Raw genomic sequence first — 57,671 nt, 5'->3', positions numbered from 1 at the left:
GGTCGAGGGATCAGCTGGCGGCTTTGGGCCAGCCGGCGAGCTTCATAGTTGACGGGACGCTGACCTTTGACGATGACGTCACCGAGGAAGATATTAAGGCTTCGATGTCCTCCCTGGATCTCTTCGGCGAAGTCGTTGTAGGGGAAAAAAGAATTAAAGGCATTTTGTACCCTTACCTTCGGGCAAACAATGGAAGTATTATAGTGAAGGGGACGGAAGAGGAGCTTGCAGGTATTGGTAATGTCGGAATGTTGTCGCTATAAAAAGAAATGAGGAATGAAACATGAATATCAATAATGAAGATATTGCCAAACAGCATGTTCGCGATCTCCGTCAGGAACTGGAACGATGCCGGATGGCAACGAAATTGCGCTCGAAACGCAATGCAGCGGCCCACGCCGCAAAGACCGCACGCACGGTCGAAGGAAAGTGGAAGGCGCTGCTTGAAACCATCATCATGATGGGAAGAAGAATGCTTTAATCGGTTGAGCCGGTTAAGCGACAAATCCTAATTCTTATGAATCGTCGATGCGATAAGCATCGGCGATTTTTAGTTTTTTTGCCTACCGATAGTTAAAAAATATTGACATCCTTCATCATCCATCTTAAAATTCTACCTATCGGTAGGTAAAAAAAGGAGCGGATGACAGCGTGAAAAAGAAGGATTTAACCTCGCAGCAAATCGTCGAGGCTGCCATCGGATTGTTTGCGACACATGGCATCGAGAAGACCAGCCTGGCGATGATTGCCGGCGAAGTGGGCATTACGAAACCGTCGATTTACTATCACTTTGCGTCCAAGGATGAACTGGTGGAGCGGGTCTTTGAATACATGTTCAGCGATTATCATTTCGATCATTATTTCTCCCTAACCGGGCTAAATGCGTTTAACTTTGCAGAGCAGCTGTACCAGGGCGGGCTGCGCATGTTTCCCGAGGAGGAAGAAGCTTTCGTGCCGGTGATGCGCTTATTGAGCGAGTTCATGCTGACCGCAAACCGGAATGCCAATTACGGCCAGCGGGTAGCTGCCATGCAGCAATCGTTCCTGGACGGCTTTCGGGAATTCATGAATCTGGGGGTCGACTTCGGGATCGTCGATCGTCAGCATGCGGATTCCAAGGCCTATGTTCTGGCTCTGGTCATCGATAATATCACGAGTTATATCATGATGGAGATTCCGCTGGACTATCAAGCGGTCTGGAAAGAAGCGGTGAACAGCGTTCTCAGGAAAGGAGCGGACCCCATTGAATAACGAGAGGGAATACAGTGATCTCGGATTATCATGGGCAGACCGGTTGCTGGTATGGGCGGTGCCGCCTTTATTAGGCGCGGTGGTCGGCTGGTTTTTGCCTGCCATTGCGGATTGGGCAACGGGCCTGGCTTGGGTGCCATTTCAAGGACCCTTGGAGTTGATCGCATCGATCCAGGGCCCATGGGTTGTTATCGTAACCGCTCTCGTGGGGCTGCTTGCTGGGACGGTGCTCTCTCACTTAGCCATTAAAGAAAGCCTTGCGGTTCGCCTGTCGGACAAGGAGATTACAAACCGCATACATGAAGCTGAACAAACCTTTACGAGAGAAGAAGTTTCCGCTGCCTTTATGGACGGCAAGCAGCTGGTCCTGTTGGGCAACGAGGGGGAGGAGCTCTATCGCGAGAAACCCGAAGCCAAGCGGGAAACGGTGGCCGAAGCCTTCAAGCGGCACGGTTACTCCTGGAGAGACCGCGATCCGTTCGCCGACCATTACGTCAGATGGGTTGCCGATTCGCCGGAACTGACGCCCAGCATGAACGCGCTCTTCCTGGCACGGGAGAAGGCCATCGAGAACGAGAATCGAGAGGACGCGGCTGATCTGCGCCGGGAGCTCTCGAAGCTGGGCATTACCGTGCGCGATGACAGAAAAAGACAATATTGGCGTCAGCACGGGCAGAAGCCATAACAGGCATAGCGACCATGAGGGCTGGCTGGTCCGATAAACGGACGATCCCGGACGGAGATTGAATCCTCCGACCGGGATGACGTCATCGGCTGCGGTCACCCCAGACATTCGCCCGCACATTTGTATCCCCTCATATCGAACAAAATGACACCTCCCTCGCTAAAGCAAGCGTGCCCCGAACAATATCCCTCTATCGGCAAGACATCCGTCAGTCCTCTCCTTCCTTGAGAAGTTTTACAATGAAAGCGATACCTCAGCGAAGGAGATGTCCTATGAATTTTGATCTGAATATCGTACCTTTCAGCCGAAGAGAGTCCTTCTTGGCGATATCCCTCCTGCCAGCGGCCAAGGATCGCAGACAAGGTCTTTACCTGCGAACCGTCCGCGGAGGGGATGACAAGTTTGGCGAGGCGTTTCTGATAGAACTGCTAAACCGGCAGAACGAGCCGGTTCCGTTTGAACCTATTGCATCACCCGACAACATCAGGCTAACGGCCTCCGATTCGTTAGGCCATGCGGATATTTGTTTATCGGACTCCCGGACCGTGCGATTCCGCTCGGAAGGCTGCGGCATCCGGCTTACCTTTTTCCCCGCCGCGTATGATTATGCCTATGAGACCCATCCGGACGGCTGGGAGGTGAACAGCTTCACGCATGGCTGCCGCTTCATGCTGACCCGGCTTGCGGGCCAGATGGGCATGGAGGTTGAATGGAACGAGATCAAGAGCTCGCGTGTGACCGCCGACTTTTCCGTGGATCCTGCATCCAATGTGGCCGAATTTGCGGTCGAAGAGTTCATGACCGTCTTGAAGCCGCGCGGCGAATGGGAGTCCTTCGACGATGCGGTTGTAAGCGCTCGCGAGGATTACGCCAGATGGCTGAACAATACCCTTGCCGTCTCTGAGCAGTGGCAGGAAGCCAGGGAGCTGGCCGCCTATATTACCTGGTCCTGCGTGGTTCCCGCCGAAGGCTGCCTGACCCGCCCGGCCATGTACATGTCCAAGAATTGGATGACCAACATCTGGAGCTGGGACAACTGCTTTAACGCGATGGCTCTCGTACGGCATCAGCCGGAGCTGGCTTGGGACCAGTTCATGATCTTTTTTGACCGGCAGGATGAGAGCGGCCTGATCCCGGACTTCGTGAACGATAAATACGAGCTTTGGAATTGCAACAAACCGCCGATTCACGGCTGGACGCTGGCCTGGATGATGCGTCGGACGGATTACATCAAGGAGGCCCAGCTGCGCGAGGTCTATGGCCCTCTAGCGAAATGGACGCAGTGGTGGTTCACGCACCGGGATCATGACGGCGACGGCATTCCCCAGTATAACCACGGCAACGACTCGGGCTGGGACAACAGCACGGCGTTCAATAACGGCATTCCCGTTGAGAGTCCCGACCTTGCCTCTTATCTGATTATCCAGATGGAGACGCTGGCCGAAATCGCGGGCTTGCTGGGCCTGTCGGAGGAGTCGGCCGGATGGAGACGGAGAGCGGACGATACGCTGGACCGCATGATTCGGCACTTCTGGAAGGACGGCCGGTTTACGGCCTGCCGTTCGGGAACGCATGAGCCGTCCGAAGGGGACAGCCTGCTGCTGTTCGTTCCTATTCTGCTGGGTAAACGCCTTCCCGAGTATATCCGCACGGCTCTGCTGGAAGGGCTTCGGGATGAAAGCCGATTTCTGACGAGCAACGGCTGGGCGACCGAAAGCGTAAGCAGCCCATACTATAAGCCGGACGGATATTGGCGCGGACCGATCTGGGCTCCTTCCACGATGCTGCTGGTCGAAGGGGTGGCGGCGGCCGGCGATAAGGAGCTGGCCATGGAGATTGCGCAGCGGTACTGCCGAATGGTCAGTCTCAGCGGCATGGCCGAGAATTTTGATGCCCTGACCGGAGCCGGGCTGCGCGATCGGGCTTTCACCTGGACCTCCAGCGTATTTTTGATTTTGGGACATGAATACACGTTATAACTGTCACGGAATCACACTTCTTCCCGGGCTTTTGGCCTTGCGGAGGAGGTGCTTTTTCCGTTTCCTCTCATTTTCCAGTTGCCGCCTAATTACAAGCCCTTTGTTCAGGTTTATAATGAAAGCGGTATCACGGGATCTCGTAAGCAGTACAGCCGCATGGCGAACGATCGGATGGATGTTCACGATACGATTCGATACGACAATGGGGAGAGTAACCATGAATTTTCAGGGAATCAAAGACCGAGCCGGACGGATGTTCACCGGCACCTATCACAGCATAAGAACCAAGCTGCTTACCTGTTTTTTAGTCGTCACCCTGATTCCGCTGTTCTCGCTTGGCGGACTTTCCTATGTGCAATCCGCTAAAGTGATTAACTCCCAGTTCGGCAAATACGGCGATAATGCCGTAGCGCAGCTGGAGCAGCAGACCAGTTCGGCTTTGGGGCGGATGAAGCAGACGGCGGAGACGATTTATTCCTACCTGCTGGACCCGAGCCATTCGGGAATCGGGAACGGGACGCCGTCCACCTATGGCGACATCATGGAGAAGAACGATTTCGAATCGTTGTTGAAGTCCCTGCGGACGCAGCTGACAGCCGGGATCTACATCATAACGAGCTCCGGTTATTACTATGGGGAGAACAACCTGGACGTGAATAAACTCGGCAATATCCCGGCGTGGAACGTCAGGCCGAAAGCCTATGCCGGCACCTATTGGCTGGGCTTCTATCCGCAGGATCATTCCATTAATAACAGCGATAGCGACAACGTGCCTGTCCTAGGATTGGCGGTGCCGATCCATCACCCGGACAAGGCTCAGGACGGCAGCGTCATCCTGATCGAGGAGAACGCCGAGGAGCTGCTGCGAAGTTATGCCAAGTTCGAGGCCGACACGCATGCCCACCTGCTTATTACATCGCCGGACGGCACGGTCGTGTATGAGACGGACGCTCCGTATACGCCCCATGACAGCGATGTGGCCTGGACCCGGACGATTGACGCCAACCAATGGACCATGGAAGCCAGAATTCCCGCCAAGGCGTTCTATCAATCCTCGGACGTGATCCGGGCGAACACGATGGTTGTTGCCATCGTCTCCTGCCTGCTCGCTTTTGGCATCGCCTATCTGTTCTCCTCCCGGTTCACTTCGCGGATCCGGACCTTGAAGGACTCGATGCAGAAGGTAAGCTTCGGCAAGCTGGATACCCGTACGCCGATCGAGGGCAGGGATGAGCTGGGCAGCCTCGACATGAGTTTTAACCGGATGGTAACGGGCGTGCAGACCCTGATTGGCGAGGTGGAGCAGAGCGAGCGGCTGAAAAAAGAGGCCGAGCTGCGCGCATTCCATTATCAGATCAACCCCCATCTGCTGTTCAACACCCTGAATTCCATCCAGTGGAAGGCCCGGCTGCAAGGCGCGGAAGACATTCGCCAGATGCTGTACCATCTGACGATGGTGCTGGAGGGAAATCTGGATATTTCCCAGGAGCTCGTTACCCTAAACAGGGAGCTGCGCATGATCGGCCACTTCCTGAAGATTCAGGAAATCCGGTACGGTGAAGTATTTCGTTATCGCCTGGATTGCGATGATTCGCTTCTGCCGTATTTGATTCCGCGGATGACGCTTCAGCCGCTGTTCGAGAATATATTTTTCCATGCCTTTACGGACGGGCAGGGAGAGATCCATGTCAAGGTCGAGGAGGATCATGACGAGCTTGTGCTCACGCTCCGCGATAACGGAGCCGGCATCAGGGAGGACAAACTGGCGCGGTTGTTTTCGCCGGAGACGAAGCGGAAGGGCCGCGGCGGGCTTGGCGTGCGGAACGCCGACCAGAAATTCAAGCTGCATTTCGGTCCGCTCTACGGACTGAAGGTGCATTCGGTTAAGGGAGAAGGAACAACGATCATCATACGCTGGCCGAAAAGGGAGGAGTCTTTCGATGATGAATACAGGGAACATTAAAGTGATGATTGCCGACGACGAAAGCATTGTGCGCAAGGGACTCCGCTCCACGGTGCCCTGGGAACGGTTCGGGATGGAGGTTGTGGCGGACAGCCCTAACGGCCAGGCAGCCTGGGAGGCTTTTCTGGAGTTTCGGCCGCAGGTCGTCATTACGGATATCGTCATGCCGGAGATGGATGGGATCGAGCTCTCCCGGAAGGTGAAGGAGGCTGCGCCGGAAACCCGGATCATTCTGCTCAGCTGCCACCGGGATTTCGAATATGCCCAGGAAGGGATGCGGCTTGGCGCGTCCGGATATCTGCTGAAAACCGCCTTCGAGGACGAAGAGCTCGAAGCGATGCTGGGTAAATTTCAACGCGAGCTGTCTGATGCGCCGGCCAACGTGTACGGGCTGGAAGAACAGGTTTCCGCCCATTTGTTTGCTTGGCTTAACGGGCACAGCGACCGTTTCCCCGGAGAACTCTGGGAGCTTTGCAGCCGCGCCGGGCTGGGAGAGGGCAAGCCCATTTCGCTGTATCTGATCAAAACGGCGGGCTGCAGCGGCAGTTGGGAGCACCTGCTGAAGGAGCAGGGCTCCAAGGAGCCGGGATTGCGCAGCAGCAAGCGGGTCCCGTACGGCGCGGACAGCTGCTATTGGGCCGTGCCGGAGGAATATAAGGAAGCGGCGGACGGGCTGCTGGTGGAGATTAAGAGCCGATGCGGGAAGCTTGCCTGGAATTGGCGGGGAGGTCTTCAGGACTCGGTGGATGTGCAGAAAGCCTTTCAATCCTTGCACAAGGAAGCCGAGCTGGAGCGGGTGTACGGTCTGAACGGAGAGCAGTGGCCGGAGCCGATCCTGCAGGCGGTTCATCTGCTGCACGAACATCCCGCGGACGAGTGGTCGGCAGCGGAGCTGGCCCAGCAGGTGGGGCTGAGCCGCAGCCATTTTTCGATCCTGTTCAAGAAAACGGTCGGCGACAGCTTCATCGCGTTCCAATATAAGCGCAAGCTCCGCCTTGCTTACGGCCTGCTGCGCGAAACCTCCTTAACGATGCAGGAGATCGCCGAGAAGACGGGACTCGGAGACAGCAAATATTTCAGCAAATGGTTCAAGCGCTGCACGGGTCAGACGCCAAGCCAATACCGTGCCGAACAAAAAGGGGAATCATCGTAAACAAATGAACACCCGCGGGCTAAAGTTCGAACAAAAATACGATCATCTGCGAATCAGCGCACGTTTTGAACCGCTTTCATCCGAGTTATGATGAAAGCGGTTCAATTCATATCAACTCAATACTTTAGGGGAGCTGACAATATGAAAAAGAAAATGTCATGGATCGCAATGGTTTCGGTTATGACGTTAATGGCATCGCTGCTGGCCGCATGCGGCGGCAGCGGCGGGACCGGCAGCGCGAAGCAGCCGGACGGCAGCTCGTCGGAGGCGGCAACCACGCTTCGTTTCGCGACATGGGATACGGGAGATGCGCTGAAGATCGAGCAGGAGATCGCCAAGAAGTTCGAAGAGTCGCATCCCGGCACGAAGGTGCAGGTCGAGGCCTATGCCGACGGATTCGATCAGAAGCTGGCCGCCGGATTCGGCGCAGCCAATCCGCCGGACGTGATGTACATGTGGGATTTTCCGACGTATCACCAGTCCTTGGAGCCGCTGGATGGTTACGCGTCCAAGGACGAGGATTTGAACATCGATGATTTTTACCAAGGATTGTTCAACTACGGCAAGATCGACGATCAGCTGTACGGAATCCCGGCGGGCTTTACGACCCGGGTGGTGTACTACAACAAGAAGATGTTCGACGATGCGGGCATTGCTTACCCGAGCGATGGATGGACATGGGCGGAATTCCAGGAAATCGCCCAGAAGCTGACGGATAAATCGAAGAAGCAGTACGGCTTCGGCGTGCGGGCCGAGAACGATACGTATGACCTTCAAGGGTTCGTATGGAGCAACGGCGGATCCTTCATCTCGGAGGACGGCACGACGATCGAAGGCTACATGAACAGCAAGGAAACGGCGGAAGCCATTCAGATGCTGGGCGATATGCTCAAGAACGGCTCGGCGGTCCTGACCGGAGGCAAAGGGCAGCAGAGCGGGGAGGATATTTTCAAAGCCGGCAAGATTGCCATGTGGGAGAGCGGCATCTGGCCGCTGGAATCCTTCAGGGAAGCCGGAATCGATGTGGGCACGGTAGAGATGCCGGCCTTCGAGGGCAAGCCAGTGAAGGGCGTATTGGCCGAATCCGCGTTATCCATAGCGAAGGATTCCAAGAACAAGGATCTGGCGTGGGAGTTCATCAAATTCTACGTATCGGATGAAGCGATCAAAATGCGCGTGGCCGACCTGCCGGTCCGGGTCAGCGTGGTCAACGAGCTGAAGAAGGACCAGGATCCGCTCTACAAGCCGTATTACACGATGCTGGAGCGCTCGGACAATACGCCGGCCTTTCTGCTGAATCCAAAATGGAACGAAGTGAACCGCCAACTGTCGGCAGCCGTGGAATCCGTCATGTTCGGCAGCGATGCGCAGGAGGTTCTGAACCAGGCGGTGAAGGATAGCGAACGCTATTTGAAATAATCGAAGAAAGAAGGTTCGCGAAAATGGCCCAAACGCAAGTGCCTTACCCACAACAGCAGACAGCGGCCCCGAAGCGACTTGGACCAAAACGTTGGGGTGGGGCCGTGCCCTACCTCTTCATTTTTCCATGGATATTCGGATTCCTGGTTTTCACGCTTGGCCCGCTGCTGTTCTCCCTCGTCATTTCGTTTTTTGATTGGCCGATCGTAGGCCAAGTGACCTTTGTCGGCATCGACAACTATGTGGAGATGTTCTCGAACGATCCGCTGTTCTGGAAATCGCTGCTGGTTACGCTGAAATTCGCGGCTTTGTTCGTGCCGCTGAACATCATCGTGGCTTTGGGGCTTGCCATGCTGCTGAATCAGAAGGTAAAAGGGAGCGCATTCTTCCGCACCGCCTTCTACCTGCCGTCGGTCATTTCCGGCGTCGCCCTCGCCATGATCTGGTCCTGGGTATACAGCGGGGATTACGGAATCCTGAACTATTTCTTATCGCTGGTCGGCATCGAAGGGCCGGACTGGCTGAACGATACGAAGTGGTCCCTGGTCGCCATGGTCATTGCAAGCCTATGGGGACAGGGCTCGATGATGCTTATTTTTCTGGCGGGTCTCAAGGGAATTCCGAAGGACCTGTATGAGTCGGCCTCGATGGACGGGGCGGGCAAGATTCGGCAGTTCTTCAATGTGACCATTCCGATGATCACGCCCACGCTGCTGTTCAACCTGATTACGTCCATCATCGCCGCGTTCCAGCAGCTGACGCTGGCGCTTCTGCTCACGGGCGGAGGCCCGCTGAAGTCGACGTTTTTCTATGCGATGTACATGTACGAGAATGCGTTCAAATATTTCAAGATGGGGTATTCCGCAGCCAACGCCTGGTTCATGTTCCTGATCGTGCTGACGCTGACGTTCCTCGTGTTCAAGTCTTCGGAGGCCTGGGTGTTCTATGAGGGCGAGATGAAGACAAAGAAGGAGAAGGAGAAGGCGAAGCCGAAGCGTGCCAAGCAAGGGGTTCAAGCCAGCAGGGAGGGAGGTTCCGTATGAAAAAGGTGATCACGTACGCACTGCTCATTCTGTGCTCGCTGCTGTTCATTGCTCCGCTCTTCTGGGCCGTCACGACGGCGCTGAAGTCGCAGCAGGAGCTGTATCTGTTTCCTCCGAAATGGTTTCCTTCCGTGTGGAGGTTCAGCAATTTCGCGGAGGCCTGGAGCATTCAGCCGTTTAACCTGTTTTTGAAAAATACGCTGATCGTGACGCTGCTGTCGACGCTCGGGCAGCTCGTCTCGTGCACGCTGGTAGCTTACGGGTTTGCCCGGTTTCAATACAAGGGGCGGGACGCGCTGTTCCTGATCGTGCTTGCCACCATGATGATTCCTTGGGAAGTGACCATGATTCCGCAGTATATGGAGTTCAATTACCTGGGCTGGATCAATACGCTCAAACCGCTCATCGTTCCGTCCTGGTTCGGCTCCGCTTATTTCATTTTTCTGCTGCGCCAGTTCATCATGACCTTGCCGAAGGAGCTGGATGAAGCGGCAACGATTGACGGGGCGGGCAAAATGACGGTTCTGCTGCGGATCATCGTGCCGCTGATGGGTCCGTCGCTCATCCTGGTGGCCGTGTTCCATATGATGAGCTGCTGGAACGATTACCTGGGCCCGCTCATCTTCCTGAACGACCAGACGAAATATACGCTGACGCTGGGGTTATCCCAATTCAAGGGCATGCACGGCGTCGACATGCAATCCATTATGGCCATCACCTGCCTGATCTCGATTCCGCCGCTGGCCGTCTTTTTCTTCGCGCAGCGTTATATCGTTGGCGGCATCGCCACAACGGGGATCAAGGGGTAAACGGTGCCGGCGATAAGCGGCATCCACAATGGATATGGAGCTTGAAGCAGCATCAGAACATAGAAGTGCGTGTTCAAAAAGTCATGGAAAGATGGCTTTTTGAACGACCTCTAGAAGCTTAGACCGCTTGGGAAAGGATGGAGAGACATGATGAAAGACCATCGTATCGGCCGCGACTGGGATGACCTGAGCGTGCTGGAACGAAATCGGGCAAAAAGCCGGGCCTATTTCATTCCGTTCGCGGATGCGGACGGAGCGCTCAGTTATGACAGAGGCAGCTCGGCCTGGTACCAATCGCTGAACGGGGTGTGGAAATTCCACTATGCCGAGGAGCCGGAGAGCGCTCCGGAAGCATTTTATGAGGAGGATTACGATGTATCGGCCTGGGATGACCTCCCGGTTCCGGGACACTGGCAGCTGCAGGGCTACGGGCATCCGCATTACACGGACCTGTACTATCCGTTCCCCGTGGACCCGCCGCATGTGCCAAATGCGAATCCGACCGGGAGCTATGTCCGCGAGTTCGAGCTTCCGCTGCATTGGGACGGCAGAAAAATTTGCGTCAAATTCGACGGGGTGGACAGCGCGTTCCATGTGTGGCTGAACGGGTCGTTTATCGGCTACAGCCAGGGGAGCCGGCTGACTTCGGAGTTCGATCTGACCCCTTATGTGAAGCCCGGCGTTAACAAGATGTCCGTCCGGGTATACCAATGGTCCGATGGAAGCTACCTGGAAGACCAGGACATGTGGTGGATGAGCGGCATTTTCCGGGACGTATACCTGATCGCGGAGCCATCGGCTCTTCGCGTCAACGACTTCCGCGTAACGACCGAGCTGGATGCGGAGTATCGAAACGCGAAGCTGCAGGTGCAATTGGAGCTGGAAGGTACGGAGCGCGGCTTCGTCCAGTTGCAGCTGTTGAATGGCGCCGGAGCGGAAGCGGGGTCAACCGGCAAAGACGTCGGGCACTCTTCCGTGGAGAATTTTGAGATCGAGGTGGCGGGCCCGGATTTATGGAGTGCCGAGTCACCGGCGCTGTACCACCTGGTGATCACCCTGCGGGATAATCAGGGGGAGACGCTGGAGACGGTGGCGCAGCGCGTCGGCTTCCGCTCCATCGAAGTGAAGGACGGACAGCTACTGGTAAATGGCAAGGCAATCCTGCTGAAAGGCGTCAACCGCCATGACCATCATCCGGATACGGGCCGAACCGTCACCCTGTCCACGATGTTGGAGGACATCCGGTTGATGAAACAGCACAACATCAATGCCGTACGGACCGCTCATTACCCGAATGATCCCCGGTTCTACGAGCTGTGCGACGTGTACGGGCTGTACGTGATGGAAGAGACGGATCTGGAGACCCACGGCTTTGAGCCGCTCGGCAACATTTCCCGCCTGAGCGACGATCCGGATTGGAAGGAAGCGTACGTGGACCGCGTCCGTCGGATGGTGGAGCGGGATAAGAACCATCCGTCCGTGCTGTTCTGGTCCCTCGGCAACGAATCCGGCTTCGGCTGCAATTTCCGCGCGATGGCGGAGTGGTGCCGGGAGCATGATCCGACGAGACTGATCCATTACGAGGAGGACCGCGAAGCCGAGGTGTGCGACGTGGTGAGCACGATGTATTCCTCCGTCGAGAAGATGGAGGGCTTCGGCAAAATGGCCGATCATCCCAAACCGCATATTCTGTGCGAATTCGCGCACGCGATGGGCAACGGCCCCGGAGGCTTGCGTCCCTACTTCGATGCCTTTGAAGCGCATCCCCGCCTGGCGGGCGGTTTCGTATGGGAATGGATCGATCACGGGCTGAGCAGAAGGACCCCGGACGGCCGGATGGATTATGCGTACGGCGGCGATTACGGCGATGTGCCGAACAACAGCAATTTCGTCATCGATGGTTTGGTCCGTCCGGACCGGACGCCTTCACCCGGACTTCTGGAATACAAAAAGGTCATTGAGCCTGTCCGCATGTCGATGCGAAGACACGGTGTGCTTCATATCATGAACCGCTATGATTTCATTTCGCTGGATCATCTGCAGGCCCATTACCGGGTGCTGTCCGATGGACAGCTTGTCCATAGCGGAGTCCTGCAGCTTCCCCGCATCGAAGCAGGCACAAGCGCGGAGCTAAGCCTCCTGAAGGCCTTGGAGCAAGCGACAATAGGCGTGAATCCGTACGCCGAGCTGTGGCTGGAGGTATCCCTCTCGCTGGCCGCGGACTGCCGCTGGGCGGAACGGGGACATGAAGTGGCATGGTCCCAGCTTCTGCTGCGGGAATCGTCGAAGCCCGAATTCGAGCCGACGGCTGCCTTACGGCGGGGAGCTTTGCAGATTAGCGAGGAGAAGCATGGCCTTCACGTCGGGAATGGAAGCTTTCAGCTGTCCCTCAGCGCCCTTCATGCCGGCTTCGAAACCTTGTCCATGCATGGCAAAAGAATTGCACTTGGCGGACCGGCGCTGAATTTCTGGCGTCCGCCGATCGATAACGACATGTACGTGCTTCCGGATTGGCGCAAGGCCCATCTGGACCGGCTCTCCGAGCGGGTCGATCATTTCGAATGGAAGCGATTGGACCGGGAATGCGTTGAGGTAAAGCGGGTTTCCCGCATCGCTCCGCCGGTATACGACTGGGGCTTCCGCTGCGAAACGACCTATACGATCACTTCCAGCGGCCTGATCATCATGGACGTGAAGGGTGAGCCGATCGGCACGCCGCCCGGCATGCTGCCCAAAATCGGATTGCAAATGCAAGTCGCGGGCGACATGGAACATGTCCGGTGGTACGGCAGAGGACCTGGGGAAAGCTACCCGGACAGCCTGGAAGCGGGACGGTTCGGGGAATACCGCAGCACCGTGGATAAATTGTTTACGCCCTATATCTATCCGCAGGAAAACGGGAACCGCTCGGATGTCCGCTGGGTCTCGCTGGCGGATGGTGCGGGGTTGGGGCTTCTTGCCGTAGGCGACCCCTCCCTTAATTTCAGTGCGAGCCGCTACACCGATCAGGACGTGGAGTCTGCCGCGCATGCCAGCGATCTGGTTCCGCAGCGTTTCATTACGCTGAATCTGGATTACCGGCAGAACGGGCTTGGCAGCAACAGCTGCGGTCCGGCACAGGCTCCCGAGCACTCGATCAAGCCGGAGCCGTTCTCGTTCCGCATGCTGCTGAAGCCTTACGCTGCCGAGGATACCGATCCTGTACGGTTGAGCCGGCGGATGCGCTCGGAAGCGGGATTATACGAGTAACCCGGTGATGTTCATCTCATATCGTTACCGGATTTTCTGGAGAAGGGGAATAACATGTCCTTTTACATCAAAGACCTGCTGCAGCTGTCTACGGGGGTGCGCCGGTTCCTGATAAGCGAGGCCTTCTACGGCATCGGCATCGGCCTCTATACACTCGTCCTGAATCTGCATCTGCTCTTCCGGGGGCTAAGGGAAGACGAGATCGGCGCGTTGGTGTCGATGGGCATTCTGATTATGGGCGTGCTCGCCATTCCGGTATCCCTGCTCGCCAACCGGGCAGGAAGAAAAAAACTGCTGGTTACCGGCGTATTCTTTATCGCCGCAGGCAATGTGCTGTTTGCCATCAGCGATGATTTGCTGTGGTTCTATGCCGCTCAAGTCATGGTGTCTGCCGGGTTGACGCTGGTGGAGACAACGGAGATCCAGCTTCTCTTCCATTATTGCCGGTCCCGTAAAGAGGAAGCCCGTGCATTCTCCCTGATGTTTGCCGTCTTTACGGCTTTTACGGGACTCGGAACGCTCGCGGCCGGATATATCTCGAAGGGGCTCGAAGGAAGCAGGGGTTATGAAGTGTCGCTTCTGCTGACCGGGCTGGTGCTTGTGCTTCACGGCGTCATCCGGGCATTCTGGCTGCCTGCCGAGCACAAGGCTTTGGAAGAGGCAGCGGCGGCAGCTTCGCCTTCAAGAGGATGGTCCAGGTTAATGGGACCTCTATCGTCCGGGACCTTATGGCTGTTCGCCGTGTTTACCGCGCTGCTCGGCGGCTGTATCGCCATGACGGGCTCCTTCCTGAACGTCATCGTGAAGTTCCGCCTGGATTGGATGGACGACCAGGTATCCCTGATTCTGGCCATCGGCGCGATCCTGCTGTTTATATGCTCATTGATGACGCCGTACGTCATGGAGCGGTTCGGTTATAACACGGCCATTATCTCGGTATTTATCGTCAATATTTTGCTGTTTGCCGCGCTGTACATGATTCTCCCCGTATGGCTGTTCGTCGGGCTGTTTCTGTTGCGGGGCGGCGGCGTGACCATGCTGTCCAATCTGCTGGACAGTCTGCTGATGTCGGCTTTCAATGAGAAGGAACGAAACCTGTACGCCGGCATGCGGTCGGTATTCCGGAGTTTAGGTTCGTCCGGGGCAACCTTTGTCGCCGGACTGATCCTGGCCCGGCAGGATTACCGGCTTCCCTTTCTGGCCACCGCCGGCGTGCTGCTCTTATGCGGTTTGTATTACGTATGGTGGATTCGTCCTGTTTTATCCAAGAGATTAAATAGCAGCATCGAGTCATGAATGTGGAGGGCTGTCTAAAAAGGGGATTCCTTTTTAGACGGCCCTTTCGGCGCTTGCTGCCCGTTCTCCAGAGATTCATCCGAAATCATCTGCATCGCCGATCAAAGGTTGCTGCCGCGTTTGAGTCATGAAAGTCTCCAAACATATTGACATCAAAAATTGGTACATGTTTAAATAGAAGAAGTGTTAGCACTCTATTGTAAAGAGTGCTAAAAGAAACCTCGTTCAGATTGGAAAGGAGATTTTTTCATGGCGAAAAAACAGTTTAAAGCTGAATCCAAACGGCTGCTCGAGATGATGATCAACTCCATCTATACGCAGCGCGAGATATTCCTGCGCGAGCTGATTTCGAATGCCAGCGACGCAATCGACAAGATTTATTATAAAGCGCTGACCGACGACAGCCTGACCTTTAATAAAGAGGATTACTACGTTAAGATTACCGCGGATAAAGCCAACCGCACGCTGACCATTGCCGACACCGGGATCGGGATGACCAAGGAAGACCTTGAGAACAACCTCGGCGTCATCGCGAAGAGCGGTTCCCTTGCATTCAAGAGCGAGAATGAAGCGAAGGACGGACACAATATCATCGGCCAATTCGGCGTGGGCTTCTACTCCGCCTTCATGGTGGCCGACGTCGTTACCGTGACGAGCCGTGCCCTGGGCAGCGATGAGGCATATAAATGGGAATCCGAAGGCGCGGACGGGTATACCATTACGCCTGCCGAGAAGGATTCCGTCGGAACCGAGATCGTGCTGAAGATCAAGGAGAATACGGAAGACGATCAGTATGACGAGTATTTGGAAGAATACCGCCTAAGAGCGATCATTAAGAAGTACTCCGATTTTATCCGTTATCCGATCAAAATGGACGTGAAAACGCAGCGTCCGAAGGCAGATGCCGAGAACGAGTTCGAGGAAGTTCAGGAAGAGCAGACCATCAACAGCATGGTGCCGATCTGGCGCAAGAACAAAGGCGAGCTGACGGACGAAGATTACGTCAACTTCTATAACGAGAAGCGTTACGGTTTCGATAAACCGCTCAAACATATTCACGTCAAAGCGGATGGTGCCGTGGTATATAACGCGATTCTGTTCATTCCCGAGAATACGCCGTTCGATTATTACACCAAGGAATACGAAAAAGGGCTTGAGCTCTATTCCAACGGCGTTCTGATCATGGACAAATGCGGAGACCTCCTGCCGGACTACTTCAGCTTCGTGAAAGGGATGGTCGATTCGGAGGATCTGTCGCTGAACATTTCCCGCGAGATGCTGCAGCATGACCGCCAGCTGACGCTGATCGCGAAGAACATCAAGAACAAAGTGAAAAGCGCGCTGCAGGGCATGATGAAGGACGAGCGGGAGAATTACGAGAAATTCTTCGCATCCTTCGGCCGAGGCCTGAAATTCGGCGTTTACAACGATTACGGCATGAACAAGGAAGATCTTCAGGACCTGCTGCTGTTCACGTCCTCCAAGGAGAAGAAGCTGGTTTCGCTGGATGAGTACGTGTCCAGAATGCCAGAGGATCAGAAGTATATCTATTATGCTTCCGGCGACTCCATCGACCGGATCGAGAAGCTCCCGCAGACCGAAATGGTGCTGGACAAAGGCTATGAAATCCTGTACTTTACGGACGATGTCGACGAGTTTGCGATTAAGATGCTCATGAAATACAAGGAGAAGGAATTCAAATCGGTATCCAGCGGGGATCTCGGCATCGATTCCGAGGCCGACAAACAGGAGAATGAAGCCGAGGAGAGCGACAACAAGGAGCTCTTTGAAGCCATGGGCAGCCTCTTGGCCGGCAAAGTGAAGTCCGTCAAAGCCTCCAAACGACTGAAATCCCATCCGGTGTGCCTGTCCACGGAAGGCGAAGTCTCGATCGAGATGGAGAAAATCCTGAAGGCGATGCCGAACGGGCAGGATATCCAAGCCGACAAGGTGCTGGAGATCAACACGAACCATGAGGTGTTCCAGTCCCTTAAGGCGCTGCAGGGGGATCAGGATAAGCTGAAGCTCTACACGAATCTGCTGTACAATCAGGCGCTGCTGATCGAAGGCCTGCCGATTGCCGATCCGGTGGAATTCACGAACGATATTTGCAAAATCATGGTGTAAACCGTAGTAGGTAAAACTCATGCGATGATAACTAACAAACCCGATGCTTTGGCGTAAGGCGCCAGGGAATCGGGTTTGTTTTTTTGCTGCATATCGCCTGAATGCGCTGCTGCTTACTACGCCACGTCCGCGGCAAGATCCGATAACAATCCGTTCTCGGGCGCCACGCCCAAGAGGTCGTATACCGATATGGGGAACATCGGAAAGCCGACATAGTATGGCGTGATGGCATACAGCGGATAGAAGATGACCAGCGACTTATCGGCCAGATAGAAGTCTTGATTCGGCGAAACGGTAACCGGAACGTTCTCCAGCACGGGAATGCCGCGTTCCTTGATCTGACGGTTCACTTCGGCGGCTAAGACGGCTTGATAGCCGGAGCCTGGCCGGAACAGATCGGATAAGGCATAGGATTGTCCGGTGGCCGTGGAGAAGGTCAGTCCTTTTGTCACCGTATACCCGTGCGCCATATGCTCGGAGTAGGTGTAGTTGGTCAACACAAGGCTAAGAATGCCGCGCTCGTTCGTTTTAATCTCAAAGGTGCCCGTCGTTTGCGGGTTGGTGCCGGTCTGAACCTGCTGCTGTTCACGCTGCATATCCTGGATATGAAGAATAATGGCCCGGTTGATGGCTTCTTCTGCTCCAGGATCCATGAGGCCGTATACCTGCGGATAATGAATCACGAGACCAGGTGCCGTATGCGTGAGAGTATGGATGCTCACCGGCGGTACATATTGCGCCATGCGTACCATCGCTCCAATCTAACATCAGATACGTTAGCCTATTCGGAAGCGGACTCGGAGGTTACCAAGCCGGAGGGGGCGGAAGTTCGGATTTCCGAGGCTGGCGGGTTTAGAGGGACGGCAGTCCGGTCAACCCGGCAGAACGGCTTCGGTCAGGCAGAGTGCTCCACTGCGACAGAACGCTCCAATACGACGCGGCGGTCCAAGTCCGCGAGCGTGTCTGCTTGAGAACGGGGAGCCTTCACTCCTTCTCTGCAGCGACAGACGTAAGCAGTCTTCTTACAAAGACCGCGAATATGACCAAGGATACGACAACAGACACTGCCGTAACCGTAAACAGATAGGCATAGCCGATGCGCTCGGAGACCAGGCCCAACAGGATAGCGCCAAGTCCGATGCCGAGATCGAACGCCGTCATGAACGAGGCGTTGGCTGCGCCTCTCCGGTTCTCGGGCGCAATGCGCAGGGTGGCTGCTTGAAGGGCGGGCTGGGCTGAACCGAAACCGATGCCGTACAGAATGGCGGCGGTAATCAGTCCGGGCAATCCGCTCGATTGGCTTAAGACGATGAGGGCACCGGCCGTTATGACAAGGGACGGAATGATGACGGCCGCTTCGCCGAAACGGTCCGACAGCTTCCCGGCAAAGGGCCTGATCAAGGTAAGAGCGACGGCGTACACCAGGAAAAAGGTTCCCGGATTGACCCGGATGGACTCGGCAAACAGTGGGAGAAAGGTCGTAATTCCACCGTAGGCAACCGCCAGGAAAAAGATGGCGGCCGTGACAGGGAGAACGGATTTCTCGACCAGTTGAATTCGCCCTGCCGAAGGCTTGGCTTGATAAGGGGCTCTGGTCATGTAGGCCAGTATGAAGGCAATCAGGGAGAGCCCGGTAGCGACCAGAAACAACGTCCGAAACGAATACCCGCTCACGATATAAGTGCCCAGCATCGGGCCGATGGCCATCGCTACCGTCATCGCCATACCGTACCAGCCCATGCCTTCCCCGCGGCGGGAGATCGGGATTAAATCCGTGATGACCGTCCCGATGGAGGTTGTCGAGAAAGCCCAGCTCGCGCCGTGCAGGATCCGCAGCGCAAGCAGAAGCAGAATGCTGCCGACCCAATCGTAGAGGTACATCGAAAGAACAAAGAAGATAAGACCCCAAACGTAAAAAGCTCTTCTGCCGTACCGGTCCACCAATCCCCCGACCATCGGGCGAAAGACCACCGCCGTCAGCGTAAACGCGCCGGCCGCCAAGCCCACCTGGGTCTCGGAGCCGCCCAGATGCTTGATATACAGCGGAAGCGTGGGCAGCAGCAGATAGAAGCCCGTAAACAGAAACAACATTCCGACCGTCATCTGAATAAACGGCTTCGTCCATAAACGTTCCATCCAGTAATCCCCTCCTTGATATCAAATGCGACAACGCTTGAACGCTAGTCCTCTTCGGACTTAACAGCCGCTATTTCTTTCTTGATCCACTCGATATTCGTTTTCCCCATCTGCTTTCGGTGATCCAGCACCCTCAGCAATTGTAATCGCTGTTTCTCAGGTTCGGGTTTATAGAACGCGATCTCCGCTTCAAAATCCGTCACATGCTTCAGGTTGGTCTCCAGATAAATCAAATACTGCTGCAGGCAGTCGAGTCGAACCCTTTTCGGAACATACCGGAAATAGACCATTTTGAAATGGAACATCTGCTCCGTATCCATGTTGTATTCCAGTGGTTTCTCCATGAGCTCGAAAAACTTCCGCCGGCCGGAATCGGTAATCCCGTAGATTTTTCGGGGGCGTTTGCCTCCGCCGGACCCGTCCAGACTGAGATGGATCCACTCGTGATCCACCATCCGGGAGAGCAGGGGATACAACGTTCCGGAACTGATCTGGCGGTAAGGCCCGCCTGCATTTTTAAGAATCTCTTGAAGCATGTAACCGTGTTTGTCTCCGGTCATTAATTCGCCCAGAACAAAAATTTCATACATACAGACCGCCTCCAACGATATGTCGATTCGATATAAATATATATCGTATCGACATAAAAAAGCAATACGTGGAAGTGAATTTCCGTGATTCATTTTCAAGCTGCGGTCCACCCGCTTGCCCCTTATTCATTCAGACATGTGACAGGTGAAGATAAGCAGAGAGCGCTTTGAAATGTTTTTTCGATACACGAAAAAAGGTAAGGGAGTATTTGCGGGTTAAAACGGAGTTTTATGATGAAACGCAGAGGAGCAGCCGGTGAAGCCGATCCCAAGAGGAACGGCTTGAAGAATGCGAAGAGATCGAAATTTCGAGCAATCCCCGGCCCCTTGTTCCGGCTTGCTATTTTCGTTACAGTCCGCCTGCATTTTTTCCTGGGCTCTCATCAGACTGTTCGTTGACCTTGTTGACATATTCCTGATGCTGAAATCCCCAGGTGCACATGTCGGTGAGTACGCTGTCCAAGCTCTTCCCGTGCTCCGAGACGGAATACTCCACCTTGGGCGGGATCTCCTGATATACCTTGCGTACGACCAGCCCATCCTGTTCCAGTTCACGAAGCTGATTTGTCAGCATGCCTTGGGTCACGCCCGGAAGCAGACGCCGAAGCTCCCCGAACCGTTTGGTTCCGTCCTGCAGCAGAATGAACAGAATCAGCGGTTTCCACTTGCCTCCGATTAATTGCAGCGTGGTCAGGATGCCGTCGGTGTTAGGCCGTTGATCGTTTGTTCTCATATTCTCATCTCCCGCTTGGAAGTGTGTGATCGATCTTGTTTCTTGGATGATAGTAATGTAGCACAGGATTCGGTTTAAACCCAGTACTATTCTTATTCGTACTTAGTACGTTTTATCGTACTATGCATGGGATGATTAGGTACGCCAGAGCGGACTAAGTACAGAAAAAGAGCGTACTTTTCAACGAAACCGATCCGAAACATAATGGGGGTGTCAAACAAATCAAATGAGACAGGAGAGACCTGAGTATGAAAACCATGGTGATTGTGGCTCATCCGAATTTAGACAACTCGCGTGCGAATCGGATGCTGATGGAGCACGACGGGCTGTATGCGAATGGAAATGTAGATGTCCGGGATCTTTACAAGGAGTACCCGGATTGGACTATCGATATCGAGCGCGAGCAGCAGCTCCTTCTTCAATACGATCGGGTGGTGTTCCAATTCCCGTTTTACTGGTACAGCTGCCCGCCTCTGCTGAAGAAATGGATGGATGACGTGCTGACCTTCGGTTGGGCGTTCGGGCCGGAAGGCAACAATCTGAAGGGCAAGGAATTCATGCTGGCCACGACGGCGGCAGGATTGGAGCAAGGGTATCAGGCAGGCGGGGACAATTGGTACACCGCAAGTGAGCTGCTGCGGCCGATTCAAGCCACGTTGAAGCGGTGCAAGGCCCATTATCTGCCTGCCTTCGTGACCTATAACGTAGAACGGGTAAGCGATGAAACACTTCGGGCGGAGGCCGGAAGGTATGCGCGGCAGGTTCTAGCACCTGCCGTCGTGGAAAGTCGATATTAAGGCATGCTTGACCATAAACCATAGCACACTGGCTTTTGTCGATTAAAACCATATAGGGCATGATGAAGTCATACAGTGAGTGCGTGAGCGTGGCCTGAAGCTGCACCCTACGCCCTTTTACGAGCCCGCTACTTTTGGCTTGAGGAGCTTCACCAGCACGCACGTACCCATTCGAAGGAGGTTCCTTCATGACCATTGACGAAGCCATCCACTTGGAGCCCTATGACAAGCAGTGGGCGGATCGGTTTAACGACGAACATCGGCTCTTGATCGGGGAGATCGGTCCTTATATGGCTGCGATCGAACATTTCGGAAGCACGTCCGTACCGGGCATGACGGCCAAACCCATCGTCGATATACTGGTGGGCGTGGAGACCGCCCGGCATACGGATGAAATCCTTCCCAAACTGGCCGCCATAGGTTACGAGAACTTGGGCGAATCCGGGATCATCGGCCGCATTTACCTCCGCAAAAGAGGAGAGCTCGCCTATAACGTTCATATCGTGTCGTACCGTGGCGACATCTGGAACCATAACATCATAATTCGGGATTACCTCCGGGCTCATGCCATGGAAGCCGAGCGATACAGCGAGATCAAACAAAGGATCGTTTCGCAAGGAGCCCGGACCCTGCTTCGATACTCCGATGAGAAGAATGCGTTCATGGAGAAGCTTCTTGCCAGAGCGAAGGAGTGGAAGAACGGGAGAACAGGAGAACAAGCTAATTAAACTCCTGCCTGTCCCATTCCCCTTTCATGGCCTTGCATTGCTTTCGGTACGCCGAAGGGGTGAGGCCATGAAATTTTTTGAACGTCTTGCTGAAATGGACATAGTCCGAGAAGCCGACGCGGTAGGCTGCTTCCTGAGCGGAAAGCTCCGACTCCGCAAGCAATTCCCTCGCTTTTTCCATGCGAACCTGCACCAGGTATTTCACGAAGTTCATATTGGTTTCGTTTTTGAAGGTACGGCTTAAATACGTCACCGACATCCCCACCGAATCGGCTACCTCCTGCAAGGACAAATCCTCCATCGCATAGTTTTCTTCAATGAATCGTTGGGCTTTTTGGATATTATGGCGGGATCCCAGATTTCTGGAGCCTTTAATCAATGCCAGCATTTCCTTGACCTTATCCTCTGTTTGGCGGCGGCAGGCAAGGGGATCATCCTGCGCCCACTGCTCCTCGCCGGTGTCCATGTTCAGCATCAACCCGCGTTCTTCAAGCGCAGACAGCAGTTCCGATATCAGCATATGGGCGTACCGTGACAGGCTGACCTCTTTCGGTCCCATCGTCTCAAAAAGGGCCATGATCTCATGGGTTTGTTCCAAGGCCTCCCGCTCCTCGGCAGACCACAGCAGCTCGGCGAGCCTGGCTTTATGGCGCTGCTGCGCAAGCGTCCATTTCGTCTGCTGGGAGAATCGCGCTTTCCGCTCGTCCAGCTCCCTGCAGGCACGTTCCAGCGTTGCATGGAACTGGGCCGGGTCGATGGGCTTCAGCAGGAAATCCGATACGCCATAACGCATGGCCTGACGCGCGAATTCGAAGTTGTCGTGGCCCGACAGGATAATGAAATGCATCTGTGCATGGGATTCCCGGACACGGCGGATAAATTCCAGCCCATCCATTTCAGGCATGCAAATATCGGTCACGATGATGTCCGGCCGGCTGTTCTCTAGCATTTCTAAGGCTTCAACCCCGTCTTCGGCTTCGCCGGCAACCTCAATCCGAAGCCCCGACCTCTCGACAAGCTTTCGCAAACTCAAATGAATGGCGTATTCGTCATCAATCATCATGATCCGGTACATAATGTCCCTCCTCGCTAGTCCTATATGGCAGTCTGATTTCAAATATCGTGCCTTCCGAGGGCACGGATTCCACAAGGTACAGTCCATACTCGTCCCCGAAGGTAAGCTGGAGCCTTTGATGGACGTTCAAGAGGCCGATGCCGCTGGTGGTTTCGTCCCCGTCGTTTCGCAGGACGCCAGCTTCCGGCTTCTTGCCGGAATTCAGAATTCGCCTGATCTGCCGCAGCGTTTGCGCCGTCATGCCCACCCCTTTGTCCCGGATCACGATCGCATAATAACCCGCCTCCGCGCGTGAGCTTATCCCGAGGTAGGAAGGCTTCTTGCCCCTGTATCCGTGGATGAACACATTCTCCACGATCGGCTGCAGCGTCAGCCTGACGGCGTTCACGCGATCCAGATCCCGTTCGTTCACGTCCATATCGATCCGCAGCTTGCGGAAGCGGGCGCTTTGAAGATCCAGATAATACTGGACATGCGTCATTTCCTCCCGGAGCGGCACAACGGATCCGGCATGGCCGATATTGTAGCGGAACATATGGGCCAGCGCCCGCGTCATGCGACTGATTTCCATATGATCGTCCGCGATGGCATATGAATTAATAATCTCCAGCGAATTGTACAAAAAGTGCGGGTTGATATGGGACTGCATGGAGCGGAGCTCGGATTCCTTCTGCTTGATCATGAGCTCCCGCTCCTTCAGCTGGGAATCCTGCACCTCCCGGATCAATCGCTTCAGCTCTCCCGTCATGCTGTAGAAGCTTTGAAACACGGCCGTCATTTCATTGTTGCGGAACCGGTTCATATGGGTGGGAAGAACGAAATCGCCCCGTTCGACGCGGGCCATCAACTTCTGCAGCATGGAGAGCGGCCTTGTCAAGGACAAGGAAAAACCGCCAACAAGCGCCAATGCGATGATCAAGAGCATCGACGCGGCCGCAAGCGAGTAGTTCCGCTGGGTGATTAAATCGCCGATGAGATTGTTCAGCGGCAGATCGGCGACAACCGTCCAGCCGGTGATCTGCGATCGTTCATGGAGGACCATCTTCTCGGTGCCCGATACCGCGTCTTGATGCCGGAAGAAGGAGGAGTCCCGGTTCTGAATACGCGATAACAGCCCGGGCTCGACTTCGGCCCCGATCTGTTTCGGATTCGGATGGTAGATCATATGCCCGTCGCCGCCCATAATCCAGACGTCAAAGCCGCCCAGCGAATCGTTGGAGCAGATGGCGCCAATCTGCTTCAGATTGAGGTCGACGATCAATAAGCCTTTATAGAGAAAGGATGAATTGTCATAGAGCTTCCGGGCGACGGTGAGGGAAGGCGTGTTTCCTACCCGGCTGAGGCCGATGATCTGAAAATCGTTGTATTGGTCCAGCTGCGCTTGAAAGGAGCGGTTGCGTTTGCGGATTTCGCTCATATCGAGCAGTCCCGGCGCGCTTTCGTAATCGGTAATTTGCCGCTTGTTCTCGGCGACGAGCGAGATCCCGATGATATCCGATCTCCCGTAGATCATCTGGGCGAACAAGTCGTCCTCCACTTTTTTGGCAAGCTGAAAATAGGCATAGGGAGTGAGCTCCGTGGTCGAGAGAAATTGCTGGATCTGCGGGTTATGGATAAAGGGATAGGTGGAATTCTCCAGATTGGATATGTAAGAATCCAGCGAGACGTTGGTTTGCTCGATGATACGCTTGTTGGCGCCTGCGGCAAACTGTTCAATCGCTTCGGTGGACGACTGGTACCAGAAGCTGCCGAGCAGAAAGAAAGGGAGGCCAATGAATAGGATGATCAGCACGAACAATCGTTGGTTAATGGTCAGATTACCGATGGAAACGCCTTGGATGTTCATCGCTCTTCCGCCTTCCTGGCTTTGAAGTAGGGAATGTAAGGAACATTGTAGCAAAAAAACACAAGTTGTAAATAAAAAACCATGATGCCGCGGCAAGAAATCACAAGTGGGATAAGAAAGTACATGGGCGCTGACGGTCGTTATCAACTACAATCTCATTAATCCATTTCAACATTAATAGGGGGGCGACGATTAGTGAAAAAGAGAAAAGGGTTCTACAGCTGGGTAACGGCCTTATTGCTGATATCCATCATTGTAAGCGGATGCGGCAATGCCAGCGATGGTAAGACCGGCACCGCATCTCCCGGCACCGGAGGCGGCGAGGAAGATAAGAAGGTAGAAATCCTGCTCGGATATTATTCGAGCGACAGCTCCGATGCGAAGATGAAGGAGCTGATCGAGCAGTTCGAGGAAAAGCATCCGAACATTACGGTGAAGACGCAGAGCGCCCCTTACGGGCAGTTCTATCAGAAGCTGGATACGCAGATCGCGGCCGGCCAGGCGCCGGACGTATGGCTGTCCGACGGCGTCTACGTCATGAAATATGCCCAGCGCGGTGCCGCCAAGGATCTGACCGATTGGATTGCCAAGGATCTGAAAGCCGACGAGTACTACGGCCTCGATTTCAACAAGGACGCGGACGGACGCTATTGGGGCGTGCCGCAGGGCATTCAGGTCGGCGTGCTGTTTTACAACAAGGATTTGTTCGATAAAGCAGGCGTAGCGTATCCTACGGACGAATGGACCTGGGAAGACCTGAAAGCGTCGGCAGCCAAGCTGACGGTGGACGCCGGCGGAAAAACAGCCGAGGACAGCGGATTTGACGCAGCCAGCGTGAATCAGTTCGGGCTTACCTTCTTCAGCATTACCGAGGGCTGGTTCTCCGTGATGAAATCCTACGGCGGCGGTGCCCTTGACGAGAAGGCGGAGAACTCGATCATCAATTCCCCGGAGAACAAGCAGGCGTTCGAATGGATGGTCGACGGCATGCAGCGCGGCATTATTACGGATCCGGTCGACCTGAAGAGCTTCCAGAGCAATACCGCCGTGTTCCCAAGCGGATCGGCCGCCATGCGGATCGGCATTTATGCCCGGGTGCAGGCAGCGAATGAAGCCGGCCTGAATTACGACGTGACGCTGCTGCCGAAGGGACCTGACGGCAAGCGGGTGTCCCCGGTCATCGCCAATTCATGGGTGATTAACCAGAAGTCGAGCGACGAGAAGGCGCAAGCTGCCTGGGAGTGGATTAAATACTGGGCTACGGAAGACGATGTGCAGAAGCAGTGGACGGAGCTTGGCGAAGCCGTGCCCGTGAAAAAATCCGTAGCGGAATCCGAAGTGTTCCTCAAGGCGGGAGAGCAGCCGGCTAACCGCCAGGCCTTCCTGGACAGTCTGGAGTTCGCCCAAACGCTCGACAACAACGCGGTATGGGAAGAATGGGTGGGCAAATTCAACGAACATGCGGAGCGAGCCTTCCTGGGCGATGCAACCGTCGATCAGGCGTTAAGCGAAGCGGACGCAGCCGTTCAGGCGGTCCTCGATGATTTTTATAAAAAATAAATCAAGGGTGGAAGAAAGGCGGGAGTGAAATGGACAATACGCTAAACGACAATGCAGCACTCAAAGCCGATCCGATGCCGCATGGAAAGCCCGCCCGAAAACGGAAATGGGATCATGAGGGGAGATGGGGGCTGCTCATGGCCTCCCCTTATCTTCTCCACTTTATCATTTTTGTGGCGGGTCCCCTCGCCGCATCCCTGTACTTCAGCTTTTCCGATTACGATATGCTGAATCCGCCCGAGTGGAGCGGATTGGATAATTTTCGGCGCATGGCCGAGGATTCGATGTTCTGGCGTTCCCTGTGGAACACCCTGTATTTTGCGGTTCTGTTCGTACCGCTCCAGACCTTTCTCGCGCTCGTGCTGGCCGTCGCGTTAAACCAGCGATTGAAAGGGCTTAAATGGTTTCGGATGGCTCACTTCATCCCGGTGATCTCCTCATGGACCGTCATCCTCTACGTCGCCGACGCCGTATTCAATCCTCGCTTCGGCCTGGCCAATACGCTGCTCGCCAAGCTGGGGCTGGAAGGGCAAGGCTGGCTGCAGGACCCGAAGCTGGCCATCCCGCTGCTCGTCTTCATTGCGGTTTGGAAAGGGATCGGTTATATCATGGTCATTTATCTGGCGGGACTTCAGAGCGTTCCAGGGGATTTGTACGAAGCCGCGGAGATCGACGGCGCAGGAGCCCTGCGTAAATTCCGGTACATTACGGTTCCATTGATCTCGCCGACGACCTTCCTGGTTGTCATCATGAGCACGATTTCTACCTTCCAGGCATTCGAACAGATCTACGTGCTGACCGGCAGGGGCGACATCAGCTCGGCGGGAGGCCCGAATAACTCGAGCCTGGTCATGATGCTGTATTTATATCGCGAAGGGTTCACGTTTATGAGGATGGGCTATGCTTCCGCCATTGCCTGGGTGCTGTTCATGATCCTGTTCCTGCTGACGCTCATCCAGCTTCGCGCTCAAAAGAAATGGGTGCATTATGACTGATCCGGCGTTCAAGATGGAACTACTGCAAGTGCGGAACGGCATCGGGGGAAGGAGGAGCCTCAAATGAGAAGAAGACTGCTGGGAAAAAGTATCGGATACGTACTGATCGGGATCAGCTCGCTCATCATGATCGTGCCGTTTCTGTCGGCGCTTATGAATTCATTGAAAACCTACAGGGAATATACAACGGTTCCGCCCCGTTGGATTCCCGAAGTATTCCAATGGTCCAATTACGCCCAGGTGTTCCAGCTTGGGAATATTGGCGGCTACACGCTAAACAGCATCTTCGTGGCCGCGTTGTCCGTCATCGGCGCACTAATCTCTTGCTCGATGGTCGGCTATGCGTTCGCGAGACTGCGCTTTCCGCTGAAAGGCGCGCTGTTCGTGATGGTGCTGGGGACGATGATGATTCCGGCGGTGGTCATCATCATCCCGCATTTCATCATTTTTAACAAACTGAACATGCTGGATACGCTCACGCCGCTGTGGATCATCGAATGGCTGGCTCAACCGTTTGGCATTTTCCTCATGAGGCAAGCTTTTATGAATATACCTAAAGAGTATGAGGAAGCGGCCAAGATGGAGGGCTGCAATCCGTTCCAGATTTATCTGCGGATCTTCATTCCGATGGCCAGGCCCACGCTGGCGACGCTGGCGATCTTTACGTTCATGGGCAAGTGGAACGAGATTCTGACGCCTGTCATTTATTTGACCTCGAACGAGAAGTATACGCTGCCTATCGGCATACTCTCCTTGTCCGGACAGTGGACCGGCAATGAACAGCTCATGATTGCGGCGGCCTTGGTCAGTCTCGTTCCGATCCTGCTGGTATTCCTGTTCGCCGAGAAATATTTTGTGCAGAACCATAATATGGCCGGGATTAAATAACGGCGTATTCAGCGCTTGAGAAGGCGAAAATGCAGACGAAAGGATGAAAGACGAGATGAAAATAGCGGCATTCAGCGGATCACTCATCGATTACAGCATCCATGAAGCGATGTCGATCACGGCCGAACTCGGTTTTGACGGCATCGAAATCGCCTGCCGCGAACCGCATTTGAGCCCGGAGGCATCGCTTCCCCGGGTTCGCGAAATGAAGGCACTTGCGGATGGGCACGGTTTGGAGATTCCGGCATTGGCGGGTTACATGGGGCATTTCTCGACAAGCGGGGATGCCGAATGTGCCGGGGCCTATGATCAGTTCATGGGCCTGCTTGAACGCGCGGTGATGCTTGAAGCCGGCATGATCCGGATCTTTCAGGGAGGCCCGAATGCCTTCCTGGCGGAGGATTATCATTATGCCAAGGCGGCTTTCTGGATTCGGAAATGCGCGGAGGAAGCCCGCGCTGCAGGAAAACGGATCGTCCTGGAGATTCACAACCAGAGCCTGGTGGAGACGACGGACAGCGCACTGCGGCTCTTGGATTTGATTGGCGATGATCAGGTTGGCCTGATTCATGATGCAGGAAATATGTACATCACGGACACGGAATTTGGGGAAGAGTCGGTAAGGCAGCTAGGAAGCCGTTTGTTCCATGTGCATATCAAGGATGAACGACGGATCGGGCAAGGAGGCGCCCCGGGAACGTTCAAGAATTTGACCCGTCACGGGGAAGAGTTCTTCCTGCAGTGCCGCCTTGGCGAAGGAGAAGTGGATCACGGCGGGCTGCTTAGGGGATTACGGGAACAGAGGTACGCGGGTTGGCTTACGCTGGAATGTGCAGCTCCCTATCCGCCGAAGGAACGGCTCGCTTATGATCTGCTCGTCATTAAGGAGTGGCTGCAGGCTGTGGAGGTGTCGACCGGATGACGGGGAACGCACGGAAATTTGGAATCATCGGCTGCCAGCATGCCCACATCGGCATGTTTATCGAGGAGATGCTGGCTCTGGGCTACGAATGTGCAGGAGTGTACGAACCGGACAATCAGACGTTAGCCCGCACCCTCGCCGACCGGTACGGCCTGGAGCTGACTGGGGATCGGGAGTCGATGCTGGCAGACGAAGGCGTAGGAATCATCGGCTGCGCGGCCATCAACGATGAGAAGATGGATGTCATAGAGCTGTGCGAGCTGCACGGCAAGCCGGTCATGATCGATAAGCCTGCCGTAACGGATCGGGCTGGACTCATCCGGCTGCGCGGCTTGTTGGATCGAGGAAGAATCGAGATAGGCATGATGCTGACCGAACGTTTCCGTCCTTCTCTACACACCGTCCATCGGATGATTCGAGCTGGTGAATTGGGGGACATCATCCATATCTCGATGCGTAAGCCGCATCGGCTGAATCCGGAAACCCGTCCGGCCTGGCATTTTGACAGAGGGCAGTCCGGCGGCATCATCAACGATCTTTTCGTGCATGACTTCGACCTGTTAAGGTGGCTGACCGGCCGGGAAGTGGAGACGTCATCCGGTTATCTGGCGAAGCATATTCTGCCTGAATACCCGACCTTTTACGATGCGGCCGGCGTGCAGGTATTCATGGCTGGCGGGATCACGGCACAGCTATACGCGGACTGGCACACGCCCGCCGGCAGCTGGACTTGGGGAGACGGCCGGATATTCATTACGGGGACGCGCGGCATTGCCGAAATTCGGCTGGAAGGCGATCCCTTGCTGTCCAGCGATGAGGTAGCGCTTGTAATCACCGATCAGGAGCTGCGTTCTTTGCCTTTAACGGCTCCGGCGTTCTCCCTCTCGCAGGATTTTCTGAACCGGGTGGCGGGAGAGGCGGGCCTGATCACGCATGACGATATTTACAAAGCCTCGGAGGCTACGGTGATGGCCGATGAGGGAGCACGGATCCTGATTAGGGAATAGAAGAAAGCACGGGCTTCGATTCAAACAGAACGGGAATTGAGGGGGCTAGGGAACATGACGAAGGAAAAGCTGCCGGTTCGATTCGGGATCATCGGCTGCGGAATTATTGCGGATATCCATGCCAAGGGCATCATGAACACGGAGGAAGCCGCGCTTGCCGCCGTGTTCGATACGAAACGGGAATCGGCGGTCAAGCTGACTGAAACGTATGGAGGAGATGTCTGCGACACATTGGAGGAGCTGCTGGCGCGCGAGGATGTGGAAGTGGTCTGCATTTGCACGCCAAGCGGCATGCATGCAGAGCAAACGGCGATGGTTGCCCGGGCGGGCAAGCATGTGCTGGTGGAAAAGCCGATGGCGATCAAGCTTGACGATATCGAGCGCATGATCAAGGTATGTGCGGAGAACGGGGTGCTGCTCGCCACCGTCTTTCCGAGGCGCATGTCCCCGCAGGCCGGGTATGCCCGCCAGGTCATTCAAGAAGGACGCCTCGGGAAGCTCAGTTTATGTTCGGCGTATGTCATGCTCTACCGCGATCAAGCCTATTATGACAGTGCGGGCTGGCGCGGGACCTGGGCGATGGACGGCGGCGGGGCGATGATGAATCAGGGAATACACACGGTGGATATGCTCCAATGGCTCGTTGGGCCCGTAGCATCCCTGTCGGCGAAGGCCAAAGCCGTGCTGCGAAATATCGAAGTCGAAGATACCGTTATCGCCGCCCTTGAATTTGCGAACGGCGCGCTCGGGGTCATGGAGATCACGACGACGGCCTGCGACGGCAAAGGGCAGCGGCTGGTCATTCATGGAGAGAAGGGCGTGCTTGTCATGGAAGAAGATACGATCGTATCCTTTGAAATCGATGGTGAACAAGTTCAGCTGCCTGAATTCGATGCGTTCAAAGTTATACCTGACGGCCACCGCCTGCAAATTCAAGATATGGCGCTTGCCGTTCGCGAAGGCCGCGAGCCTATCGTCACCGGGGAGGACGGCCGGCATTCCCTGGAGATCATTCTCGGTACCTACGAGGCTTCCAGGCAGCGCAAGGAAATTCAATTGTTGACCGGAATGCCGGCGTTGTAAGGGATGGAGGTGACTTTATGAGGACTGAGGGAAACATCAAGCCTGTTCTTGAAAAAGCTCAAGATCAACTGAAGGTCCGCGTTTATGACCAGCGCGAAGCGATGGGGAAAGCGGCGGCCGCCGATATCCTCGAGACCATGCAGCGCCTGCTGGCCGAGAAAGAGCGCATTCGCATCGTCTTTGCGGCCGCCCCGTCCCAGAATGAGTGCCTGGCGGCGCTGGTTCAAGCGGAAGGACTGGACTGGAGCCGGGTAATTGCATTTCATATGGATGAATACATCGGCCTCCCCCCGTCGGCCCCGCAGCGGTTCGGGAACTTTTTATCCCGGCGGCTGTTTGATCGGGTATCTCCGGGAGAGGTGCATCTGATCGACGGTTTGAATGATCCTGAAGTTGAGTGCGATAGATACAGCCGACTGGTCGCCGCCGCGCCGATCGATATGGTGGTCCTGGGCATTGGCGAGAACGGGCATATCGCCTTCAACGATCCGCCTGTTGCCGATTTTGCCGACCCTTTATGGGTGAAGCGGGTCAAGCTGGACGAGGCTTGTCGCCTTCAGCAGGTGAATGACGGCTGTTTTGCGAGCCTGGAGGAGGTTCCGGCATACGCGCTTACGCTCACCGTTCCGGCGTTAATGTCGGGTGCCCATCTGTTCTGCGTCGTGCCGGGCGCAAGCAAGAGGGCAGCGGTGCAGCGGACGCTGCAAGGGGAGATAAGCGAGGCTTGTCCTGCCAGCATTCTTCGGCGGCATCCGGATTGCACGCTGTACGTCGACCTGGAGTCGTACGGGGAAATTCGGAATGGATAGCCACGATCGGGTTCGGGCAGGCCGCCATTATGCAACAGGCGAGCCAATGGAGCTGGCATGGAATCCGGACGGCCGGATCGAGCGAGTCCTTCCACGCGGCGCGGATGAGGAAATATGGGTTGCTCCCGGATTGATCGATCTTCAGATTAACGGCGGTTACGGATATGACTTCAATTCGCTGCCGCTTACAACGGATACGGTCATCCAGGCAACCCGGCGGTTATGGGAGAAGGGTCTAACCCTGTTCTACCCCACCGTCATTACCAATGGAGACGAAGAGGTCGAACAACTGCTGAGGGTTATCGACGCGGCATGCCTGGAGGATGAAGCGGTCGGTTCAACCATAGGCGGGATTCATTTGGAAGGCCCCTTTCTTTCTCCGGAGGAGGGGCCCAGGGGAGCCCATGATTCCCGGCACATCAAGGCACCGGACTGGGCATTGTTTACGAGATGGCAGGCGGCATCGGGGAACCGGATTCGGATCGTCACCCTATCGCCGGAGTGGCCGGAAGCTGCGGGTTTTATCCGGGCGTGCGTCGAATCGGGAATCATCGTATCGATCGGGCACACCGCCGCTACACCCGAGCAAATCCGGGAAGCCGTGGAAGCAGGAGCGACGATGTCCACCCATCTGGGCAATGGCGCGCATCTGACGCTGCCGCGGCATCCGAATTATATATGGGAGCAGCTTGCGCAAGATCAGCTGTGGGCAGGCATGATCGCGGACGGGTACCATCTGCCGGATTCGGTCATCAAGGTGATGCTCCGCGCCAAGCAATCCAAAGCGGTGCTGGTCAGCGATGCCGTCTACTTAAGCGGAATGCCGCCAGGCGAATACGAGACCCATATCGGCGGTCATGTCGTCTTGACTCCCGAAGGCCGACTGCATCTCGCCCGCAAGCCCGAGCTGCTGGCCGGCTCGGCCATGATGCTTGCCGATGCGGTTTGGCGGCTGGCTCGGTCGGGACTGTGCACGTTTTCTGAAGCTTGGGACATGGCTTCGGTGCTGCCCGCCCAGGCCATGGGGCAAGGGGAACGCTATGGGCTGAAGAGAGGGGCCCAGGCCGACTTCGTGCTTCTGGAGAAGCGCGAGGAGGGCCTTCTCATCGTGGAGACCGTCAAGGGAGGGCGTTCGGTTTACCGTGCGGATCGATCGATGTTGAAATCATAAACAGGATGTTATGAGTTTTGAACGATGAACGACAAGCTTGAGGCCAAGACAACAAATATCCCTTCTTGAATTCAAGAAGGGATATTTGCATTCCTATTTATAGGGAGGCATCAGAAATTTAAACGCAGGGTTTTATTTCTTTTTGATAATAGTCATATAATCGATGGACGGAAGAACTGGACAAGATATGTGCGGCTCGTTCAATTTGCTCGCGTTCCCAATCGTACCATCGCATTTCCATTAACTTTTCGATGTCTTCGTCCGCAAAGCGTTTCTTTATCTCTTTGGCAGGGTTACCGCCTACGATGCTGTAGGGCGGGACATCTCTAGTAACAACCGAACCAGCCGCAACAATGGCGCCTTCGCCTATGGTCACACCTGGCATAATCATGGCATTCATTCCAATCCAAGCATCGCTTTCGATGACGGTATCGCCTTTTGGCGCGAAAGAAGCTTCAATCTGATCGACAAACGGGTACACGGTTACCCATTCAGGATGATGATTGTGATTTCCACCCATTAAAATAATGACGCCGCTTGCGATGCATACGTAATTTCCGATAATCAATTTATCGATATGCCAACCATAGTCTTCAATGGGATTAAACAACCTTCTGGATTTTGCATCCCCCCATAGATACCTAACGCAGCCATCTTCAAAATCATGATGATCGTAATAACCGGAATAGTATGAGTATTCTCCTACGCTTATCATCGGGTTTGTGACGATATCCTTCAGATACTTAATCTCGGACCAGTGTTCAAATCGATGTTGTTTCATTCTATTTCCTCGCTTCTAAGTAGAATAGATCATTTTTACTTAGAAGCTGAATACAGTAGCTACATTCTTAAACCTGATCAAACGACGAACCATCGTCCTCATCCTTTTCCTAATTGTTGATGAAATTGTAGCAAGGCGTGTTCTTTTCGTCAAACGTACGCGGGTGCAAGGTTCCGATAAAATAATCCATACTCTTAGCCCAAAGGAGAGTCAGCTGCCTCTAACCATACTTCGCCATCATCTCCGCGAGCATCCCCTTGATGCGAACCACCAGCTCCTGCGGCGCCTTCACGGTGGCTTCATTCCCTAATCCGATAAAAAATTTAGCAAAATACAAAAGTTCGCTGGCAGGGACGTTCTGATCAAGCCGTCCGCTTCCATCCGGCCGCATAGCGATATGGGGGACAGGACATAACTCAGATTCGCAGCGCTGAACGCCTTCCCGGCTCAAATCCACGACCATCCGGACATAGACCGATTTCTCCGTCCCGTATTCCCTCCAGTTCCCCAGATGGATGTGCCGGTGATCCCGCGGCTCGATGCCGGTTGCATCCTCAGCCACGGACTGCATGCGGTCGCAGCGGAACAGACGGAAATCATCGCGCAGAAAACAATAAGCGGGACAATACCAGAAGCCGTTGCTTGCATAGATGCCCACGGGCTGGATGCTTCGCGCGGCATAGCCGTCCCTGCTCTCGTATAACACCGTAACGACCCGCTGGTCGACGGCGGCATCCAGCAGAGCCCCGAGAGATTCAGCCTTCTGCTGTCTGGTATGCGTCAGAAAATCCACGCGGTTCTTCATCTGGTCAATCCGGTCGCGCACATCCCCGGGCATGTAATAATAAAATTTCTGAAGTGCGGTAGAGGACTCGGCTTCAAAGGGAAGAAATAGATAGTGACGCAGGGCGTGGCTGGCAAAAAACATCGCGACGGCTTCTTCCTCGCTGAAGGCGATCGGCGGAAGAACCCGTTCCTTCAGCACCTGGTAGCCGCCGTGCGGTCCTACCTCGGAATAGAGGGGGACTCCCAGTTCGCTGAGCTCCTGCAGGTCCCGCAAAATCGTGCGGGACGACACGCCGAATTGATCGGCCAGTTCTCGGACCGTGAATTTTCGCATTCGGTTAACGGTCATCATCAGCTCGATGAGACGTTTGGATTTGGACATAGGATCAGCTCCGAATCGTTGGATGACTATGACAATAGTTGTCACTATTATACGCTATACTAGCCGTAGAACCCAGAGCCCCCACATAACTAATAAATGGAGTGATGGAACGTGAGTCAATTGCATGAAATGAAGCAGCTGTTGTTCGAGGAGCTGGAGCTTATCGTTCGTACCAGTTCGAATCTGATCGGCAAAATTACAGAAGCGCATTGGGATTACAGACCTGCCCACAATATGAGATCGCTGCAGGAACTCGTGCATCATCTGGTTTCGGTGCCTGCGACGGACCTGTTGATTCTGCAAGAGAAGAGCGAAGCGGAGATCCGGGAACAGGAGGCAAGCATCGCCGCTGACGGCACGGACAAGGACAAGCTGATCTCTTGGATGACAAAGGGACTTGCCGATGTAAAATCCTACATGAATGGGCTGACAGATGAAGAATTTATGCAGAAGACTACGAGACCCTTCTATTTGGAGCACGGTTCAACCCAAGCCAAGTGGCTGATTGAAATCGTCACGCATGCCCAGCATCATCGGGCGCAAATGTTCAATTACCTGAAAGCCCAAGGCTATGAAGTAAATATGTTCGATCTATATTAAACGTCAGGTATGCAAAAGTGAGAACAGGGGTGAGAAGGATGCAGCGGCATGTACCGAGAAAATCGCCGAAGCTGCCGTTAACCGGCGAGGAGCTGGCGAAGCTGCGGTCAAACAAAATGAAGCTTATCGATATTGCGCAAATGGATATCGAGTTATTGTCCGGCGTGCTTGGTGTTTCGGATAGCCGTGCCCAATATATCCGGGGACTGGCACAGTTTCAGACGGTTCCTTCGATCGGACCGAAAGTGGCTGAACGCGTAGTCCAGTTGGGGTATTACGCATTGGAAGATATCAAGGATGAAGACGCTGCCTCTTTAACGGACCGGATGGAAGCGAGCAGCGGTTTCTGGGTGGATCCTTGCGTGGAGGATGCGTTTCGCTGCATCGTACATCATGCCAATCATCCGGGGAGCGGGAAGAGCTGGCATGACTTTACCGAAGTGCGTAAGCAATTCAGGGAGCAGCACGGATACCCTCCAACCCGTCCAACTTTATCGTGGTACGACAAAAAAGATGGACAACCATAGGGTCCCTACTTTGACCTAGCAGGAGGCACTGCCACATGGCGGTGTCTTTTTTCCTGTTGTTTACCAAACTTGAAAAATCGCTTGAAAGTGACGCCGCGTCATCCTGTACAATGACTTCAAAGTTGAAAAGGGGTGGAGGTAAAGCAATGAAACGATATGCACCAGCTGCAATCCTATGGATCCTCGGCATGTTCTTGCTCAGCGCATGCGGTTCAAGGGATGAAGAAGAGGAACTCCAACGCGTAACGCTGGAGGATGTTGAAGTATTGGAGATCGACCATGGCAGCACGACCTTGTTCGTGGAGACAGCGGATGTGGAAGCATTGGAGGTTTCGCTGCTCCGAAGCGGCAGTTCCGCAGGAGCCGTTGTCGATCAAAAAGATAATCGGGTGAAGATTTCTTTAGATAACGATATCACTCGGATGTTGAATATCGGCCGGATGCCGCAGCTTCGCGTGAAAATTCCCGCGGACTATGCAGGGAAGGTCGAAATTGACGGTTCTTCCGGCAAGGTAACGGGAACCGGCTTGCAGAATCACGGCCTTCAGGTGAAGGGTAAAAGCGGGAATATCTCCCTTGCGTTCGCCCGTTTGAACAACGATGTGGATGTATCGGCGACTAGCGGAAACGTGAACATTCAGCTCGATGAAGAGACGCCTGATGCGACATGGGTGCTGCAGTCCGGGAGCGGACGGAGGTCCATTGCCGTTCCGATCCAGGACAGGAACGAGAGCAACCGGAAGACGGAAGGGCGCACCGGTGACGGGGAGTTTGAGGTGAAGCTCAAAACCTCCTCGGGGAACATCTCGATAAAATAACCATGCGGAACTGAACGTAAGAAAAAAAGCATCCCCGTTCGGTCCTTTCCAAGAGTTCATTGCTTCCGGACTCTTGGAGCAGATCGTCAGAGGATGCTTGTCATCTTAACCTATGAAAAATTCTTATATGACAGCAAGGAATGATAGCACCTTATTCTTCAGCAGGCACAGAAGCCTTGGATGAAGCGGAGGATCTCATATATTGGGGCGGGTTTACGTCATCGATCAGCAGAATACCGTCGTACTGGTCGCGGGCGATTAAGCTTTCCGGAATCATCCCCCAGCTATAGGCAAAACGCGGCTCGAACATCCACGAGTTGCCTGCCTCGCGTTTTTGGTAACGCAGGTCAACGAAGGTATACGGCGAGCCTGCGGCCGAGAGGATCGATTCAATGGAGCCCGGCTCTGCCGGCAGGACGTCATGCACATTCCCCATATTATCCGCGGTTTGGCCGCTGGCCGGATACAGGCCAAGCACGTAACTGTATTTCTTCATTTCATCCGAGAGTTTCTCTCCCATTAAAGTCACCGGATATGGCGTACCCATCACCTCGGTTTGAGCTTTGCGGATGTGGTCGTTATGTCCCCACACGATGAATTTTTCCATCGGGTATACTTCGGTTGCCAGCCACATGAGATTGTCATGCATCGCCTGGTCCCGCCATTCCATCGATTCCAGGAACGGGACATAATCCCCGCCTTCCATGCCAAGCGTTGATTGAATGGAGAGCTCCACGTATTCCCGGGCTACCCGAATCCGGTCGTTCAGGGTCCGCTCGAGCAGCATGGACAGTTTGGGGTTATCCGGGTACAGCCGTTTCAGATGAGCTTCGTTTGCCTCCGTCTTTAATGATTCCAGAGCATCCTTGTACACTTGAATCAGCTGATGTTTCTCTTTGCGGTAAGCGTCTAGATCCGTGCCAAGAGAGTAGTCGGACAGTTTCTTCTCAGCTTCCGATAGACGCTTAGCCATGGCCTGATCCTGCAGCCATTGTCCGTCCAACAGCGGATGCTGCAGCTGCATGTCAAAACCGGTCAGCACGAGCGGCTGCTTGCTCTGTTGTGCTGTTTTAATGTAGTCGAACAACGGCAAAATCTCTTTGGACCACCAGACGCCGAAGATGGAATCCTTCATCGTTTGTTCCGCGCTCCGCTGCCCGGCCCTACCGTAAGCCAAGGAGCTGTTGCCAAGGCCGCTCTCAAAGGCCAGAACGTTGTACCCCATCTCCTGATGCAGGAACTGGATCAAGCGGGTCTTCGCCAGATTGAACTCGCCAACCCCGTGGGAGCTCTCCCCTAGAAACACGAAACGTTTGTCATGCAGCAAGGGCTTCAGCATAGCCAGATCCCTATACTGGTTAGTGCCGTTGGCTGTGTTGGCCGGGTGAATCGTATCCAGTCGATATACATGGTCTTTGGCCCAATTCTCCCACTCGGCAATTTTTTCATCCGACGTTCGTGCAGTCGTAACCTCGGTAACCTGCCCTTGGATGGGATCGGCGGCAGAAGCATATGTTTTTCCTTCAGGGATGAAGGTGGTTCCCAATAGGGAAGCGGTGAGCAAAAACACGGTGAATGCTTTTCTAGCTTTATGTAATGGCATGATAGATTAGGTCACTCCTTATATGATGATTGGTTATTAGTTCTTGCCTTGAAACGTTGGCGTCACCTCCTTAACCTTGTCGGCAATTGCTGTCTGGCGGCGTTAGTGAATTGAAATGCAGCCCTGCCCTAGTCTTCTTCCCAGAACAGATCGTTCAGCGTACGCGATAATGCCTTGCATATGGCAACGCACAGGCTGAGGGACGGATTATATTTCCCAAGCTCGATCAGGCCGATGGTCTGCCTGGAGACACCGACGATCTGGGCCAGTTCTTCCTGCGATAAATCCTTCTCGACGCGGGCCATCTTCAATTTGATGTTTTTCATGCGGCAGTCCCCCTAATATCCCTTTCTACGAGTCGAATGGATCGTTCTGCGACATTTTTTGGCTTACCTTGTTGGCGCCGTAGTGGATCAACCAATTCCCCCCGACAAAGAGCGGGATGTAGATGATCAGTGAGACGAGGAAAACGCTAAAGAAATATTTGAGCTCGGTCGCACTGTTGTCATTGCCAAACAGAACCGCGCTGCGGATACCGAAAAAAAGAGCAAGTGCGACACCGATAACAAGCCCCCATATCGCCGTACGCATGCTGAACGAAATTTTGCTCCGCTGGTCATGGACCTCCACTTCATCCGAGTAAATCCCCAGCGCCACGCTGCGTATCCCGAAATATAAGCTTCCTCCCAGAATGATCAGCATTTCCAGCCAGACGGGTTCCGTTCGCGGCAGCACAAAAGATTTGATGATGACGGAAATGCTGCAAATGACCATGATCAAGGTATACACCTCTTTATATAACTTGTTCTTCAAATTGACGATACGCTCATCCTCAACCGAGTTTTTCTTAAACCAATTCAAGCTCATCATTCCTTCCTTTTGGTTAGAGATACGTTCCTGAGATTTTCTGGATACATGCATTGTAATAGTATTTACGTCTTTTTGCAATATATATATGTCATTTTGAATTTAATATTTGTCTTTTAAGGTGAGAAGGTGGATAAAAGAGTCTCAAACACTCATCATAGTCTATAGGAGGAACTTATTCTTGATATATTTTGCTGAACCGGACGCTTGCCCTGGAGGTTTACATTCTGTGCTCGCGTGTTAGAATTGAATTAGGGCATCTCTCTTGCCCAAATTGATGTCGGGAGCGTGTTTTTTCTCATGATCCATTTCATTCGTTTACGCTAATGTGAGGTACAGATCCAAGTAGGCTCGGCCCTTTTTTTTGACAACTGCGGCTTGAGTTTATTTATCTGTGCCTTTTTTATTGCGATCAATCGAATGAAAGGATGATTTGCTGTGTCCAACAACGAAAAATTGTTAAAAAAAGCACAAAAACTTTCGATACACGAGAAGATGTTTCAATGCCCGATCTGCGGCGGTGCCATGAAGGTAGAACGCATGGCCAGCCTGGAATGCGAGAACAGGCATTGCTATGATATATCCAGACAGGGATACGTAAACCTGCTGAACCATTCATCCAAAACCAATTATGATAAGGCTTTGTTTGAGGCCCGAAACACGATCAGCGGCAGCGGCTTCTTCGGCCCCATGGTAGAAGCGGTAACGAATCGCCTGATCCAGGAGCTGAAGTCCCGGGAATCCGTGAAGCCTGTAAAACTGCTTGATGCAGGCTGCGGGGAGGGCTCCCATCTATCCGCCATCGGACATAAGCTTCGGGAGCACCCTTTGGTGCCGGATGTTCTCGGCGTAGGCATGGATATTGCCAAAGAGGGCATCGTTATGGCCGCCAAGATATCCCCTGATTCTATATGGTGCGTGGCCGATTTGTCCCGGAGCCCGTTTGCCGACCAACAGTTCGATTACATCCTGAACATTCTGTCCCCGTCCAATTATTCGGAGTTCAGGCGGCTGCTTGCGAGTGGCGGATCATTGGTGAAGGTAATCCCGGACAGCCTGTATTTGCAGGAGCTTAGAACCTTGTTCTATACAGGCACAGGCAAGGAGAATTACTCCAATGACAGCACAATAGAGCTATTCAGCCGCCACTTTGAGCAAATCGAAGCCGAGCGGGTGCAGTATCGAGTCATCCTGGATAACGATCAGATGAAACAGTTGATTCGCATGACGCCGTTATCCTGGAGCGCTTCGCCCGAGGCCATCGGACAAATGCTGGATGAAGCGATGGAGGTCACGGCGGACTTCAAAATCCTGTATGGATGGAATGAGGGATAACCATAACGGTCCTTCAGCCGAAAATGCCTCATATTTTGCTAAAGTGATCCAGTTGGGCGATAATAGGAGTAACGTTGTAAATATGAAAATAAGGTGGTTGACGATCATATGGCACTTCGAATGAATCCATATCTCGTGATGGACGGGAATGCTAAGGAAGCTATTCAATTCTATGAGAAGGCGTTGGATGCCCAGGTCATCATGGTTCAGACCTTCGGCGAGATGCCGGCGAACCCTGATTTTCCGCTGCCGGATAGCGCGAGAGATCGCATTTCCCACGCTTTGCTGAAGGTAGGAGAGACGGATTTGATGTTCTCCGATACGTTTCCCGGTCAACCGGTTCAATCCAGCAATCAGGTTCAGATCTGTATCATGACCGATCAGGCCGAACAGGCCAAGCGGATATATGAAGCGCTGCGGGAGGACGGTCAAGTGGTTATGCCCCTTCAGGAGACGTTCTGGAGCCCGGCGTACGGCATCGTGGCTGACAAATTCGGCGTGAACTGGAATATCTCCACGGAAGCGGAAGCGTAGAAGCTGATATATAAATGAACAAAAAGCCCTGACGATTTGCCGTCAGGGCTTTTTGTTCGGTTGCAGCGCAGTCGAGTTTCCTGAATTATGCCCGAGATCCGTCCCACCACTTATAGTAGATATGGACATGCCCGGCGGGGCTTGCCACGAGCGGATCGATAACGAGTGTTTTGCCGCTCACCTTCAACTCGATCACCTTCTTGTTCTTCTCCGCGGAGTCTATTTTCGCGAGGAAGGCGGAATCGACTTGGAAGCCATACAACTGGAGGAGTTCGATCAGCATGCCGCGCTGGGTTTTATCGGCGGCATTGGAAAGCGCGATTCCGCTGAACTGCATAATCTGCGGCTCGAATTGAACGGACACGGCGTAATCCGTCTCACCGGTTTGCTTCGTGCTGGTCATCACGATTTTATTCGATCCGTCGTCATAAATGCGGTAGCCGCTGTACTTCGGAAATACCTTCTGGCGGATCACGAGGTACATCTCGTCCCGGTAAACGTCCCAAGGGGTTGGCAGCTTCGGCAGCATGGCCTCCGCGCTTGGCGCGGTAGGGCGGTCGTATAGGTTCGACATTCCGCGATCGGTCAGGTTTTTGATCAGCTGAAGCACTTCGGCCCGCGTGATGGTGCCGCTGCCTACATAGCCTTCAATCGTATTTTCACCTTTGATCCGGCCCTGCGCGTACTTTTTCCCCAGAACGTATTGAATGGCCTGATTCCCACCGTAGTTCACGCCGTCGGCGCTGGATATCAGCTCGGCCACATGGGCCCGCGTTATGTATTGGCTGCGCTTGGTTTTGTCAGCGAATCCGTGTACAGGATAGTTCTTGAAGTGCAGAAAATGATAATATTTATCCGACCATAGTTCGGTCAAATAGTTCTCCTGCAGGTCCTTGCCCGTAATGCCGACAATCAGCATGCGGATGAATTCGGCCTCGGTCACATTCTGATTAGGCATGAACATTCCGTTCGCATAGCCGTTGACAATCCCCTTGTCGACGCCCCATTCGATGGTCGTTTTTGCCCAGTGGTTATCAATATCCCGAAAAGTAACCCCGGCAAAAGCGCTGCCAGCTCCTACGAACAAAGAGACAGCCAGGAGTATAGGCGCACATAGTGTCCTGAACTTCAACATCTGCAATCCTCCATCTATAATTTGCTAAAATACTACAAAATACATTGTATAGGCCTATTTTTCGGGCGGTCAAGCATCAGAAAGCGGTTCCGAACAAAGATGGGCTGTTATAACTAGCTAACTAACTTTAGCGATACTAAGGGACTACAGGACCAAGGAAGTGCATAAATCTTCCGTTTTTGATGTGGGATATACGAAGGGAAGACATGTTTTTCATGAAGCATCCAGGGAGTGAGACACGCTGCCGTGCGAAAATATCCGGAGGTTCCAGAAATCGGATCTAGTCTAAAAGTTAGGGGTTCGGAGTTCCTATTGGAAGATGCCTTGCCATTAGGTAAAATATCCCTTGTTTACTATCTACAGAAGAGAGGCGAAAATCGATGAGATTGATGCGAAAATCGTTATTAACCTTATGCAGCCTTTTGCTTGCCGTCTCGGTTTTGGTGCCGCTAACAACGGTTCATGCAGCGGATCAGAAATGGATCAATCAAGTATGGAGCGAGTATAAATCCTATAACAAGAAGACGGTAAATGCGTATAACAATTACCAGAAACAAGCAGACAAGAAATATAAGGCGTTTTATAATGCCAGCCATGCCTCCCTGGACCAGCTCGAGAAAAAAGTGCTGGAGGATCAAAAGCAGTGGGACGAGAAGCTTCGAGCCGATTTGGAGCAGCTGAAGCTGAAGTATGAGGGAAACCGCGACCTAAAGGATAAGCTGGCACAATATGAACGGTTCATCAATCCAAGTTATTTAAACGGTCCGATGTGGAAGTATGCGAATGCCGCTAACCGCAATTATTTGAACAGTACCCTATGGAAACTAAGCAAAGAAATGAACGAGGATTATTTGAACAGCTGGATGTGGACATACAAGAAGACGATCACCCCGAGCTATTTGAACAGTTCCGCATGGAAATTCAGCAAAACGGTCAGTGAAAGCTATTTGAACAGTCCGATGTGGAAGCTCCGTAACGGATCCAGTACGTCGTACCTGAACAGTCCGATGTGGAAGTACAAACAAGGGAAAATCAGCAAAGCAACAGCTAAGAGCCAATACGGCAAGCTGTTTAAGGAACAGACAACCGCGATCTCCAAAGGCAATGCTGCAAGAAAATCCGAAATAACGAAAATGGCAAGCGGTACGCAGAAGAAGATAGACGAGCTATATAAGGAAACGGTGGTTATACTTGAGACACGTCGCGAGGAGGCGTTGAAGAGCATCTCCGACCTGCGGATCGAAATTGCCGGAGAAGGCTTGAAATGGGAAGCGCTGCTCGTGGAGAAACCGTAATTATCTATATTTTTAAGCCTACAAGAAAAGAGCTGCCCCAGATGGTCCTAACATGACCATAGGGGCAGCTTTTGTTTTTGTAAAAATGAAAACAAGAAAATGCAGGATATTCTTTGACTTTAACGATTATTTCACATAATATTATGTCAGTAACCTAACAAAAACTAACATAAATAACACGGAAGCTGAACGACAAATTCGCACTTAAGTAGGTTGATAACGATGAAAACGAAAGTGACGATTCAGGAAATCGCCGATTTCACAGGCGTGTCTAAATTCGCTGTATCCCGGGCCTTGTCGGGGAAATCCGGCGTCAGCCCGCAGACCAGGGACATGATCCTGAAGGCCGCCGGACAGCTTGGGTATTTCAAGGATCAGCCAGGCCAAGCGGCAGGAAGAAACCAGCAGCTCCAGGAGCCGGAGAACCGAAAATGGGCGGGGGCGGTACTGGTCCTGTTCCCGAATGTCCGATATCAGAATCGCGAATCGCTCTATTGGGGGCCGGTTTTTGACGGAATATCGACCCGCCTTAATCAGAAAGGGCTCGACATCCTGACGCTGACGGAGCCTTCGAATGACCACATGTTTTCCCTCCTGAATCCCCAGGGCATTCTCGGGATCGTAACGGTGGGAGCCGTGTCCACGCAAAATTTAATGGATATCAAGAAGCTGAACATTCCCGTGGTCATGGTAGACCACATGGACCCCGCGTTCCAATCGGACACGGTGTTCACCGACAATATGCACAGCATGAAACAAATCATGACCAAACTGATCAGCAAAGGATATAAAAAATATCAGTTCATCGGCAACATCGAAGATGCCCAGAGCTTTTACGAGCGCTGGATCGGTTTCTCGTCCGCGCTGGCCGATTACAAAATCGAGCATCGGCAGCTGCCTTCTCTGATCAGCCCGGAGATAGAGAACATACACGAAACGTTAGGCAAGGCTCTTGCCGGAAACGAGCTTCCGGAAGTGTTCGTTTGCGCTAATGATATCACCGCCATGTTTGCCATGGAGGCGCTCGGGAATCAGGGTATCGACGTACCGGGTCACGTACAGGTGACAGGGTTCGATAATACGTACGACAGCCTGCCGATTATGGCAACGGTGAACATCGACAAGGAATTGCTGGGGATGCGTGCCGTCGATCAATTGCTCTGGCGGATCGTGAACCCGGATTCCAATTATGAGCGTCTCCTTATTCAAGCCGATGTCATTGTTAGGGAATTGAATAACGCTGCGCGGGATACGGACGAACCATAAGCTGTACATGTAATGTTAAGTTAGCCCCGATGTCTTAAAGACATCGGGGCCTTTTTGTATTCATAACAAACAAATAACAAATGTACGGATTTTATGATAGTCAATTAAGATAGAATAACAGTAATTTCAGTTGATATATAGGGATTTATAGCGAACAAGTCCGATTTTTGCTGAATTAAAATGTAAACGCTGTCGCTAATTATTTAGGTTATTTATAAAATAATATTTAGGTTGGTTGTTATTATTATCATAAAATATATTGACGTAATTGCGATCCTGGTGTTATATTTTTTGGCAAACAGGGATAACCGAATGGGGGGCGGGGGAACAACAGGATTGCCGGGAATGAAGCATCGACATCATCTTGGGGGTACTTGCATGACGTTAACAGGGCGTTAAACAAATAGGGGAGGTTTTTAGTGTGAGAAAAATGAAAGGGCTTTCTTTATTGCTTATCTGTTTGTTATTTTTGATTACCGCCTGCAGCGGCGGAGGGGCCAAGCAGGCGGAAGCGCCGCCGGCGACCCCGGCTCCCAGCACGGAAACCGCGGCAGAGACTCCTAAAGAAGAACCCGCCGAACCTGAAGCAGAACCTGTTGATCTGGGCGGCCGCGTGATTAAGGTAGCCGCTTGGTGGGACCTGAAGCCGGCAGGCACAACGGCCGGAGAGAAGGCACGCCTGGAGAAGATCGCCGAAATCGAGAAGAAATACAATTGCAAAATCGAATTCGTCAACGTTCCCTTTGAGGAGTACATGAATAAATTCACGACAAGCGTGCTGGCAGGCGAGCCGTTCGCCGATATCGTGCAGTTGGAGTACAAGTCGGCATTGCCGGCGATTATGAAGGGACAGATCCTGCCGATCAGCGAATTTACCACGGACAAAAACAACATCAATAACGAAGCGGATCTGCAGACGAAATATCCATCCATTGGCGGAGGGGAATACGGCTTCGATAATCCGACCTCCATCGGGCTCGGACTTCATTACAACCGCGACCTGTTTAAGAAGAACGGGCTTCCGGATCTTCAGGAGCTGTATGCCAAGGGAGAATGGAACTGGGATAAATTCATGGAGCTTGCCAAACAGGCAACCAAAGATACGAATAACGACGGGAAAACGGACGTATGGGGCTTCTCCGGTTGGGCCATTGATGCGGTAAAGCATTTCACCGCCGCTAACGGGGGCAAAATCGTAGACGATTCCAACGGCAAAGAAGGCTTGTCCGATCCGAAGACATTGGAAGCAGCCGAGTTCGTGAACCGCCTCTACAACGTGGAGAAGGTTGTGAAAGTCAAGAGCGGCAACAAAACGAATTGGGAAGAAACCAACACCTTCAAAGACGGCGACGTAGCCATGTTTACGGCGGCGGAATGGATGCTGGGCGACATTACATTCGAGGTTGGCGTGGTTCCGATTCCTGCCGGCCCGCAGGGATCGGCAGAAACAACGTATGCCAATACCGCCGCGTCCGCGAAGTTCATTGCCAAGGGCGTGAAAGATCCGGCCATCGTCTACCAAATTTACGAAGAGACGTTCGATATACCGCCGACCGAGGAATACCCGGGACAGGATTACCTAGAGAGCATCTATACCAATCAGGAAGACATCGACATGATTCGCGAGCATATTGCCGGAACCGGCGTCATCACGGTCGACGAAGCCTACACGGATTACCCTACGGGCGCTTTCATTGAGGACATTATCGTGAACAATCAATCGGTAACCGCTACGGCCGAGAAATATAAACAACAGGCACAGGCTGCTGTCGATAAAATGGGCAAATAAGATGGACGGGGGCGTTAAAGCTTAAAGCCGCGCCCCCTTCTCCTGAACAGGGGGATGAACATTGACACTTCAAACGCAGCTAAAAAAATGGATGACCCGGTTATTGGTTCTTGCGGCAATCTTGGCCGCTTTGACGTTGTTCTTTAATAGAGGGGGAAATGAGTCCGGAGCCGGGGGGAGGCCGGAACACGGCGGGACAGAGCTTACATTGGAACGTCCCGCATCGCTGGTCAATCTCAGCACGCAGCCGGGGAAAATCATTTCCTATGTCCAATATTTGTCGGATCATGACGGAAAAGGTCGACCTGATCGTGAGATCATGATTCCCGCGGCGGATTACAGCCGTGCCGAGGGCGGGGAATTCCGCAGGCTGGAAGCCTATGAGGGTCATCCCGGAACCTCGTTGTTCACGGGGGAGAAGGGTGAGGTGGAATGGAAGGTTTATGTAGAGGAGGAGGGATTGTACAATCTGTCCCTGCTCTATTATCCGGTGGAAGGAAAGAGTTCCTCCATTGAGCGTTCCATCCGCATCGACGGGGAGGTCCCATTTCAAGAGGCCGCTTATTTGCAATTCGACCGCATATGGGATAACGCCAAGGACGGCATCGATCAGGATAACCAGGGCAATGACCTGAGGCCGAAGCAAATCGAACGCCCCGCTTGGACCACGGCGGTGCTGAAGGATGCGGATGGTTACATCACGGAGCCGCTTCTTTTTTACTTTGAGGAGGGGGAGCATACCGTATCTTTAACGGCCGCGCGGGAACCGATGGTTATCGGGGAACTCAAGCTGTTCCAGCAGGAGAGTCCGCCGACGTATGCCGAGCTGTACCGGCAGTATAAGGCTGAAGGGATTCGAAGAACCGAAGGCGCCTTGCTGGCGATTCAGGGAGAAGACGCAGTCGCCAAATCCTCGCCGACCCTGTATCCGCTAAGCGAGCGTTCGAGTCCGAGCGTCAGCCCTTACAGTGCGTCGAAAGTCCGAATCAACACCATCGGCGGCTTCAACTGGCGGCTGCCCGGACAGTGGATCGAATGGGAACTGGACGTCCCGGAGAGCGGGCTCTATAAGATAGCGTTCAAATCGCAGCAAAATTTTGTGAGGGGCATGTACTCGACGCGAAAGCTGACGATCGACGGGAAGGTTCCGTTTGAAGAAATGAACCACGTCGCTTTCCGCTTCAAGAACGGATATCGCATGGACGTGCTTGGGGGCGATGAACCTTATCTGTTCCGGTTGGAGCAAGGCAAGCATGTGTTACGCCTCGAGGCGAGTCTGGGTGAATTCGCTCCCCTCATTCATGAGGTGGAGGACAGTCTGCTCAACCTGAATGCCATGTACCGCAAAATATTGATGATCACCGGCACGAATCCGGATGAATTCAGGGATTACCGCGTAGAGCAGCGGATACCGGAACTGCTGGAAGCCTTCCGGTACGAAAGCGGCAGACTGAAAGCGGTTGCGGCCAGATTGGTTGAGCTGTCGGGTCAATCCGGCGACCAGGAGGCGCTGCTGAAGACCATGGCGCTTCAGCTGGATGAGATGATCGAGAAGCCGGATACGATTCCGCGCAGGCTGGAGGCCTACAAGACGAATACCGGCGGACTCGGAACATGGCTGCAGCAGGCAAGGGAGCAGCCGCTGGAGATCGATGCCCTCTATGTTGCATCAGCCGATGCCAAGCTGCCGAAGAGCGGAATGGGGGCTGCCGATAAGGTGAAGCATGAGGCGTCGACGTTCTTCAGCTCCTTCTTCATCGATTACAACAATATCGGTAACGTCACGGATGAAAAGAACCAGCGTTCGATCACCGTATGGATCGGCAGCGGCCGTGATCAGGCCAATACCATCAAGGCGATGATCGACGAGACCTTTACGCCGGAGACCGGCATCAACGTCAATCTGAAGCTGGTGAACATGGGGACGCTGCTCCCCGCCACTTTGTCGGGACAGGGACCGGAGGTCGCGATGCAGATCGGCAATGACCTCCCCGTGAACTTTGCCATGCGAAATGCCGCAGCGGACCTGACGCAATTCCCTGACTTCGAATCGGTAGCGGCCAGATTCCGGGACAGCGCCTTGGTGCCATACCGATACCGCAGCGGCGTATATGCGCTGCCGGAGACGCAAACCTTCAACATGATGTTCTATCGGAAGGACGTGCTGGAGGAGCTGGGTCTTGAAGTTCCGAAGACTTGGGACGATGTGGCCAGCCTGCTTGCCGTATTGAACAAAAATCATATGCAATTCGGTCTTCCCGTCGTGGCGCAGGCACCGGATCAGTGGACCACGCTGCCGCCGAATTCGATGTATGCGGCGCTCCTGATGCAATCCGGCGGACAATTCTACCGCAACAACGGCCGGGAGTCGGATCTGGATTCCAAGATCGGGCTGGAAGCATTTAAACAGTGGACGGAGTATTACACCGACTACAAGCTGGAACGGGAATACGATTTTGCGAACCGGTTCCGTACCGGACAGATGCCGATCGGCATTTCCGATTACACCACTTATAACCAGCTGTCGGTGTTCGCGCCGGAAATCCGCGGCGTATGGGGGTTCGCCCCCGTTCCGGGAACCGTTCAGGCGGACGGCACGATTGACCGCACCGTACCGAGCGGCGGCAGCGCCGTGCTGATGCTGGACGATGCGAAGGACAAGGATGCGGCCTGGGAATTCTTGAAATGGTGGACCAGCGATGCGACGCAGACGAATTTCGGCCGCGAAATGGAAGGGCTGATGGGCGCGGCGGCCCGCTATCCGACCGCCAACATCAAGGCGCTGGACAGTCTGCCGTGGCCGGTAGCCGACTACGAGAATTTGAAATCCCAATTCGAATGGGTTCAGGGAATACCCGAGGTGCCGGGCGGTTATTCGACGGGCAGGCATTTGTTCAATGCCTTCTATCGTGCGGTCATCAGCGGCATCGAGCCGCGGGAGGCCTTGATGGATTCGGTGCAGTATATTCACGACGAAATCCGAACCAAGCAAGCAGAATTCGGCGAGCTGCAGGAATAGGGGGAGTCCAATTTGCATAATGCCAGCCTTCAGGATCCTGAAATTACGATGTCAGCCGCAATCCGCCCCGTCAAGCCGCAATCCTGGTGGAGGCGGAAGCTGGCGGAGATGAAGGCCAGCAAGCATTCCTATATTTTGCTTGCGCCTTATATGATCCTGTTCACGCTGTTTACCGTTTTTCCGGTCGTCATTTCGATGATTCTCAGCTTTACGTACTTCAATATGCTGGAGTTTCCGCGGTTTGTCGGCTGGGATAATTATACGCGCCTGTTCCTGGAGGACGATATCTTTCTGGTCGCGCTGAAGAACACGCTGCTTTTTGCCGCCATAACGGGACCCATCAGTTATTTGGCCTGCTTCCTGTTTGCCTGGGTCATCAATGAGCTGGGTCCGCGGCTGCGGGCGTTCATGACCCTGATCTTCTATGCGCCTTCGATCTCGGGGAACATTTACTTCATCTGGCTGATGATCTTCTCGGGTGACCGCTACGGCATAGCGAACGGCATGCTGATTAAGCTGGGCATCATCCTGGAGCCGATCCAATGGCTGAAAACCGAAGCGATGATCATGCCGATTATCATTTTGGTCCAGCTGTGGCTCAGCCTCGGAACCGGCTTCCTGGCTTTCATCGCCGGACTACAAACCGTGGATAAAACGCTCTACGAAGCGGGTGCCGTGGACGGGGTCCGCAACCGCTGGCAGGAGCTGTGGTTCATAACGCTGCCTTCGATGCGGCCGCAGCTTATGTTCGGCGCGGTCATCCAGCTTACGACATCGTTTGCCGTGGCCGACGTATCGATTGCGCTGGCCGGTTTCCCGAGCGTGAACTACGCGGCGGAAACCATCGTCACGCATCTCATCGATTTCGGGACTACTCGCTTTGAGATGGGTTTTGCGTCGGCGATTGCGACCGTGCTGTTCATCCTGATGGTGGGAACCAACCTGATCGTCCAAAAATTGCTGCGCAAGGTAGGTGAGTAGACGCGTGAGGGTTACATACGAACTTCCGAAAAAACGGGACGGCCGCCTGCTGAACGTCAGGCTTAAAGCTCGCAGCAAACGGGTAAACCGCTCGTTCATGGGGACCTTCTCCCTGTTTGCGCTGCTGGCGGTGTTCGGCGCTTTCATGGCGCTGCCCCTGGTGTACGCCATCAACAACGCCTTCAAACCGCTGGACGAAATTTTCCTGTTCCCGCCGACGCTGTTTGTCCGCAATCCGACATGGAATAACTTTTCCGATTTGATCAATCTGCTCGGCCAGTCCTGGGTACCGTTCTCGCGGTATATCTTCAATACGGTTTTCATAACCGGGGTCGGCATTGTCGGTCATGTGATCTTTGCATCCGCGGCGGCTTATCCGCTGGCCAAACACAAGTTTCCGGGCAAGGTGTTCCTCTTCCAGGTCGTCGTGCTCTCGCTGATGTTCACGCCGGTCGTTACGGCAACGCCGAATTATATGATCCTGTCGTGGCTGGGGCTCATCGACACCTATTGGGCCGTCATTATACCGGCTTTCGGCTATTCGCTAGGGTTATATCTGATGAAGCAGTTCATGGAACAGATACCGGATGCCCTATTGGAAGCGGCCAAAATCGACGGAGCGAGCGAATACCGGATCTTCTGGTCCATCGTGATGCCGAACGTGAAGCCGGCGTGGCTCACGCTGATCATATTGCTGTTCCAGATCCTGTGGGGAACCGACGGCAACGGCTTTATTTACAGCGAACAGCTTAAGACCCTGCATTATGCATCCAATCAGATCATTCTGGGCGGTATTTCCCGGGCCGGCGCAGGCGCGGCCGTGGCAGTCATCCTGATGAGTGTGCCGATTGTGCTCTTTCTGTTCTCGCAGAGCCGGATCATCGAGACGATGGCGACCTCCGGGATGAAGGATTAGGGAGGGGATCAGATGTCAGCGAAAAAATGGTTGCTAACTCTCGCGGCGGCCTCCCTGCTGCTTACCGGCCTGATGCCGGGGAGCGTCTCCGCCAGTGCTCCGTACGAGAGCTATATCTACAATTATTGGGAGGAAACGGTTGCCGTGCCTGCCGCTTATTTGCCGGAACGCGCCGTTACGGGGAAGGAGCTGGGCATTGGGGATTTTTTGGATCCGAGCGATATGCATGTGTCGGAAGCCGGAAACGTCTACGTGCTGGACAGCGGCAACAAACGGATCGTCGTCCTGGACGACACGTGGAACGTGATCCGTGTGATTGATTCTTTCATGAACGAAGGGAAAGAGGACGGTTTTGCAAATCCTGCCGGCATCTTCATTGACGGGGATGAGCAAATCTATGTTGCGGATACGGACCATCAACGGGTTGTCGTGTTGACGACGGAAGGGTCGCTTGTCCGCATCATGGAGCAGCCGGAGTCGGATGTGCTGCCACAAGGCTTTCAATTCATTCCCCTGAAAGTAGCGGTGGATGATGCCAAACGGGTATTCGTTGTCGCCCGCGGCGTTTACGAAGGCATTATGCAGTTCGAGGAGGACGGTACCTTTCTCGGGTACGTCGGAACGATCAAGGTAAAGCGCGATTATGGCGATTATTTCTGGAGATTGGTATCGACGAACGCGCAGAAAGCCCAGATGAGACTGTTCATCCCGACCGAGTTCTCCAATCTGGATATGGACGGCAAGGGGTTCGTCTATGCCACGAATATTGACGTCGGATCCAGGGAACCGATGAAACGCCTCAATCCGTCGGGAGAGGATGTGCTAAAGCGCTTCGGCTACTTTCCGGTTGCAGGAGATATTTATTATCGAAGAACGGTGGGGCCATCCAAGTTCGTTGATATTAAGGTGCTCGGCGACGGGATGTACAGCGCGCTGGACTCTACTCAAGGTCGCGTCTTCACATACGACGAGACCGGCAATCTGCTGTTCGTATACGGCGGCATCGGGAATCAGCTGGGCCTATTTAAGACGCCGGCGGCGATTGAACGGCTTGGGGACCGTCAGCTTGTGCTGGACCGGGGAAAGGCAAGCATCGTCATATTCGAGCCGACCGAGTTCGGGAAGCAGGTTAACCTTGCCGTCCGCCATCATTACCGGGGAGAAGACGCGGAGGCGGAGAGCTATTGGGAACGGGTTCTTCAGCTCAATGCGAACTATGACATCGCTTATATCGGCATCGGGAAAGCGAAGCTCATGAAGGGGGAGAACAAGGAAGCCCTTAAGTATTTTGAGCTGGGCATGGACCGCAAGAATTATTCCGTGGCGTATAAACGATATCGCAGGGAGGTCATGAAGGAGCATTTCGGCACCTTTTTATCGGCAGGGACCGGGGGCCAGCTGCTCTACGCGGTCTATAGAACGGTAAGATACCGAAAGCAGAGGAGGGCAGGAAAGCATGAAGCAGGACTATCTTAAATTCCCCCTTCATTTGATCGTTCACCCCTTCGACGGATATTGGGACCTGAAGTACGAAAACCGGGGGCGGCTCGGGGTCGCTTATCTCGTATTGGCGCTCGTGGTCATTGCCATGATTCTGCAGCGGCAGTATGCGGGATTTCTGGTCAACTACAATGATCCGCGGACGCTGAGCAGCATCGACGAATTGATATTTATCGTCCTCCCGTTCTTCCTGTGGTGCGTCTCCAACTGGTCGGTCACCACGCTCATGGGCGGTGAAGGGAAGTTTAAGGAGATCGTGATGGCCAGCGCATATGCCCTCATTCCGATGGTTCTGATCTATCCGCCCATGACGCTGGCGAGCCGGTTCATGGTCCAGGAAGAGACCGTGTTCTATTATCTGCTAACGACGGTAGCAGCGATCTGGTTTATCGGGCTGCTCTTTGTCGGCACGATGACGGTCCACCAATACTCCGCCGGCAAAACGGTCGTCACGATGTTACTGAGCCTGATCGTCATGGGCATTATCGTATTTCTGGGCACGCTCGTCCTGAGCATGCTGCAGCAGATTTACACGTTCGTTGTCAACGTTTACCGAGAGATCATTTTCAGGCAATAAGGAGGCCGTAGGCCGTGAAAAAAAGAAAATGGCTGTACACGGTGCTTGCATGTACCGTTATAACGTGCATGGCTGCGGGCTTACTGATCTACGTGAACCGGGGAGCGCCGGCGGTCGACGTCGCTGCGTACAGTACGGCGGCGACCGAGACGGCGCAGGGCAGGGAGCTCTCCGTCCTGAACGATTCGACAGGCGGCGTGCCCGGCATGGATCTGGTAGCGGAAACGGAGGCGCTTGCGCTGTATTATCATCCGGACACGACCGAGGTCGCGGTACGGGATAAGCGGAGCGATATGGTGTGGTACAGCAATCCGCCAGACCGGGTGGAGGACGGAATGGCTTCGCCTTTCGAGAAGGAAATGCTGTCTTCGCAATTGACGCTGACGTTCCGGGATGGGATCGGCACGCTTGAGACTTATCCGAATTATACGTGGAGCGTGATGAACGGGAACTATACGGCGGAAGCCTTGGACAACGGCGTTCGCGTCACGTATACGCTGGGAGATGTCTCGCTCGGAATCGACGCCTTGCCGAAATACATCTCGCAGGACCGGCTGCAGGAGAAGGTGGTCAGCAAGCTGGATGCGTCATTGGCCAGATACGTGCAGGCCCGGTATTACCCCATGAAGGATAACCCTGCGATGCTGGAGCGCCTGGACGATCAGATCAAGAAAGAGCTGGTTCTGAAAAAAATGCTGGGCGCTTTCGAGCAGGCGGGTTACACCGCGGAGGATCTTGCCTATGATAACGAAGAGGGCGGAGGAGCCGCCGCAAGCGCCTCTTCGAAGCCGCAGTTCAAGATTCCGCTCGAATACCGGCTGGAAGAGGATTCGCTTGTCGTTACGATACCGCTTGACCAGGTAACGGAAAGCGAGAGTCACCGCCTGCGCAGCGTGGAGCTGCTTCGCTATTTCGGCGCGGCGGGAACGAAGGCCGAGGGTTATATGCTGGTGCCGGACGGCAGCGGCAGCCTGATCCACCTGAATAACGGCAAAGTGAAGGAAGAACAGTACGTGCAGCGCATATACGGCACCGATCCGAATCATAACAGCAGCAGCCGCGGACAGGTGGCCGAGCAGGCGCGGATGCCCGTATTCGGCATGAAGAACGGGGACGGCGGCTGGTTTGCCGTGATTGAAGAAGGCGACGCCATCGCGAGCGTGTCCGCGGACATTGGCGGGAAGCAGAATTCGTACAATCATGTATTCAGCAGCTTTGCCGTGCGCGGCGAGGATATGCTGGAGCTTTACACCGGAAGTACGGTGCAGGAAATCCAGCTGTTGAATGACAAGCTGTACAACGGGAAGCTGTCCGTCAAATACCGTTTCCTGTCCGGCGAAGGGGCCAGCTACTCCGGCATGGCCCGCTTGTATCAGGAAACGCTTGCGAAGGAAAACAAGCTGGTTCCCCTGGAAGAAGCGGAGGGCATTCCGTTCTATCTCGATATGCTGGGAAGCGTGGATAAACGGAGATCTTTTCTGGGCGTACCGTATGATGCCGTCGTCTCGATGACCACCTTCGAGCAGGCAGGCGAGATCGCCGCTCTTCTGAACGGCGAGGGCATCGCCAATCTCCGAATGCGTTATCTCGGCTGGTTTGGCCAAGGCGTCCATCACAAAACCCCGGTGAAGGTAAAGACGGACAGCGTTGTCGGAAACGCCGCCGAGCTTAAGGCACTATCCAAGCAATTGCAGGACGCCGGCGGCGGGCTGTATCCGGATGTTGCCTTCCAGCATGTCTACCATGACGATGGGGCGTTTACGCCGTCATCCGATGCCTCGCGTTTCGTGACCAGGGAAACGGCAGCGCTGCATCCGTTTGACCGGAACACGAACCGGATGAACTCGTATTACGGCACGTACAACCTGATGTCGCCGGCGAAGCTTCCCTATTACGTGGACCGATTCACAGGGCAATATGAACGGTTTGGCATGGGGGCCGTGTCATTGCGGGACCTGGGCGATGTCCTGAGCTCCGATTACCGGGTGCAGCGGGTGGTTTTCCGGGAAACCGCGAAGTTTATCGTGACCGATCAGCTGAAGGCGCTGCACGAGGCATACCCGGATACGATGGTTTCCGGTGCCAATGCTTACAGCTGGCCATATGCAGGCCACGTGCTCGATGTCCCGACGTCGAGCAGCGGATTCGGGCTGACGGATGAAGCCGTGCCGTTTTATCAAATGGTCATTCACGGCTACCTGGATTATGCGGGAGCTGCGGTCAATAACCTGAATGAACAACATTTGCGCAAAGCGCTCCTGCAGTCGCTGGAATTGGGAACGGCTCCGCATTTCCTATGGTCTTATGAACAAAGCTCGAAGCTGAAGTATACGCGTTTCGATAACATGTATTCCACGCATTACAAGAATTGGTTCGAAGAAGCGGTTTCCTTGTACCACGAGCTGAACGAGGTGCTGGCGCCGATCCGGACGCAGCGAATGGTGGAGCATAAGCGGCATGAAGACGGCGTGGTGGAAGTAAGGTACGAGAACGGCGCCTCGATTCTGATCAATTATACCGATCAAGCGGTTGATGTTAACGGGGTCCTAGTGGAACCGCAAAATTACGCTGTAGGTGGTGACCGGGCATGAAAATGAGATTGTCCCTGACCCAGAAAAGATCCATGCTCGGCCTCCTCTTCATCGCGCCATGGCTGATCGGCTTTATCTTTTTGTTTGCCGGGCCTCTGTTTCAGTCCATTTTGTTCAGCTTCAGTAAATTGAACATCTCTCCCACGGGCTATGAGCTGGAGCCGGTAGGTTGGAGCAATTTCAACACCGCGCTGTTCGTGGACGCGAACTTCAACCGGATCCTGACGGAATCGATACTGGGCATGGTGGTGGACGTTCCGCTGATCTTGTTTTTCAGTCTGTTCTCGGCCGTTCTGCTGAATCAGAAATTCCGGGGGAGAGCCCTTGCGAGAGCGATCTTCTTCCTGCCGGTCATCCTGGCGTCAGGCGCGATTTCGGCAGCGGAAACCTCGGGTCTGATCAATCTGGTCGGAAATGCGACGGTGGCGGAGGAGCTTGGGCAAGCCTCCGGGCAGTTCAACGTGCTATCGATGGTGCGCATCTTATCCGAAGCCGGATTTCCCATTACCGTAACCGAGTACATTATCGGGGCGGTCATGAGGATCTACGATATTATCAGCAGCTCGGGCGTGCAGATTCTGATCTTTCTTGCCGCCCTGCAGGCCGTCCCTGGCTCGATGTACGAGGTCGCGAAGATAGAAGGGGCTACCGTTTATGAATCGTTCTGGAAAATCACCTTTCCGATGGTGAGCCCGCTCATCCTGACGAACATGATTTATACCATCATCGATTCGTTCGCGGACAGCACCGTGACCCGAACGATTTATGAGACGGCCTTCAAAACGCAGAATTTCGGGCTCAGTGCCGCGATGGCGTGGCTGTATACCATCGTTATCAGCTTGCTGCTGGTGTTGATGGGAATCATCGTCTCAAGGAAAACCTTTTATCAAAACTAATGGCAAAGAGATTCCTGACTGACGGGTGCAGGAAAAAAAGGAGGTCCTTATGGCATCGATTCGGGATCGCTCGGACGAAACGGCTCAGGAACGACTGAACCGGTTTAAGAACAAGGCGCTGCCGATTCTGTGGTCAGTGTTCCGCTATCTGCTGATCAT

52 protein-coding genes (2 of these 52 cut by a window edge) are annotated in these 57,671 nt (G+C 53.9%); 40 read left to right on the top strand and 12 right to left on the bottom strand.

Annotation, left to right across the window (positions count from 1 at the left end; genetic code table 11):
- From RB298_RS32980 to htpG, 13 genes are all read left to right on the top strand, one after another.
- A protein-coding gene (locus RB298_RS32980; protein WP_486050507.1) for a hypothetical protein crosses the window boundary here: on the top strand, nucleotides 1-263 show its end. The gene continues 946 nt to the left of window position 1, outside the view; 263 of the gene's 1,209 nt are visible here — the last part of the coding sequence; its start codon lies off the left edge, out of view; it ends in the stop codon at nucleotides 261-263.
- A 20-nt stretch (nucleotides 264-283) separates the two neighbouring features.
- Nucleotides 284-481 (top strand): hypothetical protein, encoded by a 198-nt coding sequence (locus tag RB298_RS32975; protein ID WP_009594397.1) that lies wholly within the window; start codon nucleotides 284-286, stop codon nucleotides 479-481.
- A 170-nt stretch (nucleotides 482-651) separates the two neighbouring features.
- On the top strand, nucleotides 652-1,251 hold the full coding sequence (locus RB298_RS32970) for a TetR/AcrR family transcriptional regulator (protein ID WP_213580408.1): 600 nt from the start codon (nucleotides 652-654) through the stop codon (nucleotides 1,249-1,251).
- Nucleotides 1,244-1,936, top strand: coding sequence for a YqeB family protein (locus RB298_RS32965; protein ID WP_486050505.1), 693 nt, complete (start codon nucleotides 1,244-1,246; stop codon nucleotides 1,934-1,936). The genes RB298_RS32970 and RB298_RS32965 overlap by 8 nt, the downstream gene beginning before the upstream one ends.
- A gap of 272 nt (nucleotides 1,937-2,208) precedes the next feature.
- Nucleotides 2,209-3,915, top strand: coding sequence for an amylo-alpha-1,6-glucosidase (locus RB298_RS32960; RefSeq protein WP_486050503.1), 1,707 nt, complete (start codon nucleotides 2,209-2,211; stop codon nucleotides 3,913-3,915).
- A gap of 217 nt (nucleotides 3,916-4,132) precedes the next feature.
- A complete protein-coding gene (locus RB298_RS32955) occupies nucleotides 4,133-5,878 on the top strand; it encodes a cache domain-containing sensor histidine kinase (protein WP_486050501.1) in 1,746 nt (581 codons plus the stop codon).
- Nucleotides 5,856-7,031, top strand: a complete 1,176-nt coding sequence (locus tag RB298_RS32950; RefSeq protein WP_486050499.1) for a response regulator transcription factor — start codon at nucleotides 5,856-5,858, stop codon at nucleotides 7,029-7,031. The genes RB298_RS32955 and RB298_RS32950 overlap by 23 nt, the downstream gene beginning before the upstream one ends.
- 141 nt (nucleotides 7,032-7,172) lie before the next feature.
- On the top strand, nucleotides 7,173-8,450 hold the full coding sequence (locus tag RB298_RS32945) for an ABC transporter substrate-binding protein (protein ID WP_096775151.1): 1,278 nt from the start codon (nucleotides 7,173-7,175) through the stop codon (nucleotides 8,448-8,450).
- A 23-nt stretch (nucleotides 8,451-8,473) separates the two neighbouring features.
- The gene (locus RB298_RS32940) at nucleotides 8,474-9,493 is read left to right on the top strand and encodes a carbohydrate ABC transporter permease (RefSeq protein WP_096775152.1); all 1,020 of its coding nucleotides are present in this window, start codon (nucleotides 8,474-8,476) and stop codon (nucleotides 9,491-9,493) included.
- Nucleotides 9,490-10,302, top strand: coding sequence for a carbohydrate ABC transporter permease (locus RB298_RS32935; protein ID WP_486050496.1), 813 nt, complete (start codon nucleotides 9,490-9,492; stop codon nucleotides 10,300-10,302). The genes RB298_RS32940 and RB298_RS32935 overlap by 4 nt, the downstream gene beginning before the upstream one ends.
- A gap of 150 nt (nucleotides 10,303-10,452) precedes the next feature.
- Nucleotides 10,453-13,551, top strand: a complete 3,099-nt coding sequence (locus RB298_RS32930; RefSeq protein WP_486050592.1) for a glycoside hydrolase family 2 TIM barrel-domain containing protein — start codon at nucleotides 10,453-10,455, stop codon at nucleotides 13,549-13,551.
- A gap of 54 nt (nucleotides 13,552-13,605) precedes the next feature.
- The gene (locus tag RB298_RS32925; RefSeq protein ID WP_486050494.1) at nucleotides 13,606-14,847 is read left to right on the top strand and encodes an MFS transporter; all 1,242 of its coding nucleotides are present in this window, start codon (nucleotides 13,606-13,608) and stop codon (nucleotides 14,845-14,847) included.
- Between the two features lie 249 nt (nucleotides 14,848-15,096).
- Complete coding sequence (gene htpG, locus RB298_RS32920) at nucleotides 15,097-16,974, top strand: molecular chaperone HtpG (protein ID WP_096775155.1); 1,878 nt, start codon at nucleotides 15,097-15,099, stop codon at nucleotides 16,972-16,974.
- 116 nt (nucleotides 16,975-17,090) lie between these two features.
- Here htpG and RB298_RS32915 read toward each other — a convergent pair whose 3' ends face one another.
- A complete protein-coding gene (locus RB298_RS32915; protein ID WP_486050492.1) occupies nucleotides 17,091-17,717 on the bottom strand; it encodes a DUF3298 and DUF4163 domain-containing protein in 627 nt (208 codons plus the stop codon).
- Between RB298_RS32915 and RB298_RS32910 the strand changes: the two genes are divergently transcribed.
- Nucleotides 17,709-17,945, top strand: coding sequence for a hypothetical protein (locus RB298_RS32910; RefSeq protein WP_486050490.1), 237 nt, complete (start codon nucleotides 17,709-17,711; stop codon nucleotides 17,943-17,945). The two genes, RB298_RS32915 and RB298_RS32910, sit on opposite strands and share 9 nt — an antisense overlap.
- 13 nt (nucleotides 17,946-17,958) lie before the next feature.
- Here the strand turns inward: RB298_RS32910 and RB298_RS32905 are convergent, their stop codons facing one another.
- The 3 genes from RB298_RS32905 to RB298_RS32895 form a co-directional block, all read right to left on the bottom strand.
- Nucleotides 17,959-19,110 (bottom strand): MFS transporter, encoded by a 1,152-nt coding sequence (locus RB298_RS32905; protein ID WP_145038865.1) that lies wholly within the window; start codon nucleotides 19,108-19,110, stop codon nucleotides 17,959-17,961.
- Between the two features lie 44 nt (nucleotides 19,111-19,154).
- Entirely contained in the window at nucleotides 19,155-19,700 is a 546-nt protein-coding gene (locus RB298_RS32900; protein WP_486050488.1) for a PadR family transcriptional regulator, read from the bottom strand.
- 349 nt (nucleotides 19,701-20,049) lie between these two features.
- A complete protein-coding gene (locus RB298_RS32895; RefSeq protein WP_012819326.1) occupies nucleotides 20,050-20,433 on the bottom strand; it encodes a winged helix-turn-helix transcriptional regulator in 384 nt (127 codons plus the stop codon).
- A gap of 248 nt (nucleotides 20,434-20,681) precedes the next feature.
- Between RB298_RS32895 and RB298_RS32890 the strand changes: the two genes are divergently transcribed.
- Together RB298_RS32890 and RB298_RS32885 are read left to right on the top strand one after the other, a co-directional pair.
- Nucleotides 20,682-21,230 carry an NAD(P)H-dependent oxidoreductase gene (locus tag RB298_RS32890; RefSeq protein WP_096775159.1) on the top strand — a complete coding sequence of 183 codons (549 nt, stop codon included), beginning with the start codon at nucleotides 20,682-20,684 and terminating at the stop codon, nucleotides 21,228-21,230.
- Between the two features lie 188 nt (nucleotides 21,231-21,418).
- On the top strand, nucleotides 21,419-21,958 hold the full coding sequence (locus tag RB298_RS32885; protein ID WP_375120743.1) for a GrpB family protein: 540 nt from the start codon (nucleotides 21,419-21,421) through the stop codon (nucleotides 21,956-21,958).
- On the opposite strand, the gene RB298_RS32880 is transcribed toward RB298_RS32885, so the two are convergent.
- Complete coding sequence (locus RB298_RS32880) at nucleotides 21,951-23,033, bottom strand: response regulator (RefSeq protein WP_486050485.1); 1,083 nt, start codon at nucleotides 23,031-23,033, stop codon at nucleotides 21,951-21,953. The genes RB298_RS32885 and RB298_RS32880 overlap by 8 nt on opposite strands.
- Nucleotides 23,011-24,879 carry a sensor histidine kinase gene (locus tag RB298_RS32875; RefSeq protein WP_213580421.1) on the bottom strand — a complete coding sequence of 623 codons (1,869 nt, stop codon included), beginning with the start codon at nucleotides 24,877-24,879 and terminating at the stop codon, nucleotides 23,011-23,013. The genes RB298_RS32880 and RB298_RS32875 overlap by 23 nt, the downstream gene beginning before the upstream one ends.
- 195 nt (nucleotides 24,880-25,074) lie before the next feature.
- Here RB298_RS32875 and RB298_RS32870 point away from each other — a divergent pair, with 195 nt between their 5' ends.
- The 8 genes from RB298_RS32870 (at nucleotide 25,075) to RB298_RS32835 (ending at nucleotide 33,314) form a co-directional block, all read left to right on the top strand.
- Nucleotides 25,075-26,439 (top strand): ABC transporter substrate-binding protein, encoded by a 1,365-nt coding sequence (locus tag RB298_RS32870; RefSeq protein WP_090910726.1) that lies wholly within the window; start codon nucleotides 25,075-25,077, stop codon nucleotides 26,437-26,439.
- Between the two features lie 29 nt (nucleotides 26,440-26,468).
- Entirely contained in the window at nucleotides 26,469-27,434 is a 966-nt protein-coding gene (locus RB298_RS32865) for a carbohydrate ABC transporter permease (RefSeq protein ID WP_012819332.1), read from the top strand.
- 63 nt (nucleotides 27,435-27,497) lie between these two features.
- A complete protein-coding gene (locus tag RB298_RS32860) occupies nucleotides 27,498-28,322 on the top strand; it encodes a carbohydrate ABC transporter permease (protein ID WP_009594969.1) in 825 nt (274 codons plus the stop codon).
- Nucleotides 28,323-28,377: 55 nt separating this feature from the next.
- A complete protein-coding gene (locus RB298_RS32855; RefSeq protein WP_213580422.1) occupies nucleotides 28,378-29,244 on the top strand; it encodes a sugar phosphate isomerase/epimerase family protein in 867 nt (288 codons plus the stop codon).
- Nucleotides 29,241-30,251 (top strand): Gfo/Idh/MocA family protein, encoded by a 1,011-nt coding sequence (locus tag RB298_RS32850; RefSeq protein ID WP_096775166.1) that lies wholly within the window; start codon nucleotides 29,241-29,243, stop codon nucleotides 30,249-30,251. Before RB298_RS32855 ends, RB298_RS32850 begins: the two co-directional genes overlap by 4 nt.
- Before the next feature lie 54 nt (nucleotides 30,252-30,305).
- Nucleotides 30,306-31,334 (top strand): Gfo/Idh/MocA family protein, encoded by a 1,029-nt coding sequence (locus RB298_RS32845; RefSeq protein WP_486050481.1) that lies wholly within the window; start codon nucleotides 30,306-30,308, stop codon nucleotides 31,332-31,334.
- A 17-nt stretch (nucleotides 31,335-31,351) separates the two neighbouring features.
- Entirely contained in the window at nucleotides 31,352-32,143 is a 792-nt protein-coding gene (locus tag RB298_RS32840) for a glucosamine-6-phosphate deaminase (protein WP_486050479.1), read from the top strand.
- Nucleotides 32,136-33,314 (top strand): N-acetylglucosamine-6-phosphate deacetylase, encoded by a 1,179-nt coding sequence (locus RB298_RS32835; RefSeq protein WP_486050477.1) that lies wholly within the window; start codon nucleotides 32,136-32,138, stop codon nucleotides 33,312-33,314. Before RB298_RS32840 ends, RB298_RS32835 begins: the two co-directional genes overlap by 8 nt.
- Before the next feature lie 118 nt (nucleotides 33,315-33,432).
- On the opposite strand, the gene RB298_RS32830 is transcribed toward RB298_RS32835, so the two are convergent.
- The gene (locus RB298_RS32830; protein ID WP_096775170.1) at nucleotides 33,433-34,095 is read right to left on the bottom strand and encodes a CatB-related O-acetyltransferase; all 663 of its coding nucleotides are present in this window, start codon (nucleotides 34,093-34,095) and stop codon (nucleotides 33,433-33,435) included.
- A gap of 220 nt (nucleotides 34,096-34,315) precedes the next feature.
- The gene (locus RB298_RS32825; protein WP_096775171.1) at nucleotides 34,316-35,263 is read right to left on the bottom strand and encodes a helix-turn-helix transcriptional regulator; all 948 of its coding nucleotides are present in this window, start codon (nucleotides 35,261-35,263) and stop codon (nucleotides 34,316-34,318) included.
- Between the two features lie 111 nt (nucleotides 35,264-35,374).
- On the opposite strand from RB298_RS32825, the gene RB298_RS32820 reads away from it, so the two are divergent.
- The 3 genes from RB298_RS32820 (at nucleotide 35,375) to RB298_RS32810 (ending at nucleotide 37,208) form a co-directional block, all read left to right on the top strand.
- On the top strand, nucleotides 35,375-35,863 hold the full coding sequence (locus RB298_RS32820) for a DinB family protein (protein WP_486050474.1): 489 nt from the start codon (nucleotides 35,375-35,377) through the stop codon (nucleotides 35,861-35,863).
- 38 nt (nucleotides 35,864-35,901) lie between these two features.
- Entirely contained in the window at nucleotides 35,902-36,390 is a 489-nt protein-coding gene (locus tag RB298_RS32815) for a helix-hairpin-helix domain-containing protein (RefSeq protein ID WP_192569507.1), read from the top strand.
- A gap of 146 nt (nucleotides 36,391-36,536) precedes the next feature.
- The gene (locus RB298_RS32810; protein ID WP_486050472.1) at nucleotides 36,537-37,208 is read left to right on the top strand and encodes a DUF4097 family beta strand repeat-containing protein; all 672 of its coding nucleotides are present in this window, start codon (nucleotides 36,537-36,539) and stop codon (nucleotides 37,206-37,208) included.
- Between the two features lie 151 nt (nucleotides 37,209-37,359).
- On the opposite strand, the gene RB298_RS32805 is transcribed toward RB298_RS32810, so the two are convergent.
- The 3 genes from RB298_RS32805 to RB298_RS32795 form a co-directional block, all read right to left on the bottom strand.
- Nucleotides 37,360-38,811, bottom strand: a complete 1,452-nt coding sequence (locus RB298_RS32805) for an erythromycin esterase family protein (RefSeq protein WP_375120733.1) — start codon at nucleotides 38,809-38,811, stop codon at nucleotides 37,360-37,362.
- 128 nt (nucleotides 38,812-38,939) lie between these two features.
- The gene (locus RB298_RS32800; protein WP_009594955.1) at nucleotides 38,940-39,137 is read right to left on the bottom strand and encodes a helix-turn-helix transcriptional regulator; all 198 of its coding nucleotides are present in this window, start codon (nucleotides 39,135-39,137) and stop codon (nucleotides 38,940-38,942) included.
- 25 nt (nucleotides 39,138-39,162) lie between these two features.
- A complete protein-coding gene (locus RB298_RS32795) occupies nucleotides 39,163-39,678 on the bottom strand; it encodes a DUF6773 family protein (protein WP_096775176.1) in 516 nt (171 codons plus the stop codon).
- 438 nt (nucleotides 39,679-40,116) lie between these two features.
- On the opposite strand from RB298_RS32795, the gene RB298_RS32790 reads away from it, so the two are divergent.
- Complete coding sequence (locus RB298_RS32790) at nucleotides 40,117-41,013, top strand: putative RNA methyltransferase (RefSeq protein WP_375120732.1); 897 nt, start codon at nucleotides 40,117-40,119, stop codon at nucleotides 41,011-41,013.
- Between the two features lie 108 nt (nucleotides 41,014-41,121).
- Complete coding sequence (locus RB298_RS32785; protein ID WP_192569503.1) at nucleotides 41,122-41,547, top strand: VOC family protein; 426 nt, start codon at nucleotides 41,122-41,124, stop codon at nucleotides 41,545-41,547.
- Between the two features lie 85 nt (nucleotides 41,548-41,632).
- Here RB298_RS32785 and RB298_RS32780 read toward each other — a convergent pair whose 3' ends face one another.
- Nucleotides 41,633-42,682 (bottom strand): S-layer homology domain-containing protein, encoded by a 1,050-nt coding sequence (locus RB298_RS32780; RefSeq protein WP_096775179.1) that lies wholly within the window; start codon nucleotides 42,680-42,682, stop codon nucleotides 41,633-41,635.
- A 380-nt stretch (nucleotides 42,683-43,062) separates the two neighbouring features.
- Here RB298_RS32780 and RB298_RS32775 point away from each other — a divergent pair, with 380 nt between their 5' ends.
- The 11 genes from RB298_RS32775 to RB298_RS32725 form a co-directional block, all read left to right on the top strand.
- Nucleotides 43,063-43,977 carry a coiled-coil domain-containing protein gene (locus RB298_RS32775; protein WP_375120731.1) on the top strand — a complete coding sequence of 305 codons (915 nt, stop codon included), beginning with the start codon at nucleotides 43,063-43,065 and terminating at the stop codon, nucleotides 43,975-43,977.
- 222 nt (nucleotides 43,978-44,199) lie between these two features.
- Nucleotides 44,200-45,243, top strand: a complete 1,044-nt coding sequence (locus RB298_RS32770) for a LacI family DNA-binding transcriptional regulator (protein WP_036662263.1) — start codon at nucleotides 44,200-44,202, stop codon at nucleotides 45,241-45,243.
- A gap of 421 nt (nucleotides 45,244-45,664) precedes the next feature.
- Entirely contained in the window at nucleotides 45,665-47,032 is a 1,368-nt protein-coding gene (locus tag RB298_RS32765; protein WP_096775181.1) for an ABC transporter substrate-binding protein, read from the top strand.
- Between the two features lie 61 nt (nucleotides 47,033-47,093).
- Nucleotides 47,094-50,051: an extracellular solute-binding protein gene (locus tag RB298_RS32760; protein WP_486050467.1), complete on the top strand. Its 2,958-nt coding sequence runs from the start codon at nucleotides 47,094-47,096 to the stop codon at nucleotides 50,049-50,051.
- A 12-nt stretch (nucleotides 50,052-50,063) separates the two neighbouring features.
- Complete coding sequence (locus RB298_RS32755) at nucleotides 50,064-51,032, top strand: carbohydrate ABC transporter permease (RefSeq protein WP_452517445.1); 969 nt, start codon at nucleotides 50,064-50,066, stop codon at nucleotides 51,030-51,032.
- 4 nt (nucleotides 51,033-51,036) lie between these two features.
- Nucleotides 51,037-51,948 (top strand): carbohydrate ABC transporter permease, encoded by a 912-nt coding sequence (locus RB298_RS32750; RefSeq protein WP_009589726.1) that lies wholly within the window; start codon nucleotides 51,037-51,039, stop codon nucleotides 51,946-51,948.
- A gap of 12 nt (nucleotides 51,949-51,960) precedes the next feature.
- Nucleotides 51,961-53,424, top strand: coding sequence for a gluconolactonase (locus RB298_RS32745; protein WP_486050464.1), 1,464 nt, complete (start codon nucleotides 51,961-51,963; stop codon nucleotides 53,422-53,424).
- Nucleotides 53,405-54,025: a Yip1 family protein gene (locus RB298_RS32740; RefSeq protein WP_096775185.1), complete on the top strand. Its 621-nt coding sequence runs from the start codon at nucleotides 53,405-53,407 to the stop codon at nucleotides 54,023-54,025. The genes RB298_RS32745 and RB298_RS32740 overlap by 20 nt, the downstream gene beginning before the upstream one ends.
- Nucleotides 54,026-54,039: 14 nt before the next feature.
- The gene (locus RB298_RS32735) at nucleotides 54,040-56,616 is read left to right on the top strand and encodes a DUF5696 domain-containing protein (RefSeq protein ID WP_486050462.1); all 2,577 of its coding nucleotides are present in this window, start codon (nucleotides 54,040-54,042) and stop codon (nucleotides 56,614-56,616) included.
- Nucleotides 56,613-57,512, top strand: coding sequence for a carbohydrate ABC transporter permease (locus tag RB298_RS32730; protein ID WP_096775187.1), 900 nt, complete (start codon nucleotides 56,613-56,615; stop codon nucleotides 57,510-57,512). The genes RB298_RS32735 and RB298_RS32730 overlap by 4 nt, the downstream gene beginning before the upstream one ends.
- 49 nt (nucleotides 57,513-57,561) lie before the next feature.
- Nucleotides 57,562-57,671, top strand: the 5' portion of a protein-coding gene (locus RB298_RS32725) for a carbohydrate ABC transporter permease (protein WP_486050460.1). The gene runs 886 nt beyond the window's last position; only the first 110 of its 996 coding nucleotides appear in the window; the start codon lies at nucleotides 57,562-57,564; the stop codon falls past the right edge of the window.

The sequence above is a fragment of the Priestia sp. BR_2 genome, assembly GCF_041954005.1.
Taxonomy (GTDB): Bacteria; Bacillota; Bacilli; order Paenibacillales; family Paenibacillaceae; genus Paenibacillus_AQ; species Paenibacillus_AQ lautus_A.
Note: the sequence above shows the minus strand (reverse complement) of the source record. Positions and strands in the feature narration are given on the sequence as shown.

What these genes read in the sequence shown, in the direction of transcription:
- RB298_RS32975 (WP_009594397.1), top strand. Translation starts at nt 284, where the DNA reads ATGAATATCAATAATGAAGATATTGCCAAACAGCATGTTCGCGATCTC.
- RB298_RS32960 (WP_486050503.1), top strand. Translation starts at nt 2,209, where the DNA reads ATGAATTTTGATCTGAATATCGTACCTTTCAGCCGAAGAGAGTCCTTC.
- RB298_RS32955 (WP_486050501.1), top strand. Translation starts at nt 4,133, where the DNA reads ATGAATTTTCAGGGAATCAAAGACCGAGCCGGACGGATGTTCACCGGC.
- RB298_RS32950 (WP_486050499.1), top strand. Translation starts at nt 5,856, where the DNA reads ATGATGAATACAGGGAACATTAAAGTGATGATTGCCGACGACGAAAGC.
- RB298_RS32945 (WP_096775151.1), top strand. Translation starts at nt 7,173, where the DNA reads ATGAAAAAGAAAATGTCATGGATCGCAATGGTTTCGGTTATGACGTTA.
- RB298_RS32940 (WP_096775152.1), top strand. Translation starts at nt 8,474, where the DNA reads ATGGCCCAAACGCAAGTGCCTTACCCACAACAGCAGACAGCGGCCCCG.
- RB298_RS32935 (WP_486050496.1), top strand. Translation starts at nt 9,490, where the DNA reads ATGAAAAAGGTGATCACGTACGCACTGCTCATTCTGTGCTCGCTGCTG.
- RB298_RS32930 (WP_486050592.1), top strand. Translation starts at nt 10,453, where the DNA reads ATGAAAGACCATCGTATCGGCCGCGACTGGGATGACCTGAGCGTGCTG.
- RB298_RS32925 (WP_486050494.1), top strand. Translation starts at nt 13,606, where the DNA reads ATGTCCTTTTACATCAAAGACCTGCTGCAGCTGTCTACGGGGGTGCGC.
- htpG (WP_096775155.1), top strand. Translation starts at nt 15,097, where the DNA reads ATGGCGAAAAAACAGTTTAAAGCTGAATCCAAACGGCTGCTCGAGATG.
- RB298_RS32915 (WP_486050492.1), bottom strand. Translation starts at nt 17,717, where the DNA reads ATGGCGCAATATGTACCGCCGGTGAGCATCCATACTCTCACGCATACG.
- RB298_RS32905 (WP_145038865.1), bottom strand. Translation starts at nt 19,110, where the DNA reads ATGGAACGTTTATGGACGAAGCCGTTTATTCAGATGACGGTCGGAATG.
- RB298_RS32900 (WP_486050488.1), bottom strand. Translation starts at nt 19,700, where the DNA reads ATGTATGAAATTTTTGTTCTGGGCGAATTAATGACCGGAGACAAACAC.
- RB298_RS32895 (WP_012819326.1), bottom strand. Translation starts at nt 20,433, where the DNA reads ATGAGAACAAACGATCAACGGCCTAACACCGACGGCATCCTGACCACG.
- RB298_RS32890 (WP_096775159.1), top strand. Translation starts at nt 20,682, where the DNA reads ATGAAAACCATGGTGATTGTGGCTCATCCGAATTTAGACAACTCGCGT.
- RB298_RS32885 (WP_375120743.1), top strand. Translation starts at nt 21,419, where the DNA reads ATGACCATTGACGAAGCCATCCACTTGGAGCCCTATGACAAGCAGTGG.
- RB298_RS32880 (WP_486050485.1), bottom strand. Translation starts at nt 23,033, where the DNA reads ATGTACCGGATCATGATGATTGATGACGAATACGCCATTCATTTGAGT.
- RB298_RS32875 (WP_213580421.1), bottom strand. Translation starts at nt 24,879, where the DNA reads ATGAACATCCAAGGCGTTTCCATCGGTAATCTGACCATTAACCAACGA.
- RB298_RS32865 (WP_012819332.1), top strand. Translation starts at nt 26,469, where the DNA reads ATGGACAATACGCTAAACGACAATGCAGCACTCAAAGCCGATCCGATG.
- RB298_RS32860 (WP_009594969.1), top strand. Translation starts at nt 27,498, where the DNA reads ATGAGAAGAAGACTGCTGGGAAAAAGTATCGGATACGTACTGATCGGG.
- RB298_RS32855 (WP_213580422.1), top strand. Translation starts at nt 28,378, where the DNA reads ATGAAAATAGCGGCATTCAGCGGATCACTCATCGATTACAGCATCCAT.
- RB298_RS32850 (WP_096775166.1), top strand. Translation starts at nt 29,241, where the DNA reads ATGACGGGGAACGCACGGAAATTTGGAATCATCGGCTGCCAGCATGCC.
- RB298_RS32845 (WP_486050481.1), top strand. Translation starts at nt 30,306, where the DNA reads ATGACGAAGGAAAAGCTGCCGGTTCGATTCGGGATCATCGGCTGCGGA.
- RB298_RS32840 (WP_486050479.1), top strand. Translation starts at nt 31,352, where the DNA reads ATGAGGACTGAGGGAAACATCAAGCCTGTTCTTGAAAAAGCTCAAGAT.
- RB298_RS32835 (WP_486050477.1), top strand. Translation starts at nt 32,136, where the DNA reads ATGGATAGCCACGATCGGGTTCGGGCAGGCCGCCATTATGCAACAGGC.
- RB298_RS32830 (WP_096775170.1), bottom strand. Translation starts at nt 34,095, where the DNA reads ATGAAACAACATCGATTTGAACACTGGTCCGAGATTAAGTATCTGAAG.
- RB298_RS32825 (WP_096775171.1), bottom strand. Translation starts at nt 35,263, where the DNA reads ATGTCCAAATCCAAACGTCTCATCGAGCTGATGATGACCGTTAACCGA.
- RB298_RS32815 (WP_192569507.1), top strand. Translation starts at nt 35,902, where the DNA reads ATGCAGCGGCATGTACCGAGAAAATCGCCGAAGCTGCCGTTAACCGGC.
- RB298_RS32810 (WP_486050472.1), top strand. Translation starts at nt 36,537, where the DNA reads ATGAAACGATATGCACCAGCTGCAATCCTATGGATCCTCGGCATGTTC.
- RB298_RS32805 (WP_375120733.1), bottom strand. Translation starts at nt 38,811, where the DNA reads ATGCCATTACATAAAGCTAGAAAAGCATTCACCGTGTTTTTGCTCACC.
- RB298_RS32800 (WP_009594955.1), bottom strand. Translation starts at nt 39,137, where the DNA reads ATGAAAAACATCAAATTGAAGATGGCCCGCGTCGAGAAGGATTTATCG.
- RB298_RS32795 (WP_096775176.1), bottom strand. Translation starts at nt 39,678, where the DNA reads ATGAGCTTGAATTGGTTTAAGAAAAACTCGGTTGAGGATGAGCGTATC.
- RB298_RS32785 (WP_192569503.1), top strand. Translation starts at nt 41,122, where the DNA reads ATGGCACTTCGAATGAATCCATATCTCGTGATGGACGGGAATGCTAAG.
- RB298_RS32780 (WP_096775179.1), bottom strand. Translation starts at nt 42,682, where the DNA reads ATGTTGAAGTTCAGGACACTATGTGCGCCTATACTCCTGGCTGTCTCT.
- RB298_RS32775 (WP_375120731.1), top strand. Translation starts at nt 43,063, where the DNA reads ATGAGATTGATGCGAAAATCGTTATTAACCTTATGCAGCCTTTTGCTT.
- RB298_RS32770 (WP_036662263.1), top strand. Translation starts at nt 44,200, where the DNA reads ATGAAAACGAAAGTGACGATTCAGGAAATCGCCGATTTCACAGGCGTG.
- RB298_RS32745 (WP_486050464.1), top strand. Translation starts at nt 51,961, where the DNA reads ATGTCAGCGAAAAAATGGTTGCTAACTCTCGCGGCGGCCTCCCTGCTG.
- RB298_RS32740 (WP_096775185.1), top strand. Translation starts at nt 53,405, where the DNA reads ATGAAGCAGGACTATCTTAAATTCCCCCTTCATTTGATCGTTCACCCC.
- RB298_RS32730 (WP_096775187.1), top strand. Translation starts at nt 56,613, where the DNA reads ATGAAAATGAGATTGTCCCTGACCCAGAAAAGATCCATGCTCGGCCTC.